The organism is Pseudomonas sp. H3_C08, assembly GCF_054669455.1.
Map to the genome: position 1 here is coordinate 57,076 of NZ_CP162803.1, position 56,211 is coordinate 113,286.

58 protein-coding genes (2 of these 58 cut by a window edge) are annotated in these 56,211 nt (G+C 59.1%); 55 read left to right on the plus strand and 3 right to left on the minus strand.

Translation table 11 applies throughout. From position 1 onward, the window contains the following. The 15 genes from bamA to ispD form a co-directional block, all read left to right on the plus strand. A protein-coding gene (gene bamA / locus AB4N74_RS00255) for an outer membrane protein assembly factor BamA (RefSeq protein ID WP_093436583.1) crosses the window boundary here: on the plus strand, positions 1 to 1,151 show its 3' portion. 1,225 nt of this gene lie to the left of the window's left edge; only the last 1,151 of its 2,376 coding nucleotides appear in the window; its start codon lies beyond the left edge, outside the window; its stop codon occupies positions 1,149 to 1,151. Between the two features lie 45 nt (positions 1,152 to 1,196). Then, positions 1,197 to 1,700 (plus strand): OmpH/Skp family outer membrane protein, encoded by a 504-nt coding sequence (locus AB4N74_RS00260; protein ID WP_007908849.1) that lies wholly within the window; start codon positions 1,197 to 1,199, stop codon positions 1,698 to 1,700. 3 nt (positions 1,701 to 1,703) lie between these two features. Beyond that, on the plus strand, positions 1,704 to 2,759 hold the full coding sequence (gene lpxD, locus AB4N74_RS00265; RefSeq protein ID WP_099758127.1) for a UDP-3-O-(3-hydroxymyristoyl)glucosamine N-acyltransferase: 1,056 nt from the start codon (positions 1,704 to 1,706) through the stop codon (positions 2,757 to 2,759). A gap of 106 nt (positions 2,760 to 2,865) precedes the next feature. Further along, positions 2,866 to 3,306, plus strand: coding sequence for a 3-hydroxyacyl-ACP dehydratase FabZ (fabZ, locus tag AB4N74_RS00270; protein ID WP_003222142.1), 441 nt, complete (start codon positions 2,866 to 2,868; stop codon positions 3,304 to 3,306). Continuing rightward, entirely contained in the window at positions 3,303 to 4,079 is a 777-nt protein-coding gene (gene lpxA, locus AB4N74_RS00275; RefSeq protein ID WP_038357910.1) for an acyl-ACP--UDP-N-acetylglucosamine O-acyltransferase, read from the plus strand. Before fabZ ends, lpxA begins: the two co-directional genes overlap by 4 nt. Before the next feature lie 2 nt (positions 4,080 to 4,081). Then, a complete protein-coding gene (gene lpxB / locus AB4N74_RS00280; RefSeq protein ID WP_093436576.1) occupies positions 4,082 to 5,212 on the plus strand; it encodes a lipid-A-disaccharide synthase in 1,131 nt (376 codons plus the stop codon). 11 nt (positions 5,213 to 5,223) lie between these two features. Beyond that, positions 5,224 to 5,850 carry a ribonuclease HII gene (rnhB, locus tag AB4N74_RS00285; protein ID WP_093436573.1) on the plus strand — a complete coding sequence of 209 codons (627 nt, stop codon included), beginning with the start codon at positions 5,224 to 5,226 and terminating at the stop codon, positions 5,848 to 5,850. Positions 5,851 to 5,926: 76 nt separating this feature from the next. Continuing rightward, a complete protein-coding gene (dnaE, locus tag AB4N74_RS00290) occupies positions 5,927 to 9,448 on the plus strand; it encodes a DNA polymerase III subunit alpha (protein ID WP_038357916.1) in 3,522 nt (1,173 codons plus the stop codon). A 139-nt stretch (positions 9,449 to 9,587) separates the two neighbouring features. Next, complete coding sequence (locus AB4N74_RS00295; RefSeq protein ID WP_460097969.1) at positions 9,588 to 10,535, plus strand: acetyl-CoA carboxylase carboxyltransferase subunit alpha; 948 nt, start codon at positions 9,588 to 9,590, stop codon at positions 10,533 to 10,535. A gap of 146 nt (positions 10,536 to 10,681) precedes the next feature. After that, positions 10,682 to 12,010, plus strand: coding sequence for a tRNA lysidine(34) synthetase TilS (gene tilS, locus AB4N74_RS00300; RefSeq protein WP_320335705.1), 1,329 nt, complete (start codon positions 10,682 to 10,684; stop codon positions 12,008 to 12,010). A gap of 274 nt (positions 12,011 to 12,284) precedes the next feature. Continuing rightward, positions 12,285 to 13,916 (plus strand): CTP synthase, encoded by a 1,632-nt coding sequence (locus AB4N74_RS00305; protein ID WP_093436570.1) that lies wholly within the window; start codon positions 12,285 to 12,287, stop codon positions 13,914 to 13,916. Positions 13,917 to 13,921: 5 nt separating this feature from the next. Then, positions 13,922 to 14,767 (plus strand): 3-deoxy-8-phosphooctulonate synthase, encoded by an 846-nt coding sequence (gene kdsA / locus AB4N74_RS00310; protein ID WP_460097970.1) that lies wholly within the window; start codon positions 13,922 to 13,924, stop codon positions 14,765 to 14,767. 157 nt (positions 14,768 to 14,924) lie between these two features. Then, entirely contained in the window at positions 14,925 to 16,214 is a 1,290-nt protein-coding gene (gene eno / locus AB4N74_RS00315; protein ID WP_093436567.1) for a phosphopyruvate hydratase, read from the plus strand. 171 nt (positions 16,215 to 16,385) lie between these two features. Next, positions 16,386 to 16,664 carry a cell division protein FtsB gene (gene ftsB / locus AB4N74_RS00320; RefSeq protein ID WP_007908838.1) on the plus strand — a complete coding sequence of 93 codons (279 nt, stop codon included), beginning with the start codon at positions 16,386 to 16,388 and terminating at the stop codon, positions 16,662 to 16,664. Beyond that, positions 16,661 to 17,368: a 2-C-methyl-D-erythritol 4-phosphate cytidylyltransferase gene (gene ispD / locus AB4N74_RS00325; protein ID WP_093436564.1), complete on the plus strand. Its 708-nt coding sequence runs from the start codon at positions 16,661 to 16,663 to the stop codon at positions 17,366 to 17,368. Before ftsB ends, ispD begins: the two co-directional genes overlap by 4 nt. Before the next feature lie 143 nt (positions 17,369 to 17,511). Here ispD and AB4N74_RS00330 read toward each other — a convergent pair whose 3' ends face one another. After that, positions 17,512 to 18,408 (minus strand): LysR substrate-binding domain-containing protein, encoded by an 897-nt coding sequence (locus AB4N74_RS00330; RefSeq protein WP_460097971.1) that lies wholly within the window; start codon positions 18,406 to 18,408, stop codon positions 17,512 to 17,514. 116 nt (positions 18,409 to 18,524) lie between these two features. On the opposite strand from AB4N74_RS00330, the gene AB4N74_RS00335 reads away from it, so the two are divergent. The 8 genes from AB4N74_RS00335 (at position 18,525) to rpoS (ending at position 25,733) form a co-directional block, all read left to right on the plus strand. Beyond that, positions 18,525 to 19,637 (plus strand): S-(hydroxymethyl)glutathione dehydrogenase/class III alcohol dehydrogenase, encoded by a 1,113-nt coding sequence (locus AB4N74_RS00335; RefSeq protein WP_093436558.1) that lies wholly within the window; start codon positions 18,525 to 18,527, stop codon positions 19,635 to 19,637. Positions 19,638 to 19,702: 65 nt separating this feature from the next. Continuing rightward, complete coding sequence (gene fghA, locus AB4N74_RS00340; protein WP_093436555.1) at positions 19,703 to 20,548, plus strand: S-formylglutathione hydrolase; 846 nt, start codon at positions 19,703 to 19,705, stop codon at positions 20,546 to 20,548. A 43-nt stretch (positions 20,549 to 20,591) separates the two neighbouring features. Continuing rightward, positions 20,592 to 21,065, plus strand: coding sequence for a 2-C-methyl-D-erythritol 2,4-cyclodiphosphate synthase (gene ispF, locus AB4N74_RS00345; RefSeq protein WP_034149878.1), 474 nt, complete (start codon positions 20,592 to 20,594; stop codon positions 21,063 to 21,065). Beyond that, positions 21,062 to 22,120: a tRNA pseudouridine(13) synthase TruD gene (truD, locus tag AB4N74_RS00350; protein ID WP_093436552.1), complete on the plus strand. Its 1,059-nt coding sequence runs from the start codon at positions 21,062 to 21,064 to the stop codon at positions 22,118 to 22,120. Before ispF ends, truD begins: the two co-directional genes overlap by 4 nt. Further along, a complete protein-coding gene (gene surE, locus AB4N74_RS00355) occupies positions 22,108 to 22,857 on the plus strand; it encodes a 5'/3'-nucleotidase SurE (protein ID WP_007908831.1) in 750 nt (249 codons plus the stop codon). The genes truD and surE overlap by 13 nt, the downstream gene beginning before the upstream one ends. A gap of 41 nt (positions 22,858 to 22,898) precedes the next feature. Further along, on the plus strand, positions 22,899 to 23,534 hold the full coding sequence (locus AB4N74_RS00360) for a protein-L-isoaspartate(D-aspartate) O-methyltransferase (protein WP_171057346.1): 636 nt from the start codon (positions 22,899 to 22,901) through the stop codon (positions 23,532 to 23,534). Positions 23,535 to 23,746: 212 nt separating this feature from the next. Further along, the gene (locus AB4N74_RS00365) at positions 23,747 to 24,616 is read left to right on the plus strand and encodes a peptidoglycan DD-metalloendopeptidase family protein (RefSeq protein ID WP_093436549.1); all 870 of its coding nucleotides are present in this window, start codon (positions 23,747 to 23,749) and stop codon (positions 24,614 to 24,616) included. Positions 24,617 to 24,722: 106 nt separating this feature from the next. After that, positions 24,723 to 25,733 (plus strand): RNA polymerase sigma factor RpoS, encoded by a 1,011-nt coding sequence (gene rpoS, locus AB4N74_RS00370; RefSeq protein WP_038357938.1) that lies wholly within the window; start codon positions 24,723 to 24,725, stop codon positions 25,731 to 25,733. A gap of 511 nt (positions 25,734 to 26,244) precedes the next feature. On the opposite strand, the gene fdxA is transcribed toward rpoS, so the two are convergent. Both fdxA and mutS read right to left on the minus strand, forming a co-directional pair. Next, positions 26,245 to 26,568 carry a ferredoxin FdxA gene (fdxA, locus tag AB4N74_RS00375; RefSeq protein WP_007908827.1) on the minus strand — a complete coding sequence of 108 codons (324 nt, stop codon included), beginning with the start codon at positions 26,566 to 26,568 and terminating at the stop codon, positions 26,245 to 26,247. A gap of 163 nt (positions 26,569 to 26,731) precedes the next feature. Further along, positions 26,732 to 29,302 carry a DNA mismatch repair protein MutS gene (gene mutS / locus AB4N74_RS00380; RefSeq protein ID WP_175559642.1) on the minus strand — a complete coding sequence of 857 codons (2,571 nt, stop codon included), beginning with the start codon at positions 29,300 to 29,302 and terminating at the stop codon, positions 26,732 to 26,734. 250 nt (positions 29,303 to 29,552) lie between these two features. On the opposite strand from mutS, the gene AB4N74_RS00385 reads away from it, so the two are divergent. From AB4N74_RS00385 to AB4N74_RS00540, 32 genes are all read left to right on the plus strand, one after another. Beyond that, positions 29,553 to 30,299 (plus strand): class I SAM-dependent methyltransferase, encoded by a 747-nt coding sequence (locus AB4N74_RS00385; protein ID WP_175559641.1) that lies wholly within the window; start codon positions 29,553 to 29,555, stop codon positions 30,297 to 30,299. Between the two features lie 226 nt (positions 30,300 to 30,525). Further along, positions 30,526 to 31,260 (plus strand): LexA family transcriptional regulator, encoded by a 735-nt coding sequence (locus AB4N74_RS00390; protein ID WP_257357129.1) that lies wholly within the window; start codon positions 30,526 to 30,528, stop codon positions 31,258 to 31,260. Between the two features lie 526 nt (positions 31,261 to 31,786). After that, positions 31,787 to 32,215, plus strand: coding sequence for a tail fiber assembly protein (locus tag AB4N74_RS00395; RefSeq protein ID WP_093436539.1), 429 nt, complete (start codon positions 31,787 to 31,789; stop codon positions 32,213 to 32,215). Positions 32,216 to 32,348: 133 nt separating this feature from the next. Beyond that, positions 32,349 to 32,687 carry a phage holin family protein gene (locus AB4N74_RS00400; protein ID WP_038357950.1) on the plus strand — a complete coding sequence of 113 codons (339 nt, stop codon included), beginning with the start codon at positions 32,349 to 32,351 and terminating at the stop codon, positions 32,685 to 32,687. 71 nt (positions 32,688 to 32,758) lie between these two features. Then, the gene (locus tag AB4N74_RS00405; protein ID WP_093436533.1) at positions 32,759 to 33,280 is read left to right on the plus strand and encodes a hypothetical protein; all 522 of its coding nucleotides are present in this window, start codon (positions 32,759 to 32,761) and stop codon (positions 33,278 to 33,280) included. A gap of 3 nt (positions 33,281 to 33,283) precedes the next feature. Continuing rightward, positions 33,284 to 33,892, plus strand: coding sequence for a phage baseplate assembly protein V (locus tag AB4N74_RS00410; RefSeq protein WP_257357134.1), 609 nt, complete (start codon positions 33,284 to 33,286; stop codon positions 33,890 to 33,892). A gap of 15 nt (positions 33,893 to 33,907) precedes the next feature. Beyond that, positions 33,908 to 34,240 (plus strand): phage baseplate protein, encoded by a 333-nt coding sequence (locus AB4N74_RS00415; protein WP_016985063.1) that lies wholly within the window; start codon positions 33,908 to 33,910, stop codon positions 34,238 to 34,240. Beyond that, complete coding sequence (locus tag AB4N74_RS00420) at positions 34,237 to 35,232, plus strand: baseplate J/gp47 family protein (protein ID WP_257357137.1); 996 nt, start codon at positions 34,237 to 34,239, stop codon at positions 35,230 to 35,232. The genes AB4N74_RS00415 and AB4N74_RS00420 overlap by 4 nt, the downstream gene beginning before the upstream one ends. Then, a complete protein-coding gene (locus AB4N74_RS00425; protein ID WP_460097972.1) occupies positions 35,229 to 35,864 on the plus strand; it encodes a phage tail protein I in 636 nt (211 codons plus the stop codon). Before AB4N74_RS00420 ends, AB4N74_RS00425 begins: the two co-directional genes overlap by 4 nt. Then, on the plus strand, positions 35,865 to 38,297 hold the full coding sequence (locus AB4N74_RS00430) for a phage tail-collar fiber domain-containing protein (RefSeq protein ID WP_460097973.1): 2,433 nt from the start codon (positions 35,865 to 35,867) through the stop codon (positions 38,295 to 38,297). An 11-nt stretch (positions 38,298 to 38,308) separates the two neighbouring features. Then, complete coding sequence (locus AB4N74_RS00435; RefSeq protein WP_460097974.1) at positions 38,309 to 38,851, plus strand: DUF4376 domain-containing protein; 543 nt, start codon at positions 38,309 to 38,311, stop codon at positions 38,849 to 38,851. Between the two features lie 100 nt (positions 38,852 to 38,951). Continuing rightward, a complete protein-coding gene (locus tag AB4N74_RS00440) occupies positions 38,952 to 39,137 on the plus strand; it encodes a hypothetical protein (protein ID WP_122662167.1) in 186 nt (61 codons plus the stop codon). A 2-nt stretch (positions 39,138 to 39,139) separates the two neighbouring features. Next, positions 39,140 to 40,306 (plus strand): phage tail sheath protein, encoded by a 1,167-nt coding sequence (locus AB4N74_RS00445; protein ID WP_460097975.1) that lies wholly within the window; start codon positions 39,140 to 39,142, stop codon positions 40,304 to 40,306. Beyond that, positions 40,306 to 40,812 (plus strand): phage major tail tube protein, encoded by a 507-nt coding sequence (locus AB4N74_RS00450; RefSeq protein WP_016985055.1) that lies wholly within the window; start codon positions 40,306 to 40,308, stop codon positions 40,810 to 40,812. The genes AB4N74_RS00445 and AB4N74_RS00450 overlap by 1 nt, the downstream gene beginning before the upstream one ends. Before the next feature lie 178 nt (positions 40,813 to 40,990). Next, positions 40,991 to 41,572 carry a phage tail assembly protein gene (locus AB4N74_RS00455; protein ID WP_257357142.1) on the plus strand — a complete coding sequence of 194 codons (582 nt, stop codon included), beginning with the start codon at positions 40,991 to 40,993 and terminating at the stop codon, positions 41,570 to 41,572. A gap of 129 nt (positions 41,573 to 41,701) precedes the next feature. Next, positions 41,702 to 43,918 carry a phage tail tape measure protein gene (locus AB4N74_RS00460; RefSeq protein ID WP_257357144.1) on the plus strand — a complete coding sequence of 739 codons (2,217 nt, stop codon included), beginning with the start codon at positions 41,702 to 41,704 and terminating at the stop codon, positions 43,916 to 43,918. Continuing rightward, positions 43,918 to 44,301 carry a phage tail protein gene (locus AB4N74_RS00465; RefSeq protein ID WP_093436508.1) on the plus strand — a complete coding sequence of 128 codons (384 nt, stop codon included), beginning with the start codon at positions 43,918 to 43,920 and terminating at the stop codon, positions 44,299 to 44,301. Before AB4N74_RS00460 ends, AB4N74_RS00465 begins: the two co-directional genes overlap by 1 nt. Further along, complete coding sequence (locus tag AB4N74_RS00470) at positions 44,294 to 44,506, plus strand: tail protein X (RefSeq protein WP_093436505.1); 213 nt, start codon at positions 44,294 to 44,296, stop codon at positions 44,504 to 44,506. Before AB4N74_RS00465 ends, AB4N74_RS00470 begins: the two co-directional genes overlap by 8 nt. 9 nt (positions 44,507 to 44,515) lie before the next feature. Then, positions 44,516 to 45,544 carry a phage late control D family protein gene (locus AB4N74_RS00475; RefSeq protein WP_427118837.1) on the plus strand — a complete coding sequence of 343 codons (1,029 nt, stop codon included), beginning with the start codon at positions 44,516 to 44,518 and terminating at the stop codon, positions 45,542 to 45,544. Between the two features lie 141 nt (positions 45,545 to 45,685). Next, complete coding sequence (locus tag AB4N74_RS00480; RefSeq protein WP_257357148.1) at positions 45,686 to 46,270, plus strand: phage tail terminator protein; 585 nt, start codon at positions 45,686 to 45,688, stop codon at positions 46,268 to 46,270. Next, a complete protein-coding gene (locus AB4N74_RS00485) occupies positions 46,267 to 46,446 on the plus strand; it encodes a DUF2635 domain-containing protein (RefSeq protein ID WP_414926600.1) in 180 nt (59 codons plus the stop codon). The genes AB4N74_RS00480 and AB4N74_RS00485 overlap by 4 nt, the downstream gene beginning before the upstream one ends. Then, positions 46,446 to 47,942, plus strand: coding sequence for a phage tail sheath subtilisin-like domain-containing protein (locus AB4N74_RS00490; protein WP_095126526.1), 1,497 nt, complete (start codon positions 46,446 to 46,448; stop codon positions 47,940 to 47,942). The genes AB4N74_RS00485 and AB4N74_RS00490 overlap by 1 nt, the downstream gene beginning before the upstream one ends. A 67-nt stretch (positions 47,943 to 48,009) precedes the next feature. Further along, on the plus strand, positions 48,010 to 48,357 hold the full coding sequence (locus AB4N74_RS00495; protein ID WP_007908779.1) for a phage tail tube protein: 348 nt from the start codon (positions 48,010 to 48,012) through the stop codon (positions 48,355 to 48,357). After that, positions 48,354 to 48,650, plus strand: a complete 297-nt coding sequence (locus tag AB4N74_RS00500; protein ID WP_007908778.1) for a phage tail assembly protein — start codon at positions 48,354 to 48,356, stop codon at positions 48,648 to 48,650. The genes AB4N74_RS00495 and AB4N74_RS00500 overlap by 4 nt, the downstream gene beginning before the upstream one ends. A gap of 130 nt (positions 48,651 to 48,780) precedes the next feature. Next, positions 48,781 to 50,556 (plus strand): phage tail tape measure protein, encoded by a 1,776-nt coding sequence (locus AB4N74_RS00505; RefSeq protein WP_460097976.1) that lies wholly within the window; start codon positions 48,781 to 48,783, stop codon positions 50,554 to 50,556. After that, positions 50,543 to 51,781 carry a DNA circularization protein gene (locus tag AB4N74_RS00510; RefSeq protein WP_093436487.1) on the plus strand — a complete coding sequence of 413 codons (1,239 nt, stop codon included), beginning with the start codon at positions 50,543 to 50,545 and terminating at the stop codon, positions 51,779 to 51,781. Before AB4N74_RS00505 ends, AB4N74_RS00510 begins: the two co-directional genes overlap by 14 nt. A gap of 2 nt (positions 51,782 to 51,783) precedes the next feature. Then, positions 51,784 to 52,833, plus strand: coding sequence for a phage baseplate assembly protein (locus AB4N74_RS00515; RefSeq protein ID WP_460097977.1), 1,050 nt, complete (start codon positions 51,784 to 51,786; stop codon positions 52,831 to 52,833). Positions 52,834 to 52,970: 137 nt separating this feature from the next. Then, positions 52,971 to 53,480, plus strand: a complete 510-nt coding sequence (locus AB4N74_RS00520; protein ID WP_460097978.1) for a phage baseplate assembly protein V — start codon at positions 52,971 to 52,973, stop codon at positions 53,478 to 53,480. After that, positions 53,480 to 53,878, plus strand: coding sequence for a phage GP46 family protein (locus tag AB4N74_RS00525; RefSeq protein ID WP_093436478.1), 399 nt, complete (start codon positions 53,480 to 53,482; stop codon positions 53,876 to 53,878). Before AB4N74_RS00520 ends, AB4N74_RS00525 begins: the two co-directional genes overlap by 1 nt. Next, complete coding sequence (locus AB4N74_RS00530) at positions 53,868 to 54,914, plus strand: baseplate J/gp47 family protein (protein ID WP_093436475.1); 1,047 nt, start codon at positions 53,868 to 53,870, stop codon at positions 54,912 to 54,914. The genes AB4N74_RS00525 and AB4N74_RS00530 overlap by 11 nt, the downstream gene beginning before the upstream one ends. Continuing rightward, entirely contained in the window at positions 54,902 to 55,501 is a 600-nt protein-coding gene (locus AB4N74_RS00535) for a YmfQ family protein (protein ID WP_093436472.1), read from the plus strand. The genes AB4N74_RS00530 and AB4N74_RS00535 overlap by 13 nt, the downstream gene beginning before the upstream one ends. 14 nt (positions 55,502 to 55,515) lie before the next feature. Beyond that, positions 55,516 to 56,211: the 5' portion of a gp53-like domain-containing protein gene (locus AB4N74_RS00540; protein ID WP_093436469.1), read on the plus strand. 186 nt of this gene lie beyond the right edge of the window; 696 of the gene's 882 nt are visible here — the first part of the coding sequence; it begins with the start codon at positions 55,516 to 55,518; its stop codon lies off the right edge, out of view.

Consider the following 56,211-nt stretch of genomic DNA (forward strand, 5'->3'; position numbering starts at 1 on the left):
ATCAGGTTGACGTGAACTACGCCGTCGAAGAACAGGCTTCCGGTTCGATTACCGCCAGCGTCGGTTTCGCCCAGAGTGCCGGTCTCATCCTTGGTGGTTCGATCACCCAGAACAACTTCCTCGGTACCGGTAACCGCGTCAGCGTTGGCCTGACCCGAAGCGAATACCAGAGCCGCTACAACTTCGGCTACGTTGACCCGTACTGGACCGCCGATGGCGTCAGCCTGGGTTACAACGCGTTCTATCGCACCACTGACTACAAAGACCTCGACGTCGACGTAGCAAGCTATGCGGTAGACAGCCTGGGTGCCGGCGTGAACGTTGGTTACCCGATCAGCGAAACTTCGCGTCTGACCTTCGGCCTGTCCGCTCAACAAGACACGATCAAGACCGGTACCTATACCGTTGACGAAATTTTCGACTTCGTTAACAAGGAAGGCGACAAGTACCTGAACTTCAAGGCGTCGGCCGGCTGGTCCGAATCGACCCTGAACAAAGGCGTGTTGCCGACCCGTGGCCGTTCCCAGAGCCTGACTCTGGAATCCACCATTCCTGGCAGTGACCTGTCGTTCTACAAACTTGATTACCGCGGTCAGCTGTTCCAGCCGATCAGCGAGAACTACACCCTGCGTCTGCACACCGAATTGGGTTATGGCGACGGTTACGGTTCGACCGACGGCTTGCCGTTCTATGAAAACTACTATGCTGGTGGTTTCAACTCGGTTCGTGGCTTCAAGGACAGTACCCTCGGCCCGCGCAGTACGCCGAGCCGTGGTACCAACCCGGGCACGCTGGCTGACCCGGACCAGGATCCACTACCGTTCGGTGGTAACGTCCTGATCCAGGGTGGTGTCGAGGTTCTGTTCCCGCTGCCATTCGTAAAAGACCAGCGTTCCCTGCGCACTTCGGTATTCTGGGATGTGGGTAACGTATTTGACTCGCAGTGCAAGGACACTACCAATGCGAATGGCTCGACGTCGAACACCAAGTGTAACGACATCAGCCTGAGCAACATGGCCAGTTCCGTGGGTGTTGGCGTGACCTGGGTCACCGCACTGGGTCCTCTGAGCTTCGCGCTGGCCATGCCGGTCAAGAAGCCGGATGACGCTGATACTCAAGTGTTCCAATTCTCCCTCGGCCAGACGTTCTAAGCGTCTGACCCAAGATAACGACAATGGATTTTGTAGGAGTGCATCGTGCGTAAGTTGACTCAATTGGTTCTCCTGGCCTCCTTGATGGTGGCAGGCCCGGCATTTGCCGACATGAAAATTGCCGTTCTGAACTATCAGATGGCCTTGCTGGAATCCGACGCGGCGAAGAAATACGCCGTTGATGCCGAGAAGAAGTTCGGTCCGCAACTGACCAAGCTGAAGACGCTGGAAAGCAGCGCCAAGGGCATTCAGGACCGTCTGATGGCCGGTGGCGACAAAATGCAGCAAGGTGAGCGCGAGCGTCTGGAGCTGGAATTCAAGCAAAAGGCCCGTGACTTCCAGTTCCAGTCCAAGGAACTGAACGAAGCCAAAGCCGTTGCCGACCGCGAAATGCTCAAGCAACTGAAGCCGAAACTGGATAGCGCAGTGGAAGAAGTCATCAAGAAAGGTGGTTTTGACCTGGTGTTCGAGCGTGGCGCAGTGATCGATGTCAAGCCTCAGTACGACATCACGCGCCAGGTAATCGAGCGCATGAATCAGCTGAAGTAACCCATGACCGTGACTATCAAGCTCGGCCAGTTGGCCGAGTTCCTCGGCGCCACCCTGCGTGGCGACCCTGAGAAGCAAATTACTGGGCTAGCCACTTTGCAAGAGGCTGGCCCAGCTCAGTTGAGCTTTCTGGCAAATCCTCAATATCGCAAATACCTGACGGGCTCGCAGGCGGCAGCACTGTTGCTCAAAGAGGCCGACGCCGAAGGTTTTGCCGGTAATGCGTTGGTGGTGCCTGATCCTTACCTGGCGTACGCGCGCATCTCCCACCTGTTCGATCCGAAGCCAAAAGCCTCTGCGGGTATCCATCCGTCAGCGGTGATTGCGCCGGACGCGGTGGTTGATCCAAGCGCCAGCATCGGCCCCTTTGTGGTGATCGAAGCCGGTGCGCGAATTGGCGCGCAGGTGACACTGGGCGCACATTGCGTTGTTGGTGCCCGCAGCGAAATCGGTGAAGGCGGCTGGCTCGCCCCACGCGTGACGCTGTATCACGATGTGCGTATCGGCAAGCGTGTGGTGATCCAGTCCGGTGCCGTGCTTGGTGGTGAAGGCTTCGGCTTCGCCAACGAAAAAGGTATCTGGCAGAAGATCGCCCAGATCGGTGGCGTGACCATCGGCGACGATGTCGAGATTGGCGTGAATACCGCCATCGACCGCGGCGCGCTGGCCGATACCGTCATTGGCAATGGCGTGAAGCTCGACAACCAGATCCAGATCGCCCACAACGTTCAGGTCGGTGATCACACTGCCATGGCGGCCTGCGTCGGGATCTCCGGCAGCACCAAAATCGGCAAGCATTGCATGCTGGCCGGCGGTGTTGGCCTGGTGGGCCATATTGATATTTGCGACAACGTTTTCCTGACCGGGATGACCATGGTGACTCACTCGATTACCGAGCCGGGTGCCTATTCTTCCGGCACAGCCATGCAACCGGCGGCCGAATGGCGCAAAAGCGCGGCCCGCATCCGTCAGCTCGATGACATCGCGCGACGTTTGAAACAGCTGGAAAAGCGCGTAGGGGAAGTGACCCCTGACGGCAATGCTTCATCAGATGGCTGATACCATTTCCATATCAAGTGTGCACAGCCTCTAGACTGCCTCCTTGATTTGCTAGAGGAGTGCGCGTCAGTCGCGCTCCCAATCTTTACATAGGCTTCCCCCCGAAATGATGGACATCAACGAGATTCGCGAATACCTGCCTCACCGTTACCCGTTCCTGCTGGTGGATCGGGTGGTGGAACTGGACACTGAAGGCAAGCGCATTCGCGCCTACAAGAATGTCAGCATCAATGAGCCGTTCTTCAATGGTCACTTCCCGGCGCACCCGATCATGCCGGGCGTGCTGATCATCGAAGCGATGGCTCAGGCTGCCGGGATCCTCGGTTTCAAAATGCTTGATGTGAAGCCTGCCGACGGCACGCTGTATTACTTCGTCGGTTCCGACAAGCTGCGCTTCCGCCAGCCAGTATTGCCGGGCGACCAGTTGATCCTCGAAGCCAAGTTCATCAGCTGCAAGCGTCAGATCTGGAAGTTCGAATGCCAGGCTTCGGTCGATGGCAAGCCGGTCTGCTCGGCTGAAATCATCTGTGCGGAACGCAAGCTATGAGTTTGATTGACCCTCGCGCAATCATCGATCCGTCGGCCGTTCTGGCTGATGGCGTCGAGGTCGGCCCGTGGTCGATCATCGGCGCAGGTGTGGAAATCGGCGAGGGTACCGTGATCGGGCCGCATGTAATCCTCAAAGGCCCGACCCGCATCGGCAAGCACAATCGCATCTACCAGTTTTCCTCGGTAGGCGAAGACACGCCTGATCTGAAGTACAAGGGTGAAGAAACCCGCTTGGTGATCGGTGACCACAACGTCATCCGTGAAGGCGTGACCATTCACCGTGGCACCGTGCAAGACCGTTCGGAAACCACGCTGGGCGATCACAACCTGATCATGGCTTATGCCCACATCGGGCATGACAGCGTCATCGGCAATCACTGCATTCTGGTCAACAACACCGCGTTGGCCGGGCATGTGCACGTGGATGACTGGGCGATCCTTTCCGGATTCACCTTGGTTCACCAGTATTGCCACATCGGCGCTCACAGCTTTTCCGGTATGGGCACTGCGATCGGCAAGGACGTTCCTGCGTTCGTCACCGTGTTCGGCAACCCTGCCGAAGCGCGCAGCATGAACTTCGAAGGCATGCGCCGTCGCGGTTTCAGCGAAGACGCGATTCATACCCTGCGTCGCGCTTACAAAACCGTCTATCGCCAAGGTCTGACGGTTGAGCAGGCGCTGGCCGAACTGGCTGAACCTGCTGCGCAATACCCGGAAGTTGCGATATTCCGCGACTCCATCCAGTCGTCGACTCGCGGCATCACGCGCTGATCATGGCCAATCTGCGTATTGCGCTGGTGGCGGGTGAAGCTTCCGGTGACATTCTCGGTGCCGGCCTCATGCGCGCGCTCAAGGCTCAGCATCCGGCGGTCGATTTCATCGGCGTCGGTGGCCCGTTGATGCAGGCTGAAGGCCTGACTTCCTACTTTCCCATGGAGCGCTTGTCGGTCATGGGCCTGGTGGAAGTCCTCGGTCGTTTGCGCGAATTGCTCAAGCGCCGCAAAGACCTGATCGCGACGCTGATCGCCGAGAAGCCGGATGTGTTCATCGGCATCGACGCGCCGGACTTCAACCTCAATATCGAACTCAAGCTGCGTCAGGCCGGGATCAAGACCGTGCATTACGTCAGCCCGTCGGTGTGGGCGTGGCGGCAGAAGCGTGTGCTGAAGATTCGCGAAGGCTGCGACCTGATGCTGACGCTGCTGCCGTTCGAAGCAAAATTTTACGAAGAAAAGGGCGTGCCGGTGCGGTTCGTCGGCCACACGCTGGCCGATACCATTCCGCTGGAAGCTGATCGCGCTGCGGCGCGTGCCGAGCTGGGCCTGCCCGACGGCCCGCTGGTGGCGTTGATGCCCGGCAGTCGCGGCGGCGAAGTCTCCCGTCTGGGCGCGCTGTTCCTCGACACCGCCGAACGTCTGCGTGCGATGCGCCCGGGTTTGCGCTTTGTCATCCCGTGCGCCAACCCTGAACGCCGCGCGCAACTTGAAGAGCTGCTCGCCGGGCGTGATCTGCCGGTGACCTTGCTCGACGGCAAATCCCATCTGGCCCTGGCAGCGTGCAATGCCGTGTTGATTGCCTCCGGCACCGCGACCCTCGAAGCGCTGTTGTACAAGCGGCCGATGGTGGTGGCGTACCGCTTGGCGCCGTTGACGTTCTGGATCCTCAAACGCATGGTCAAGAGCCCGTACGTGTCCTTGCCGAACCTGCTGGCCCAGCGCCTGCTGGTCCCGGAATTGTTGCAGGATGATGCGACAGTCGACGCGTTGGCACAGACCCTGTCGCCACTGATCGAAGGTGGCGAAGAACAGACCCGTGGTTTCGACGAGATCCACCGCACGTTGCGGCTGGATGCCTCCAATCAGGCGGCGGACGCCGTCCTTAATCTGATCGGTCAAACGCGATGAGCAAGACAAGCATGCAGATGGGCCTGGATTTCACCCTGGTCGCCGAAGTTGAAGAGCTGGTGGCCGGCGTTGATGAAGTCGGTCGTGGCCCGTTGTGCGGTGCGGTGGTGACGGCGGCGGTGATCCTCGATCCGAACCGGCCGATCCTCGGTCTCAACGACTCGAAGAAACTCACTGAGGCCAAGCGCGAAAAGCTTTACGACGAAATCATCGAAAAGTCCTTGAGCTGGTGTATTGCGCGCGCCGAAGTGGAAGAAATCGACGAGCTGAACATCTTGCACGCGACCATGCTGGCCATGCAGCGCGCGGTGGCCGGCCTGCACATTCAGCCGAAACTGGCGATGATCGACGGCAACCGCTGCCCGCAACTGCCGATGCGTGCCGAAGCGGTGGTGCAGGGCGACGGCAAGGTGCCGGCGATTGCTGCTGCGTCGATTCTGGCCAAGGTCAGCCGCGACCGTGAAATGGCTGCCTTCGAATTGATCTATCCGGGTTACGGCATCGGCGGCCATAAAGGCTACCCGACGCCCGTTCATCTGGAAGCCTTGTCGCGTCTTGGCCCGACGCCGATTCACCGGCGCTCGTTCGCCCCGGTGCGTCTGGCTTACGAAGCGCTGGAAGGTCTGACGCAGGTTTAGTCGCAAGGCTGATGTTTTGTTCGAGGCCCGGTACAATCCGGGCCTTGTTGTCTCTATGTAACTGGACAGGATCACTATGCCGGCTTCATTCGTTCATCTACGCCTGCACACTGAATACTCCCTGGTCGACGGGCTGGTGCGGATCAAGCCGCTGGTCAAGGCACTGACGGCCATGAACATGCCGGCGGTCGCGGTCACCGACCAGAACAACATGTGTTCCCTGGTCAAATTCTACAAAAACACCATGGGCGCGGGCATCAAGCCGATCTGCGGCGCCGACCTGTGGCTGTCGAACAAGGACCCGGACGCACCGCTGAGCCGGCTCAGCCTGTTGGTGATGAACGCCAAGGGCTATCGCAACCTCACCGAGTTGATCTCGCGCGGCTTCATCGAAGGCCAGCGCAACGGAATGATCATCGTCGAGCGCGAGTGGGTTGCTGAAGCCAACGAAGGCCTGATCATGCTGTCCGCCGCCAAAGAAGGCGAGATCGGCATGGCCATGATCGGCGGCAACCCGGCTGAAGCTGAAGCCTTGGCGCGCGAATGGATGGCGGTATTCCCGGATCGTTTCTATCTGGAAATCCAGCGCACCAATCGCCCTAACGATGAAGAACAGCTGCACGGTGCCGTTGCACTCGCCGACAAGCTCGGCGCGCCGCTGGTGGCGACCAACGATGTGCGTTTCATCAAGCAGGAAGACTTCGCCGCCCACGAAACCCGCGTGTGCATCGGTGAGGGCCGTGCCCTCGACGATCCGCGGCGCTCGAAGAATTATAGCGATCAGCAATACCTGAAAAGCGCCGAGGAAATGATCGAGCTGTTCAGCGATATTCCCGACGCCATCGAAAACACCGTCGAAATCGCCAAGCGCTGCAATATCGAAGTGAAGCTGGGCACTCACTTTTTGCCCAACTTCCCGATTCCCGATGGCATGACCATCGACGAGTATTTCCGCAAAGTCTCCTTCGACGGTCTGGAAGAACGCTTGTCGGTGCTGCTGCCCAAGGACACCACCGAAGACTACGAAGCCAAGCGTCAGGTCTACGTCGACCGGCTGAATTTCGAGCTGGATATCATTATCCAGATGGGTTTCCCCGGTTACTTCCTGATCGTGATGGACTTTATCCAGTGGGCCAAGAACAACGGCGTGCCGGTAGGTCCGGGCCGTGGGTCGGGTGCCGGTTCGTTGGTGGCTTATGTACAGAAGATCACCGACCTCGATCCGCTGGAATACGACCTGCTGTTCGAACGATTCCTTAACCCGGAACGGGTCTCCATGCCCGACTTCGACGTCGACTTCTGCATGGATGGTCGCGACCGCGTTATCGATTATGTGGCCGAAAAATACGGTCGCAACGCGGTAAGCCAGATCATCACCTTCGGTTCCATGGCGGCCAAGGCTGTGGTGCGTGACGTGGCGCGGGTGCAGGGCAAGTCCTACGGCCTGGCGGATCGTCTGTCGAAGATGATTCCGTTCGAAGTCGGCATGACCCTGGAAAAAGCCTACGAGCAGGAAGAAATCCTCCGTGACTTCATCAAGGTTGATGAAGAAGCTGCGGAAATCTGGGAAATGGCGCGCAAGCTCGAAGGCGTTGTGCGTAACGTTGGTAAACACGCCGGTGGTGTGGTTATTGCGCCGACCAAACTGACGGACTTCTCGCCAATCTATTGCGATGAAGCCGGTGACGGTCTGGTGACCCAGTTCGACAAGGACGACGTTGAAGCGGCTGGTCTGGTGAAGTTCGACTTCCTCGGTCTGCGGACCCTGACGATCATCGACTGGGCGCTGAAAACCATTAACCGCGACCGTGCCAAGGTCAACGAGCCGCCGCTGGATATCGCGTTTATCCCGCTGGACGACAAACCGACCTACTCGCTGTTGCAGAAAGCTGAAACCACCGCGGTGTTCCAGCTTGAATCGCGCGGCATGAAAGAGCTGATCAAAAAGCTCAAGCCCGACTGCCTGGAAGACCTGATCGCACTGGTGGCCCTGTTCCGTCCGGGCCCGCTGCAGTCCGGCATGGTGGACGACTTCATCAACCGTAAGCACGGCCGCGCCGAACTGGCGTATCCGCACTCGGATTACCAGTACGAGGGTTTGAAGCCTGTTCTGGCGCCGACTTACGGCATCATCCTGTATCAGGAACAGGTGATGCAGATTGCTCAGGTCATGGCCGGTTACACCCTCGGCGGTGCTGACATGCTCCGTCGGGCGATGGGTAAGAAAAAACCCGAGGAAATGGCCAAGCAGCGCGGCGGTTTCATTGAAGGTTGCGCGACCAACAACATCGACGCCGACCTTGCCGGTAACATTTTCGACCTGGTAGAAAAGTTCGCCGGTTACGGCTTCAACAAATCCCACTCCGCCGCCTACGGCCTGGTCTCGTACCAGACAGCCTGGCTGAAAGCCCACTACCCGGCGCCGTTCATGGCTGCGGTACTTTCTGCGGACATGCACAACACCGACAAGGTCGTGACCTTGATCGAGGAAGTGCGCACGATGAAACTGCGCCTCGATGCGCCGGACGTGAACACTTCGGAGTTCAAGTTCACGGTGAACGACGACGGCCGCATCGTTTACGGCCTGGGCGCGATCAAAGGTGTCGGTGAAGGCCCGGTTGAGGCGATCACCGAGGCGCGTCAGGAAGGTCCGTTCAAGGATCTGTTCGACTTCTGCGCGCGGGTCGACCTCAAGCGCATCAACAAACGTACCCTCGACGGCTTGATCCGCAGCGGTGCGCTGGATCGTCTGGGGCCGTACTTCCATGACGAACAGAAGGCTTATCAGGCCAACATCGACCGCAACCGCGCCGTGCTGCTGGCAGCGATGGAAGAGGCGATCAAGGCGGCCGAGCAGACCGCGCGTACCCACGACTCTGGTCACGCCGACCTGTTTGGCGGGCTGTTTGTCGAGGAAGACGCCGACGTGTATGCGTCGCACCGCAAGGCCAAGGAGCTGACGCTTAAGGAGCGCCTCAAAGGTGAGAAAGACACCTTGGGCCTGTACCTGACCGGTCACCCGATCGACGAATACGAAGGCGAGATCCGCCGTTTCGCCCGTCAGCGCATCATCGACCTGAAGCCGGCGCGCGATACGCAAACCGTGGCGGGGATGATCATTGCCCTGCGGGTGATGAAGAACAAGAAGGGCGACAAGATGGGTTTCATCACCCTCGACGACCGTTCGGGGCGGATTGAGGCGTCGCTGTTTGCCGATGCGTTCCACTCTGCGCAGTCGTTGTTGCAGACCGACGCGATGGTGGTGGTCGAAGGCGAAGTCAGCAACGATGACTTCTCCGGTGGCCTGCGCCTGCGCGTCAAGCGGGTGATGAGCATGGAAGACGCGCGCACCAATCTGGCCGAAAGCCTGCGCCTGAAGCTGCAAACCCAGGATCTGAAAGGCGATCAGCTACGCTGGTTGGGGGATTTGCTCAAGCGTCATCGCGGCGCGTGCCCGATCACCATGGAGTACACCAGTCCGGATGCGAAGACCTTGCTGCAGTTCGGCGAGACCTGGCGGATTGATCCGGCGGATGCGTTGATTCAAGCCCTGCGTGACCAGTTCGGGCGAGACAACGTCTTCCTCCAATACCGTTGACCGGCAAGTGCCATCATGGCGCTTGCCCGCAACCTGAATTTTTAATCTCGACCTCAGCGCGCCTCTCCCTTAAGGTAGGGCGCGAATAGACAACCGGCCGGCCCAAGCTCATTTGGGACACGACCCAAGACGGACGCCTATGAACCCGAATTTTCTAGATTTCGAACAGCCGATCGCCGACCTGCAAGCCAAGATCGAAGAGTTGCGCTTGGTCGGTAATGACAATTCGCTGAATATCGGCGATGAGATCTCCCGCCTGCAGGACAAGAGCAAAACGCTGACCGAAGACATCTTCGGCAAGCTGACCAGCTGGCAGATCGCACGTCTGGCGCGTCACCCGAAGCGCCCGTATACCCTCGACTACATCGAGCACATCTTCACCGAGTTCGACGAACTGCACGGCGACCGTCACTTCTCTGACGACGCGGCCATCGTTGGCGGTATCGCCCGTCTGGAAGACCAGCCGGTGATGATCATCGGTCACCAGAAGGGTCGTGAAGTCCGCGAGAAGGTGCGCCGTAACTTCGGCATGCCGCGTCCGGAAGGCTACCGCAAGGCTTGCCGTCTGATGGAGATAGCCGAGCGTTTCAAAATGCCGATCCTGACCTTTATCGACACCCCGGGTGCTTACCCGGGTATCGACGCTGAAGAGCGTAACCAGAGCGAAGCGATCGCCTGGAACCTGCGCGTGATGTCGCGACTGAAGACCCCGATCATCGCCACCGTTATCGGTGAGGGTGGTTCCGGTGGTGCACTGGCCATTGGCGTCTGCGACCAGCTAAACATGCTGCAGTACTCGACCTACGCGGTAATCTCGCCGGAAGGTTGCGCTTCGATCCTGTGGAAAACCGCCGAAAAAGCGCCGGATGCTGCTGAAGCAATGGGCATCACCGCCGAGCGTCTGAAAGGCCTCGGTATCGTCGACAAGGTGATTGGCGAGCCTCTGGGCGGCGCGCACCGTGATCCGGCGGCTGCGGCTGCATCGATCCGTGCCGAGCTGAGCTCGCAACTGGCGATGCTGAAGAAGTTCGATAACGAAGCGTTGCTGAAGCGCCGTTATGATCGACTGATGAGCTACGGTCTCTGATCGAACGCCGATTCAACTGACAATGCAAAACACTGTGGGAGCGAGCTTGCTCGCGAAGGCGTTATAACAGGCAACGAAAATGTTGAATGTTGAACCGCTTTCGCGAGCAAGCTCGCTCCCACATTGGTTTCGGTGAAGGTGAAAAAATGAGTCAGCTCTCGATTGATTTGCCTTCCCGGTTATTACTGAGCCTTGAGCCTTGGCGCAACGCCACTCATTGGCGTATTGCATTCTCCGGTGGTCTCGATTCCACTGTTCTGCTGCATCTGCTCGCCTATCTCGCAAAATCCGAATCCCTCCCTCCACTCAGCGCTATTCATATTCACCACGGCCTCCAGGCTGCGGCTGACGCGTGGCCGCAGCATTGCCAATCCGTGTGTGATGCGCTGGGAGTGCCGTTGCTGATCGAGCATGTGACGGTGCAACCAGGCGCGAGTCTGGAGCGGGCGGCGCGGGATGCGCGTTACGCCGTGTTCAGTGCGCTGACCCAAGCTAATGAGGCGTTAATCACTGGTCAGCACCGTGATGATCAGGCGGAAACACTGCTGTTCCGGCTGCTGCGTGGAGCGGGAGTGCGCGGATTGTCGGGAATGCCGCAGCAAAGGCCAGTGGGGCAGGGCATGTTGATTCGCCCGTTGCTGGATGTCACTCGAGCCGAGCTGGAGCGTTACGCACAGGCTCACTCGTTAAGCTGGATCGAAGACCCGTCAAATCAGGATCGACAGTTCTCGCGCAATTACCTGCGCCATCAGGTTATGCCGGTGCTGAGCGAGCGCTGGCCGCAAACGCAGGCGAACATGGCCCGCAGCGCCGCGCATCTGCGTGAAGCCCAAGGGTTGCTGGATGAATTGGCGCAGATCGATCTGACGCAAGCCGCTACCGCTCATGATTTCGAATGGCTGGGATTACCGTCGCTGGAGTTGGCGCCGCTGGCGGCGTTGTCTGCCGCCCGCCAGCGAAACGCCCTCAGTCACTGGCTTGAGCCGCTGACGCGCCTGCCTGACACCGACCATTGGTCGGGTTGGACGGATCTTTGCGATGCCGCTCCTGATGCGTCACCGGTCTGGCGTCTGGCCGATGGCGAGTTGCACCGCAGTGCCGGTCGTCTGTGGTGGCTCAGCGGTCACTGGCTACGCACGCCGATGATCGGCGTCGAGTGGCAGAGCCCGGCGTCAGCGCTACGCTTGGCCGATAATGGACATGTCACGTTCAGCGGGCAGACTCCCGTCGGGCCTTTGCGCATTGCCTATCGTCAGGGCGGTGAAGTCATGCAGCTGGCGGATCGCGGCCACCGTGACCTCAAGCGCCTGCTCAATGAGCGCGCGGTCCCGGGCTTCATGCGTGGCAGATTGCCGCTGCTGTTTCGCGGCGATGAATTGCTCGCGGTGGCGAACCTGCCGGGACTTGATGGTCATGCACAGGACGGCTGGAAATTGCATTGGCTGCCAACAGACGAAGATCAAGGTTTGAGCTGAAAGGAGCATTCCGGTAGACTACGCTCCCTTCTTGATACAACTTCTGTGGATTCGCCTGAATTGCAGGAGTTGCCGATTACCAAGCAGTCTTTGCTGGGCGATTCCAAAAAATGTGTAGCGAGCAACGTACCGGTGTTTCACCTGCCGGTCTGTCCCAACGCGGCGGTTTTTTTGAAAGGTGCACTGTGATTAATGCAGGTGATCGGGGGCTTCGGCCTTCCTTCGCTTTCCCCGGCGGCTCGTACCGCTTTAACGCAGACTTCTAGGGTTTTTCATGACGCGCTACATATTCGTCACGGGCGGTGTTGTTTCTTCATTGGGGAAAGGCATTGCATCGGCTTCATTGGCAGCCATCCTGGAGGCGCGGGGACTTAAGGTCACCATGCTGAAGCTGGATCCGTACATCAACGTCGATCCGGGCACCATGAGCCCGTTCCAGCACGGTGAAGTGTTCGTCACCCACGACGGCGCCGAGACCGACCTGGACCTGGGGCACTACGAGCGGTTCATCCGCACGACCATGACCCAGAACAACAACTTCACCACCGGCCGTGTCTACGAGCACGTGCTGCGCAAAGAGCGCCGTGGCGACTACCTGGGTGCAACCATCCAGGTGATTCCGCACATCACCGACGAAATCAAGCGCCGCATCATCAAGGGTGCCGGTGACGCTGACGTGGCGATGGTTGAAATCGGTGGCACCGTCGGTGACATCGAGTCGCAACCGTTCCTCGAAGCCATCCGTCAACTGCGTTTCGAAGTCGGCGCCAAGCGCGCGATGCTGATGCACCTGACACTGGTGCCGTACATCGCCACCGCTGGCGAGACCAAAACCAAGCCAACCCAGCACTCGGTCAAAGAACTGCGTTCGATCGGCCTGCAGCCAGACGTGCTGGTGTGCCGTTCCGATCACCCGATCGACATCTCGTCGCGTCGCAAGATCGCTCAGTTCACCAACGTTGAAGAACGTGCGGTGATCGCGCTGGAAGACGCCGACACCATCTACAAGATCCCGGGCATCCTGCACTCGCAGGGTCTGGACGATTTCGTCGTTGAGCGTTTCGGTCTGCAATGCGGCAGCGCTGATCTGTCCGAGTGGGACGCAGTGGTTGACGCCAAGCTGAACCCGGAACACGAAGTGACCATCGCCATGGTCGGCAAGTACATGGAGCTGCTGGACGCCTACAAGTCGCTGATCGAAGCGATGAGTCACGCCGGCATCAGCAACCGCACCAAGGTCAACCTGCGTTACATCGATTCCGAAGACATCGAAAACCAGGGCACTGCGCTGCTCGAAGGTGTCGACGCGATCCTCGTACCGGGCGGCTTCGGTCTGCGCGGCGTGGAAGGCAAGATCACTGCCGTTCAGTACGCTCGCGAAAACAAGGTTCCATACCTGGGTATCTGCCTGGGCATGCAAGTGGCGGTCATCGAGTTCGCCCGTAACGTGATGGGCTGGAAAGACGCCAACTCCACCGAGTTCGATCGCGCCAGCGGTCATCCGGTGGTCGGTTTGATCACCGAGTGGGAAGACGCGACCGGTGCCGTTGAAGTACGTACCGAATCGTCCGATCTGGGCGGCACCATGCGCCTTGGCGCTCAGGACTGCCTGCTTGAAGCCGGTTCCAAGGTCCACGACTGCTACGGCAAGGACGTGATCGTCGAGCGTCACCGTCACCGTTACGAAGTGAACAACAACCTGCTGCCACAGCTGATCGAAGCGGGCCTGAAAATCTCCGGTCGCTCCGCTGATGCGGCGCTGGTTGAAGTGGTTGAAGCGGCCGATCACCCATGGTTCGTCGCTTGCCAGTTCCACCCTGAGTTCACCTCGACACCACGTGATGGCCATCCGCTGTTCAGCGGTTTTGTCAAAGCAGCGTTGGCTCAACACCAGAAGAAGGCGTAACCCCGATGGCACAGAAGATCATCCGCGTCGGCGACATCGAAATTGCCAACGACAAACCCATGGTGCTGTTCGGCGGCATGAACGTGCTGGAAAGCCGTGACATGGCCATGCAGGTTTGCGAAGAGTACGTAAAGGTCACCGAAAAACTCGGTGTCCCTTACGTGTTCAAGGCCAGTTTCGACAAGGCTAACCGTTCTTCTGTGACCTCTTATCGCGGTCCTGGCCTGGAAGAGGGCATGCGCATCTTCCAGGACATCAAACAAGCCTTTGGCGTGCCGATCATCACCGACGTCCACGAGCCTGATCAGGCCGCGGTCGTCGCTGAGGTCTGCGACATCATTCAACTGCCGGCCTTCCTGTCGCGCCAGACCGATCTGGTCGTCGCGATGGCCAAGACCAATGCAGTGATCAACATCAAGAAAGCCCAGTTCCTCGCGCCTCAGGAAATGAAACACATCCTGAACAAGTGCGTGGAAGCGGGTAACGATCAATTGATCCTCTGCGAGCGTGGTTCGAGCTTCGGCTACAACAATCTCGTGGTCGACATGCTCGGCTTCGGCATCATGAAGCAGTTCGAGTACCCGGTATTCTTCGACGTGACCCATGCGCTGCAAATGCCGGGTGGTCGTGCCGACTCCGCCGGCGGTCGCCGTGCCCAGGTTCTGGATCTGGCCAAGGCGGGCATGAGCCAGTCGTTGGCAGGTCTGTTCCTCGAAGCGCATCCGGATCCGGACAACGCCAAATGCGATGGCCCTTGCGCCTTGCGTCTGGACAAACTGGAGCCATTTCTGGCCCAGCTCAAGGCTTTGGACGAACTGGTGAAGAGTTTTCCGACGGTAGAAACCGCGTAAACCTCAATTCTCCGGTAAAGTACCGCACGATTTGTCGCTCATGCCCTCGGGCATGAGCGTTATCGTCTGCAAGCCTGCCCGCTGCACACCCCTTGCCGACGGTAAAAAGATTTCCTCTAGCTGCGTCGTTTTCGTCAACTTTGGAGTGTTTACAACAATGGCAAAAATCGTCGACATCAAAGGTCGTGAAGTTCTCGACTCCCGTGGCAATCCCACCGTGGAAGCGGACGTGCTTCTCGACAACGGCATCATCGGCAGCGCTTGCGCGCCGTCCGGTGCATCCACTGGCTCGCGTGAAGCACTCGAGCTGCGTGATGGCGACAAGAGCCGTTACCTGGGCAAGGGCGTGCTCAAAGCGGTAGCCAACATCAACGGTCCGATCCGCGATCTGCTGCTGGGCACCGACCCAAGCGACCAGAAAGCCCTGGATCACGCGATGATCAAGCTCGACGGTACCGAAAACAAGGCAACCCTGGGCGCCAACGCCATCCTCGCCGTGTCCCTGGCTGCGGCCAAGGCTGCTGCGCAGGACCAGGACCTGCCGCTGTACGCACACATCGCTAACCTCAACGGTACTCCGGGTGTCTACTCGATGCCGGTGCCGATGATGAACATCATCAACGGTGGCGAGCACGCTGATAACAACGTCGACATCCAGGAATTCATGGTACAGCCGGTTGGCGCCAAGTCTTTCTCGGAAGGTCTGCGCATGGGCACCGAGATTTTCCATCACCTCAAAGCTGTGCTGAAGGCCCGTGGCCTGAGCACTGCCGTTGGCGACGAAGGCGGTTTCGCACCGAACCTGGCCTCCAACGAAGACGCGCTGAAAGTGATCTCCGAAGCAGTGGCCAACGCCGGTTACAAGCTGGGCACCGACGTGACCCTGGCCCTGGACTGCGCGGCCAGCGAATTCTACGAAGACGGCAAGTACAACCTGTCCGGCGAAGGCCAGGTGTTCACCGCTGAAGGTTTCGCCGATTACCTCAAAGGCCTGACCGAACGTTATCCGATCATCTCGATCGAAGACGGTCTGGACGAGTCCGACTGGGCTGGCTGGAAGATCCTCACCGACAAGATCGGCGAGAAGACTCAGCTGGTGGGCGACGACCTGTTCGTAACCAACACCAAGATCCTGAAAGAAGGCATCGATAAAAAGATCGCCAACTCGATCCTGATCAAGTTCAACCAGATCGGCACCCTGACCGAAACCCTGGAAGCCATCCAGATGGCCAAGGCTGCCGGTTACACCGCAGTGATCTCGCACCGTTCGGGCGAAACCGAAGATTCGACCATTGCCGACCTGGCTGTGGGCACCTCGGCTGGCCAGATCAAGACCGGTTCCCTGTGCCGTTCCGACCGCGTTTCCAAGTACAACCAACTGCTGCGTATCGAAGAGCAGTTGAATGGCAAGGCCAAGTACAACGGTCGCAGCGAGTTCCGCGGCTAAGTACAAATCGATGGAAGGACACCGGATTGTGTCGAAAAAGTCGTGACAGCGATGGATTTGCCACTAATCTGATGCCTTAACAGCACAAGCCTGGGTCTTCCAGGCTTCGTGCTATCAGATGCTTCAAAGTTTTGGCGTGGCTGTCTTTTTTCACTGGATACCTGATATTCGATGCGCAGTCCTTACTGGTTGTTTCTCGTTTTGCTCTTGCTACTGGCCGGTTTGCAGTACCGCCTGTGGGTGGGCAATGGCAGTCTGGCGCAAGTCGCCGAGCTGAATCAGCAGATAGCTGATCAACACGCCGAGAACGAAGGTTTGCTGGAGCGCAATCGCGTGATGGACGCTGAAGTCAGCGAGTTGAAAAAGGGCATGGAGACCGTTGAAGAGCGGGCTCGTCACGAACTGGGCATGGTCAAGGACGGCGAAACCCTTTACCAGTTGGCCCAATGATCAATTCCCTGCCGGCCTTCTGGGCCGTGATTCCTGCTGCGGGCATTGGTGCCCGAATGGCCGCGGACCGTCCCAAGCAATACCTGCAACTGGGCGGGCGCACAATTCTCGAACACAGCCTCGGCTGTTTCCTCGACCATCCAAGCCTCAAGGGGCTGGTGGTCAGTCTTGCGGTTGATGATCCTTACTGGCCGAACCTGGCGTGCGCTGGCGACTCGCGTATTCAGCGCGTCGAGGGCGGCGCCGAGCGTTCCGGTTCGGTGCTCAATGCTTTGCTGCACCTGCACGCGCAAGGTGCCGACGATGAAGATTGGGTGCTGGTGCACGATGCGGCACGGCCGAATCTGAGTCGCGAAGATCTCGACCAGTTACTCGATGAACTGGCGGATGATCCGGTCGGTGGTTTGCTCGCGGTGCCTGCGCGCGACACGTTGAAGCGGGTCGACAAGCACGGGCGCGTGGTTGAAACCGTGGATCGCAGCGTGATCTGGCAGGCGTACACCCCGCAGATGTTCCGCCTCGGTGCGTTGCATCGGGCGTTGGCCGACAGTCTGGTCGCGGATGCGCTGGTTACCGATGAAGCTTCGGCGATGGAGTGGGCTGGCCTGGCGCCGCGACTGATTGAAGGGCGGGCGGATAACCTCAAGGTGACCCGGCCAGAAGATCTGGAGTGGTTGCGTCAGCGTTGGGCTAACCGCCGCTGATTGCTGTGGCGCCCATTGCGCCGCCTTCGCGAGCAAGCTCGCTCCCACATTTGATTTGCGCCTGACACCAGATTTGCAGTCACTGCAGGTCCACTGTGGGAGCGAGCTTGCTCGCGAAGGCGGCCGCACGAACAACCCATCACTCAGCTTCGATACTCCGGCCGCTCAGCCAATCCTTCCTTGAGAAACTCCACCAACTTGCGCACCTTGGGCGACAAATGCCGTTGCTGCGGATACAGCGCCCACACCGCCGTATTCGGCGGCTGATGCGCCTCCAGCAATGAAATCAGCGCGCCACTGTGCAAATGTTCGAGCACGTAATAATCCGGCAACTGACACAAGCCCACGCCCTGTAACGCCGCGTCCAGCACCGCCTGCCCGCTATTACAACGCCAGTTTCCCTGCACTCGCTGGGAAAACTCCCGGCCATTTTGCTCAAGCTGCCAAATATCCGAGCTGCCGATCAGGCAATTGTGCCGGCTTAGTTCCGACAAGCTGTGTGGGCGACCGTACCGCTCAAGGTAGGAAGGTGAAGCGCACAGATACATTCGTCGCGGCGCCAGGCGTGTTGCGACCAGACGCGAATCCTGCAAGCGGCCGAGTCGAATCGCCAGATCCAGCCCTTCATGCACCAGATCGAGCTGGCGATTGCTCAGCTCTATATCAATGCGCAATTGCGGATACTGCCCCATGAATCGCGTCACCAGCGGCACGATAAAACGTTCGCCGTACGCGACGGCGCAGGTCATGCGCAGCATGCCTTTCGGTTCACTGGTCAGATCGCCGACCGCTCGCAGGGCTTCTTCGCGACCGTCCTGCAAGCGCTGGCAGTGTTGCAGGAACGTCTGACCGGCTTCGGTCAGTGTCACTCGCCGCGTGCTGCGATAAAGCAGGCGCGTCTGAAGTCGCTCCTCTAACCGTACGATTTGGCGACTGATGTGCGAGGACGATACCCCGAGACGCTCAGCAGCGGCGGTGAACTGGCTGCATTCGGCAACGGCAACAAACTCGTCAATGCCTTCCCAGCGGCTTTCGGACATCGGGATTATCCCTGTATGGCAATAATGTTTTGCTTTTGTCCTGATTATTCATCAGTTGGCGTTGAACTACACTGGCCGTCTGGTTTTTTATTCAATGGATTCACTGGAGAGTCAGCATGATCAAGTCGCGCGCCGCCGTTGCCTTCGAGGCCAAGAAGCCGCTGGAAATCGTAGAAGTCGATGTCGCCATGCCCAAGGCCGGTGAAGTGTTGTTGCGCGTGGTGGCTTCCGGGGTTTGCCACACGGATGCCTACACCCTGTCCGGTGCAGACCCGGAAGGCATCTTCCCGTCGATCCTCGGCCACGAAGGCGGCGCCATCGTCGAAGCGATCGGCGAAGGCGTGACCTCGGTTGCGGTGGGCGATCACGTCATTCCGCTGTACACCCCGGAATGCGGCCAGTGCAAATTCTGCAAGTCGGGCAAGACCAACCTGTGTCAGGCGATTCGCGCGACTCAGGGCAAGGGTTTGATGCCGGACGGCACTTCGCGTTTTTCCTACAAGGGCGAAACCATTTTCCACTACATGGGTACTTCGACATTCTCGGAATACACCGTGTTACCGGAAATCTCCGTGGCCAGGATCTCTAAAGATGCGCCGCTGGAAAAGGTTTGCCTGCTGGGCTGCGGCGTCACCACCGGTATCGGTGCGGTGCTCAACACTGCCAAGGTCAAACCCGGTGACACCGTGGCCATCTTCGGTCTGGGCGGCATTGGTTTGTCCGCAGTCATTGGCGCGGTGAAAGCCAAGGCTGCGCGAATCATCGCCATCGACATCAACCCGGCCAAGTTCGAGATCGCCAAACAACTCGGCGCTACCGACTGCGTAAACCCGAAAGATTTCGATCGTCCGATTCAGGAAGTGATTGTCGACATGACCGATGGCGGCGTCGACTTCTCCTTCGAATGCATCGGCAACGTGCAACTGATGCGCGCCGCCCTTGAGTGCTGCCACAAAGGTTGGGGCGAGTCGGTGATCATCGGTGTGGCCGGTGCCGGCCAGGAAATCGCAACCCGTCCATTCCAGCTGGTGACTGGTCGCGTCTGGCGCGGTTCGGCATTCGGTGGCGTGCGCGGTCGTACCGAGTTGCCAAGCTACGTCGATATGGCCCAGAGCGGCGAGATTCCGCTGGATACTTTCATCACCCACACCATGGGCCTGGAAGACATCAACAAGGCCTTCGACCTGATGCACGAAGGCAAGAGCATCCGTACCGTCATTCATTTCTGATCAATCGTGGCGACATGGGCGCAAGTCTTGAAGGCTTGCGCTCATGACCGCGTAGGAGTCTTTACATGAGTCTGGAAAACATCTCCTGTCAGAAGAGTTTCGGCGGTTGGCACAAGCGTTATCGCCATCGCTCAGACGTGCTCGGTTGCGACATGGTGTTCGCCGTGTACCTGCCACCGCAGGCGGAGCAGGGCGGTAAGTTGCCGGTGCTGTACTGGTTGTCGGGCCTGACCTGCACCGACGAGAATTTCATGCAAAAGGCCGGCGCGATGCGCATGGCTGCCGAACTGGGTCTGATCATCGTTGCGCCGGACACCAGCCCCCGTGGGCCGGATGTGCCGGGTGATCCGGATGGCGCGTGGGATTTCGGCCTCGGTGCCGGTTTCTATCTGAATGCCACGCAGGAACCTTGGTCGCGCCACTATCGTATGCATGACTATGTCGTGCATGAGTTGCCTGCACTGGTCGAAGCGCATTTCCCCGCCTCGGACAAACGCAGCATCAGTGGTCACTCCATGGGCGGTCACGGTGCGCTGGTCTGCGCGCTGCGTAACCCGGGACGCTATCAATCGGTGTCGGCGTTCTCGCCAATCAACAACCCGATGGATTGCCCGTGGGGTCAGAAAGCCTTTTCGCGCTACCTGGGCGAAGACCGTTCCAAATGGAAAGAGTGGGATGCCTGCGCACTGATTGCCGAGGCGGATGAAAAACTGCCGCTGCTGGTCGATCAAGGGGATCGCGATGACTTCCTCGCCACCCAGCTCAAACCCGAAGCTCTGCAACAAGCGGCAAAACAAGCGGGTCATCCGCTGACATTGCGCCTGCAACCGGGCTACGACCACAGCTATTTCTTCATCTCAAGCTTCATAGACGACCACTTGCAGCATCACGCACAAGCCCTTCGGGACTAATGCAGGTAGAATCACGCCCTGACAAAAATCGGGGCGTTTTTTTATGCGTATTGGCCACGGCTATGATGTGCACCGTTTCGCTGAAGGCGATTTCATTACTCTGGGCGGCGTGCGCATCGCACACAGCTTCGGGCTGCTCGCTCATTCCGACGGTGACGTCCTGCTGCACGCCTTGAGCGATGCCTTGCTCGGCGCCGCTGCGCTGGGTGATATCGGCAAGCATTTTCCGGACACCGACCCGCAATTCAAGGGCGCCGACAGCCGTGCGCTGCTGCGTCATGTGGTCGCGCTGATCCATGCCAAAGGCTGGAAAGTCGGCAATGTCGATAACACTATCGTTGCCCAGGCACCGAAAATGGCCCCGCATATCGAATCGATGCGCGCGCTGATCGCGGCGGATCTTCAAGTTGAGTTGGATCAAGTGAACGTGAAAGCTACCACCACCGAAAAGCTCGGCTTTGTCGGTCGCGAAGAAGGCATCGCCGTGCACTCCGTTGCCTTGTTGCTGCGCGCATGAACGAACTGCAATTGCTCGGCCCGCGAGCCTATGGTGAACCCCTCGGCACTGCGGTACTGAAAGCCATCGCTGAAGACTTTCAGGTCGATGAAGTCCTCGATATTCCGTTCAGCGGCGATGGCGAACATCTGTGGATCTGGGTCGAAAAACGCGGCCTGAACACTGAAGAAGCTGCGCGGCGTATCGCCAAGGCTGCCGGCGTGCCGTTGCGCACGGTGAGCTATGCTGGCCTCAAGGATCGTCAGGCGCTGACTCGCCAGTGGTTCAGCGTGCAATTGCCGGGCAAGGCCGATCCGGATCTGTCGGCGGCGGAAAACGACACGCTGAAGATTCTCAAGACCACTCGCCACAAACGCAAACTGCAACGCGGTGCGCATTCGGCCAACGGTTTCACCTTGCGTTTGACTCAGTTCGACGGCGACAAAGCGGCGATTGACCAGCGCCTGCAGCTGATAGCCCAACAAGGCATCCCCAATTATTTCGGCGCCCAGCGTTTCGGCCACGACGGCGGCAACGTCGTTGACGCGCGTTCGTGGGCGGCGCGCAAGGCCTTGCCGGAACAACGCAATGTGCGTTCGCGCCTGCTCTCGACGGCGCGCAGTTTTCTCTTCAACAAGGTGCTCGCCGCACGAGTGACCGATGGCACCTGGCAAAAAGCCCAGGTCGGCGACCTGCTCGCGTTCACCGACAGCCGCAGTTTTTTCCCGGCCGGAGAAGCTGAATGCAGTGACCCGCGTCTGGCAATTCTTGACCTGCATCCGACCGGCCCGCAGTGGGGCGAGGGTGACTCGCCGACCGCAGGCGCTGTCCATGATCTGGAGCAGGGGATTGCTGCCGGTGAAGCAGAGCTGCGCGATTGGTTGATCAACGCCGGTATGAGCCACGAACGTCGCATCCTGCGGCTGCCCATTGGCGGGTTGACGTGGCATTATCCCCAGCCTGACATTCTGCAACTGGAATTCGTCCTCCCGGCCGGATGCTTCGCCACCGTATTGGTGCGCGAACTCGTTGATCTGGTGCCGGTGGGGCAGACGGACAGCCCATGCGTATTCTGATTTCTAACGACGATGGGGTAACCGCACCCGGTCTCGCCGCGCTTTATGCTGCGCTGGCGGATTACACCGAGTGCGTGGTTATCGCCCCGGAGCAGGACAAAAGCGGCGCCAGCAGTTCGCTGACGCTCGACCGTCCGCTGCACCCGCAATACCTGGCCAACGGCTTTATCAGCCTCAACGGCACTCCGACCGACTGCGTGCACCTGGGCCTCAACGGCTTGCTGGAGCGCGAGGCGGACATGGTGGTTTCCGGGATCAACCTCGGCGCCAATCTTGGCGATGACGTGCTGTATTCCGGGACAGTGGCGGCCGCCCTTGAGGGACGTTTTCTCGAACGTCCGTCGTTCGCTTTTTCGCTGGTCTCGCGACAGGTGGATAATCTGCCGACAGCGGCCTACTTTGCGCGCAAACTGGTCGAGGCCCATGCCGGGCTTGATCTGCCACCGCGCACGGTGCTCAACGTGAACATTCCCAATCTGCCGATCGACCATATTCGCGGTATTCAGTTGACCCGCCTCGGCCATCGCGCCCGTGCGGCGGCGCCGATGAAAGTGGTCGATCCGCGTGGCAAAGCCGGTTACTGGATTGCTGCAGCCGGCGACGCCGAAGACGGCGGCCCGGGCACGGACTTCCATGCGGTGATGCAGGGCTACGTTTCCATCACCCCGTTGCAGCTCGATCGAACCTTCAACGATGCGTTCAGAAGCCTCGATGGCTGGCTGGAGGGACTGCGCTGATGGCCCGTGAACATGAAGACAGGCTGCGCAGCGGGATCGGCATGACCTCTCAGCGTACCCGTGAGCGGCTGATCCAGCGCCTGTACGAAGAGGGCGTGTCCAACGCCAAGGTGCTGGAAGTGATCCGGCGTACGCCGCGTCACCTGTTCGTCGATGAAGCGCTGGCACACCGTGCTTATGAAGACACGGCGCTGCCGATCGGCAATAACCAGACGATTTCCCAGCCTTATATGGTGGCGCGCATGAGCGAGCTGCTGCTGGAGGCGGGCCCACTGGATAAGGTGCTGGAGATCGGCACCGGTTCCGGTTACCAGACGGCGGTGTTGTCACAACTGGTTGAGCGGGTGTTCTCGGTTGAGCGCATCAAGGTACTGCAGGATCGCGCCAAGGAACGTTTGGTTGAACTGAACCTGCGCAACGTGGTGTTCCGCTGGGGCGATGGTTGGGAAGGGTGGCCGGCGCTGGCACCTTATAACGGCATTATCGTCACCGCCGTGGCCACGGATGTACCGCAAGCCTTGCTTGATCAACTGGCTCCGGGCGGACGCATGGTGATTCCGGTAGGCTCCGGGGAAGTGCAGCAATTGTTGCTGATCGTGCGTGAGGAAAACGGCTTTTCCCGGCATGTTCTCGGGGCTGTCCGTTTTGTGCCGTTGCTCAATGGGCCACTGGCCTGAGCATTTGTTTACGCGCGCTGAATTCCTTTCGTTCGCCTCTGTCTTACTCGGGCAGCGATGGTTTAAACGCAGCAGATTGTCAGATGGCAAACGTGTGCGTGAAGCGATTTCGCTTCATTAAAGGTAAAGCCGATCCGGCCCGTTATACTTGCGACACCTCATGCCGACATCCGGCATTCCACATTTTTCAGCCACCACAAAGGGAGCGGCGGGTGAGTCTCACAGTCATTGCGCAGCGTATGGGTAACACGAGCTTTCAGCGCCTGGTGACTGGCCTTGTCTTGAGCACCTTGCTGGTCGGTTGCTCCAGCACCAAATCGAGCAATGTGCGGGTGGTCGATCGCAACAACGCGGTGGCCCAGCGTCCTACGGTGACGACCGGACAGTATGTAGTCCGTCCGGGCGATACGATGTTTTCGATCGCATTTCGCTACGGCTGGGACTACAAAGCCCTCGCGGCCCGGAACAATATTCCTACGCCGTATACGATCCATCCGGGTCAGACGATTCGCTTCGACGGCCGCACCGGTTCAACGCCGACGGCGGTGGTGAGCAACAGCAGTTCTTCACCTTCTTCGTCGAGTAAAACCACGGTAATCCGGCGCCAGGCAAATGGCACCACGACCACTACAACCACCGGTTCTACGGGGGCTGTACCGTCCGTCGCCAACAAGCAAGCGCCCGCGCCGTTGCCTCCGGCAGGCCCAGCCCCGACCGGCTGGGGATGGCCATCTAATGGCATTCTGATTGGAAAATTCTCTTCAAACGGTAGTTTGAATAAAGGAATTGATATCGCCGGAGATTTGGGACAGCCTGTTTTAGCTGCGTCTGATGGGACGGTGGTATACGCCGGGAGTGGCTTAAGGGGCTACGGCGAATTAGTCATCATCAAACACAGCGAAACCTACGTCAGTGCCTACGGACATAACCGCAGGCTGTTGGTTCGGGAGGGACAGCAGGTCAAGGTCGGACAGACAATTGCCGAAATGGGGTCAACGGGTACAGACCGGGTGAAACTGCATTTTGAGATTCGCCGCCAAGGTAAACCTGTAGATCCGCTGCAGTTCCTGCCAAGACGTTGATTTGTAAGCCAGCCTGTTCCGTCGCGTAGAGGGGACAGGCTCCAGCGCTGCCAAGGATAAAGGCGTCGCTTGAGCTTGGGGTCGAACTCACCAAAGGACTATAACAATGGCTCTCAGTAAAGAAGTGCCGGAGTTTGACATCGACGATGAGGTTCTCCTTATGGAGACCGGCATCGATTCGGAATCTTCGATGTCGAATGATGAAGGGGCTGCTCCACCTTCCGTTCGTTCCAAATCCAAACACTCCGCTTCACTTAAACAACATAAGTACATCGACTACACGCGTGCACTTGATGCCACGCAGTTGTATCTCAACGAAATCGGCTTTTCCCCACTGCTCTCTCCGGAAGAAGAAGTTCATTTTGCGCGACTGTCGCAAAGTGGCGATCCGGCCGGACGCAAGCGCATGATTGAAAGTAACCTGCGGCTGGTGGTCAAAATCGCCCGGCGTTACGTCAATCGGGGGCTGTCGCTGCTGGATCTGATCGAAGAGGGCAACCTCGGATTGATTCGGGCGGTGGAAAAGTTCGATCCCGAGCGCGGCTTCCGCTTCTCGACCTACGCGACCTGGTGGATTCGTCAGACCATCGAGCGCGCGATCATGAATCAGACCCGGACCATCCGGTTGCCGATCCATGTGGTCAAGGAACTCAACGTTTACCTGCGGGCTGCACGGGAGCTGACGCAGAAGCTCGACCACGAACCTTCACCCGAAGAAATCGCCAACCTGCTGGAAAAACCGGTGGGTGAGGTCAAGCGCATGCTTGGCCTGAACGAGCGGGTTTCTTCGGTCGACGTCTCGCTGGGTCCGGATTCGGATAAAACCCTGCTGGACACCCTTACCGACGATCGTCCGACCGATCCTTGTGAACTGCTGCAGGATGACGACCTGTCGCAGAGCATCGATCAATGGCTGTCGGAGTTGACCGACAAGCAGCGCGAGGTGGTTGTACGCCGCTTCGGTCTGCGCGGCCACGAGAGCAGCACGCTGGAAGATGTAGGCCTGGAGATCGGCCTGACCCGGGAACGGGTGCGGCAGATCCAGGTAGAAGGCCTCAAGCGCCTTCGTGAAATCCTCGAGAAGAATGGCCTGTCGAGCGAGTCGCTGTTCCAGTAAGCGCCTCACACGCTCGCCCGCAAGAAGCCCCGACTGGTTCGGGGTTTTTTGTTGGCCTCGATTTTCTGGGCATTCCGCCGCTCTTTTTCATTGTCGGACGTACGGTTGGCATTTCCATCCTTTGTAGTCTCGGGGTGTAAGCCTTGGCTTACTCTCTCGTAAGTGTTCCCTATTTTTACAAGACGGCAGACGTCGATTACGGACATCGCCGTAATTTAACTTATTGTTTTATATGTTTATTTTTTAACATTAAGTGCTTATGACAATCTTTTTCGGCACCCGCAGCCGATTGCTCTTGTCAGGGAACTCTCTAGTATCGGGGCTGTGTCGACGGACAGACACGCCCTTCAAGGAAGAGGGGAACGGACATCGCAGGACGCGATTCATCAGGACGATGAAAAGGAATACAGGGAATAGGGAAAAAATGTGGGCGGGTCATACCGCCCCTTTTTTCGCCTGCAGAAAAGTAAAAAGGCCCGCGAGGGGCCTTTTCGTTCGAGCGCGGGGCTGATCAGCGCTCGAGGTCTTTGATCTTGCCTTTGACGCCATCCCACTCTTCGGCATCTGGCAGCGATTCTTTCTTCTCGGTGATGTTCGGCCAGATTTCAGCCAGCTCAACGTTGAGTTGAATGAATTCCTGCATCTCTTCCGGAACTTCGTCCTCGGAAAAAATAGCTACAGCCGGGCATTCCGGTTCGCACAGGGCGCAGTCGATGCACTCATCCGGGTGAATCACCAGGAAGTTCGGGCCTTCGTAAAAGCAGTCCACCGGACACACTTCTACGCAGTCGGTGTACTTGCACTTGATGCAGTTGTCGGTGACGACGAAGGTCATTTCTAATTTTCTCCTCAGGCGGCGGCAGCGTTGCCCCTTCACGGTTGGGGTCGCCAGGTTCGGGAGCGATACCTGCTGGCCAGGCTATTAGCCAGCAGCATCCCAAACCGCGCGAGATTCTAACAGCTTGAAGCCGTTTGCGTTATATCCGCTTCTTTAGTGCTTATATCCGGTTCTTCAGTGCATAGAGCATTTCGAGAGCTCGGCGCGGGGTCAGGTCATCCAGATCCAGTTTAGCCAGTTCATCGAGCACCGGGTGTGGCAGGCTGGCGAACATGTCGCTTTGCTGTGGCGTCGCCGGTTTGCCCTTGGCGGCAGGTTTCGGCGCTTCATGCGGCAAAGCGGTTTCTTCCAGTCGGCTCAAGTGCTCACGGGCACGCACGATCACTTCACTTGGCACACCAGCCAGTTGCGCCACCGCCAGACCGTAGCTCTGGCTGGCAGGTCCCGGCAGCACGTGGTGCAGGAAGACGATGCGTTCGTTATGCTCGGTCGCATTGAGGTGGACGTTGGCCACCAGTGGCTCGGCTTCCGGCAACACGGTCAGTTCGAAGTAGTGGGTGGCAAACAGCGTATACGCGCGCAGATGCGCCAGACGCTCGGCCGCCGCCCATGCCAGCGACAGACCGTCGAAGGTGCTGGTGCCGCGCCCGACTTCGTCCATCAGCACCAGGCTGCGCTCGGTAGCGTTGTGCAAGATGTTGGCGGTTTCGCTCATCTCGACCATGAAGGTCGAACGGCCACCGGCCAGATCATCGCTGGAACCGATTCGAGTGAAGATGCGGTCGACCAGCGACAGTTCGCAACTGGCTGCGGGCACGAAGCTGCCAATGTGAGCGAGCAACACGATCAATGCGGTTTGGCGCATGTAGGTGGATTTACCACCCATGTTCGGGCCGGTGATCACCAGCATACGGGTGTTGTCATCCAGGCTCAGGTCGTTGGCCACGAACGGCGTGGTCAGCACTTGCTCGACCACCGGGTGACGACCCTGGGAGATGCGCATGCACGGCTCGCTGACGAAGCGCGGGCAGTTCAGGTCAAGATTCAGCGCACGCTCGGCGAGGTTGCTCAACACGTCCAGTTCGGCCAGCGCGCCGGCGGTGTCCTGCAGCGGTGGCAACTGGCTGATCAGGTCTTCCAGCAGCGCCTCGTAGAGCATCTTTTCGCGCGCCAAGGCACGGCTCTTGGCAGACAGGGCTTTGTCTTCGAACTCTTTCAGTTCCGGCGTGATGAAGCGCTCGGCGCCTTTCAGGGTTTGCCGACGGATATAGTCCGCCGGTGCCGACTCGGCCTGCTTGCTCGGCAATTCGATGAAGTAGCCGTGAATGCGGTTGTAACCGACTTTCAGGTGGCTAAGACCGGTGCGAGCTTTCTCGCGGGCTTCGAGATCGATGAGGAACTGGCCGGCGTTTTCGCTCAGCGATTGCAGCTCGTCGAGTTCGCTGTCGTAACCGGTTTTCAGCACGCCGCCGTCACGGATCACCGCCGGCGGATTGTCGATGATGGCCTTTTCCAGCAGTGCCGCCAGTTCCGGGTAGGTGCTGGTGATGGTCGCCAGACCTTGCAGGTGCGGTGCTTCCAGGTCAGTCATCGCCACTTGCAGTTCAGGCAGGGCACCGAGGGCGTCGCGCAAGCGAGCAAGGTCACGAGGACGTGCGTTACGCAGGCCGATCCGCGCGAGAATTCGCTCGATGTCGCCGATTTCCTTGAGCTGTGGTTGCAGCTTTTCGAAACGATAGCGATCGAGCAGGCACGTGATCGAGGTCTGGCGCGCCAGCAGTACGGTCAGATCGCGCAACGGACGGTTCAGCCAACGGGTCAGCAGACGGCTGCCCATGGCGGTCTGGCAGCGATCAACGACTGATTGCAGGGTGTTGTCGCGACCACCGGCCAGGTTGGTGTCGAGTTCGAGGTTGCGACGGCTTGCACCGTCCAGCACCACGGTGTCATCCAGACGTTCGTGGCGCAGGCTGCGCAGGTGGGGCAGGGCGGTGCGCTGGGTTTCCTTGGCGTAGGCCAACAGGCAACCCGCAGCGCCGATGGCCAGGGTCAGGTTCTCGCAGCCAAAACCCTTCAGGTCTTGGGTGGAGAACTGCTGGCAAAGGCTTTTCAGTGCTGAATCACGCTCGAAATCCCACGGCGCACGACGACTGACGCCACGGCGTTTTTCCGCTGGCAGATCCCTCGGCCAGTCATCCGGGATCAGCAACTCAACCGGGTTGATCCGCTCCAGTTCCGCCAGCAGGTTTTCCCAGCCTTTGATTTCCGACACGCTGAAACTGCCGCTGGTGATGTCCAGCACGGCAAGGCCGAACAGACGTTCGTCACCCAGCAGGGCTGCAATCAGGTTGTCGCGGCGTTCATCAAGCAGCGCTTCATCACTGACCGTACCCGGCGTGAGGATCCGTACGACCTGACGCTCAACCGGGCCTTTGCTGGTGGCCGGATCGCCGACCTGCTCACAAATCACCACGGACTCGCCAAGCTTCACCAGCTTCGCCAGATAGCCTTCCGCCGCGTGGTAAGGAATACCACACATCGGAATCGCCTGCCCCGCCGACTGTCCGCGCGCGGTCAGGGTGATGTCGAGCAACTTGGCCGCCTTCTTCGCGTCTTCGTAGAAGATCTCGTAGAAGTCGCCCATGCGGTAGAACATCAACTGATCCGGGTGCTGATTCTTCAGGCGCCAGTACTGCTGCATCATCGGGGTGTGGTTTGAAAGGTCGGTCATACGCGGAGTTCAGCTCTACCTGTCTATTTGACAACTCATATCTGTCTAATGGTACAGGGAATTTTTCGGCATTGTTGCCGGCGGGCTCAGATAGCCCTGAACCAGGCTACCTCATGACACTTCAGTCAATAGGGGCGCGCGGTTAGTGCAGGAAAGAATAATTCCGCGAATCTTGTAAAGGGCGCTCTGGTGTATGATGCCAGCCTTTAAATGTGCGTCAGCGCTTGAAGACAGATATAAGGAAAATAGCATGGGATTTTTTGATGAATTTCCTCGATTTTATAAGACCAGCCAGACGAGCCCGTTTCCGGATCGCCTGAACTCCCGGTACCGAGCCATCATGGAAAGAAACGCTGAACTCATTCGAGGGAAGAGAGTTCTGGATATTGCCAGCCATGACGGTCGTTGGTCCTTTGCTTCCCTTCAGGCTGGGGCTGCACATGTCACCGGAATCGAGCCGCGCCAGGAATTGATTTCAAATGCTATAGAGACGTTCACCGAGTATGGGATCGATAGTTCTCGATATGAATTCCTGCAAGGTGACGTATTTGACCAGATCAAAGGCAAGACCTTTGACGTAGTTTTCTGTCTTGGTTTTTATTACCACACTATTCGCCATGCCGAGTTGTTCGACCTGATTGAACGAACCGGCGCAAAATTTGTTGTCATCGACACCGAAGTTACTCCTGTTTCCGAGGAACTGGCAGATCCAACCAATAACGATCCACGCGTGGTTTACGGCAACCCGTATGGCGTTCAGATGCTGCTTGATCAGGTAGATGATCAGCAGATGGCGTGGACTGATTCTCTTACTCGCAAGGGTTTCACCATCGTGGGAAGGCCTTCGCGCCAGGCAGTAAAATTCATGGCCAAGCATTTTGGTTATGAAACAGAGACGTTCAACTGGGAAGAGTATTTCCAGACCAACCCCGAGGCCAGAGTTTCTATGGTCGACTACTCGGAAGGTTGGAGGGACACATTCTTTTGTAAGCGATAAAATCCGATTTTTCAAAAGCCCGCCATTGAGCGGGCTTTTTTTCGCCAGCAGGACAGAGGAGTGGTCACAAAGCGGTGAGCCAAGTGTTGATAGGGAGTAGCTGAAAGCCGATGCTGAATGACTTGTGAGTGGTTACATAAGCGTTTTTGCATCAAATATTGATTTATGCATTAGCTATGCGATTTAGCATTTGTCTTCGCGAATAACTTCAAGCACTATGCGCGTTATGCAAAAACGCAACGTAGCCTCCGTCTTAAGAGCACTGCTCGACCAGCACGGGATCTCCCCCACGGAGCTCCACCGTCGCACCGGCGTGCCTCAATCCACTCTCTCGCGGATTCTCAGCGGGAAGATCGTCGATCCCTCGGATAAACACATTTCGAAGATCGCCGAGTACTTCGCCGTGAACACCGATCAATTGCGCGGGCGCGCGGATGTCGCGCCGTCGGCCGGTGGCGCGCGTGATGACGTGCACGCGGAACTCAAGGACATAATGCTGTGGGACGACGATACGCCGGTCGATGATGACGAAGTATCGGTGCCGTTCCTTCGCGAGGTTGAATTGGCTGCTGGATCAGGAAGATTCGTCATCGAAGAGAGCGAGCGCTCTAGCCTGCGCTTCGGCAAGCGCAGCCTGCGCCATAACGGTGTGCAGTTCGACCAGGCCAAATGCGTGACAGTACGTGGCAACAGCATGTTGCCGGTGTTGCGTGATGGTGCCACCGTCGGCGTCAACGCCGGCAAGTGCGGCATCGGCGACATCATTGATGGCGACCTGTACGCGATCAATCACAACGGCCAGTTGCGCGTGAAGCAACTCTATCGCCTGCCGACCGGCATTCGTCTGCGCAGCTTCAATCGCGATGAACACCCGGACGAGGACTACAGCTTCCAGGAAATCCAGGAGGAGCAAATCGTCATCCTCGGTCACGTCTTCTGGTGGGGCATGTACGCCCGCTAACCCGACCCTTCTCAGATAAACCCGCCTCGCAGGCGGGTTTTTTTTCGCCTTGATGAAACCGCCAAACCCTTGAGTTGCGGGGCTTCCATGCATCTGCGCATTTCCTGTGCATAAATAAATGCATTTGCGCATTGACTGGATATGCATACATGCATATTCTTGCCACCAAGCCGCTCGACAAAGCGGCTGGCAAGAAAGCTCTTTAGTTCCACAAGAACAGGCAGCGATGAACCGGCCTCAACGGTTCAGAGGGTTGGCAACTGACCCGGGTGTGCAGCGTAAAGCACCAGAAGCAGTTATCCGGCGGGCAGGGACCGCGGTCGGAAAAACAATTTGAACGGACTCGTACCGCGCCAGTAGCGCCGAAAAGTCAGCTTCCTTCTTGAACTCAGGATTTGAAGGAAGGCGAAGGAGCGCATTACTGAAAAGCCCGGCTTCAGCGCCGGGCTTTTTTGAATGCCTGCCTGGCTTCGATCTGATCGAGCCGCCAACCCCCAGGGGTTGTAAATCTAAAAAGGAGAAATGCATGAATCGATACGTTTTTATCGCACTGTTCAACCTGAAGGTTTATCAAATTCTGGATACCGATGAAGCGATGCCGGTGAACCCTCCAGATGGTGTATGGGGAGAATGGGCGGATGCCACGGGTAACACGACAGTTCAGGTCGGATGGAATGCTTTCAGGGTCAGTGATCATTGGGAGTTTGTCGCGCCTACTTATGACCAGCTAGTGCGCGAAGGTCAGGTTATGGCGGCCATGCTGCTGGCAGACACGCAAAAATGGCTGCTGCTCAATCCATTTGATTACAAGGTGGATCTGGGCGTCGCAACGCCTGCCGAAGAAGCAGCGTTACTGGCTTTCAAGCAATACGTTGTCGCCGTGAGCGAATACAAAAATCAACCTGATTTCCCGTACACCATTACTTGGCCAGCGATCCCTTTCCCTTTCGTTTAAATCAGCTGTGCGGTTTTCCGGGCCGCATTACTGAAAAGCCCGGAGACTGCCGGGCTTTTTGGAATGCCTACCTCAAGAGATAACGATTGAACCCAACACACATCACTCATCAATCACCCCCGGGAGGCGTGACATGACAAGCGAGCAACAAGCGTTGGCGGACATGCCGATCTGGCTGGTCATCCTCCTGGCCGTCGTCGGCGGGGTGTCCGGCGAAATGTGGCGCGCCGACAAGGAGGGCGCACGCGGCTGGTCATTGCTGCGACGCCTGGCCCTGCGCTCCGGCGCCTGCATGATCTGCGGCGTGTCGGCAATCATGCTGCTGTATGCCGCAGGACTTTCGATCTGGGCCGCCGGCGCGTTCGGTTGCCTGACAGCGATGGCCGGCGCCGACGTCGCCATCGGGTTGTACGAACGCTGGGCCGCCAAGCGCATCGGCGTCTGCGAAGTTCCGCCTCGCGACCAACCTTAACCAAAACCAATTTTCCGTGCCGCCATTTTGGCGGCAGGGTTTCGCGTGGACGATTGAAAAGGAGGTCATGTATGCCCACACCGATCCAGCAGCCGTCGCAACTGTTCACCGCCATCGCGACGACGCTGCGCAACACTGCCGGGCTCAACATCAATGTCGGCAATCACGATGATTTCACTGCACCGGGTGATCAGGCCTGGGTGTTGATCGACTTCGACCGGAATGGGGCGGGAGTACGTGGCGCTGACGGGCGAATTGCGCATGTCATGACGGTGTCCTTGCAAGTCATCCCGGCCCTTTCTGCCAGCGCATTTGCAGCATGCGATCTGATCGCTGTGCTGAAGAATTTGATCACCGACAATCGCTGGGGACTGCCTGGCGATCAATGTGATCTGCCGACCAATATCGATGGATTGCCGTCGTTGCTGACCCGCGCTGACCAGCAAATCAAAACCTGGACCCTGACGTTCAACCAGACCCTCTACCTCGGCCCGACCTTGCTCGATGATCCACTGGGCACACCGAAATTCGCCCGCACCTGGGAAGTCAGCAACATCGACGATCCAGACCAATACACCGCGCTGGAGGCCTGACCGATGTTCGACGCGTTATTGCGCATGCAACTGGGGCCGATCATCGAACGCCTGGCCGAAATGGAAGCGGAAATCGACGACCTGCACCGCCGCGCTGAAAGCTTCTGCCGCATCGGCATTTGCCAGACAGTCGATGCGGCGAGCAATACCTGCCAGGTCAGCCACGGTGGCTTGCTCACGCCAGCGATCAAGTTTTTCAACCCCAGCGCCGGCGCACAGAGTGAGTCGCGGATTCCGACCGTGGGTGAGCAGTGTCTGCTGTTCAACTACGGCAGCGGCGAAAGTGGCGCACAAAGTGTCGCCCTGTTCGGCCTGAACAGTGATCGCTTTCCACCCGTTTCGACTGTCCCCACGCTGACGCGACGGGTTCATGCCGACGGCAGCGAAAGCGGCTACGACGACGCCTCGCACACGTTGCACTGGCAAAACGACCCAGCGGCTTTCAACGGTTCTCGCGAGTCGCTGGAACTGAGCATCGGCCCGGCACGACTGGCGATGACGCCACAACTGATCACCCTGCAACTGGGGGCCGTTGGCCTGACCATCGACGCCTCTGGCGTGCACTTCAGCGGTCCATTGGTCGATCACCAGGGCCGTGTCATCAGCCCCTGATTCAAGAGCCTCCACATGATCGGAATCGATAGAGACAGCGGGGCCACGGTCGACGACTGGCTGCAGTTTGTGCAGCGCGCGACCCGGGCCCTGACCACACCGTTGGGCACCCGGCAAAAACGCCCGTTGTACGGATCGTTGATCCCCACGCTGCTGGGGCAGAACCTCGGTGACGACGTTCTGCTTCTGGCCCAGAGCCACGCGGCGCAAGCGTTCTACAACAAGCAAAACGGCATCGACGATTTCCAGCCACAAGTGATCGTCGCCAGCCGTCAGGGCGCCGGTCTGTTGTTGCGCTTCGCCGGTACCTGGAAAAACCGTCAACAAACCTTCGAGGTCGTGACATGAGCATGTTGATCCCCGGCCAGAACCAATTGGCCGAACCCGCGCTGATCACCGTTGAAGCCTTTGAAGACTTGCTCGCCGAGTTCAAGACTTTCGTCATCGAATATGTCGGTGTGCGTTCGCCGGACAGTGCCGCAAAACTCAAGACCAGCCTGGAAAACGAAAGCGAACTGCTGACCCTGGCGCTTGAGGCTTTCTGTGTTCGGCTGCAAACCCACGAACGCAAATACAACGCCCGCATCAAACAGATGCTGGCGTGGTGGGCGACGGGGAGCAACCTCGATGCGCGGCTAGCGGACATGGGCCTGGAGCGGCAGTTGCTTGATCCCGGCGACCCGGCGGCATTCCCGCCAGTGCCGGCGATTTATGAAAGCGACGACGATGCCCGCTTGCGTTATTACCTGGCGCCCCATGCGCCGGCAGCAGGTTCGCGGATGCAGTATCGCCGCGAAGTTTTCACCCTCGGCGAGCGTCCGACGGTGCAGGTCGAATCCACTGAGGCGGGTGTGGTGAATGTCACTTACACCTTCAACCCGGACGGCCTCGCTGCACAGGTCAAGGATGGCAATGGTCGGCGCACCGCGCCGGGCGAAGTGCAGGTCACTGTGCTGTCCCGCGACGGTGATGGCGCGCCTTCCGCGACATTGCTTGACGGCGTTCGTCAGCACTTCGCGCGGCCTGATGTACGACCGGAAACCGACCTTGTCACGGTCAAGGCAGCCGATATTCAGCGCTACAAGATTCGCGTGGTCGCGAAGATAAATTCCGGCCCCGATTCGGGTCTGACCAAAGTCGCCGCACAGCAACAATTGCAGGCCTACGCTGACAGTTGCCATCGTCTTGAAGGCCGCGTTGATCCAAGCTGGATCGACTACACGCTGCACAGCGCCGGCGCTGTGCAACTGCAGATTCTCGAACCGCTGGCGCCGATCGTGACGACGGCGTTTCAAGCGCCGTACTGCACCGCAGTCGAAGTTGAGGTGCTGACGCTATGAGTGAGCCAACTCAGCGTCCGACGCTGCTGCCGGCCAACAGCTCGGCACTCGAACGAAGTCTGGATCTGGGCTTCGGCGCACTGCTTGATCGCATCGCGCCGCCGTTTCCCGAACTGATGAACCCAGCAGAAACACCAGTCGCCTTTCTGCCGTATCTGGCAGCGGATCGCGGTGTTGCTGAATGGAGCACCGCCGCACCGGAAGCTGAAAAACGCCTGACCGTCGAACTGGCCTGGCCCACCGCGCGCCAGGCTGGCACCCGCAAGGCGTTGGAAAACGCCGCCAAGGGTTTGCAGTTAAGACCCGAGATCCGCGCCTGGTACGAACAGACACCACCCGGTGCGCCGTACAGCTTTTCCGTGCGCGCCTTCAGCGACCAACCCTACAGCGAAGAAATCGATGCTCGTCTCGACCGACGCCTGGCGGATGCCAAAAGCGAACGGGATGTGCTGACGGTCTCGGTCGGCTTGAGCGCTTTCGGCAATCACGTCATCGGCGCAGCGACGTTCTGCGGTGAGCTGACCACGGTTTATCCGGTGTTCATCGAAGGCCTTGAAACCTCGGGAGAGGCGTTCATGGCCGCCGGCATGTACACCGTCGAAACATCCACTATTTATCCTCAGGGGGCCTGAATGGCTGACTATTACACCCTGCTCACCAACGCAGGGATTGCCTACGAAACGGCGTGCAAGGCCGCGGGCACGCCGATCAAGTTGACTCAGATTTCCGTCGGTGACGGCGGCGGCACGGTCTACAACCCGGCCGCCACCGCCACTGCGCTGAAACGCGAAGTCTGGCGCGGGCCGCTCAATGCGCTGTTCCAGGACGAGAAAAATCCGAGCTGGCTGCTCGCCGAAGTGACCATTCCGCCGGATGTTGGCGGTTGGTATGTGCGAGAGGCGGGGCTGTGGACTGATACCGGGATTCTCTACGCCATCGTCAAATATCCGGAGTCGTTCAAACCGGTGTTGGCGACGTCGGGGTCGGGCAAAGAGTTTTACATTCGCTCGATTTTCGAGACGAGTAATGCGTCGCTGGTGACGTTGTTGATCGACGACACCGTGGTCAAAGCCACTCGTGCCTGGGTCATGAGTTATCTCGCCGAAGAACTCGGCAAGCTGGATGGTAAGCAGTCGGTGCGTGTTGCTGCATCCAGCAACATTGTGTTGAACGGTGCGCAGCAAATTGACGGTGTCGCAGTGATTGCTGGCGACCGCGTGCTTGTTGCGAACCAGACCCTGGCCAAGGATAACGGCCTGTGGATTGTCGCCAATGGCGACTGGGTACGGGCGACCGATGCCAACAGCAGCGCCAAGGTTACGCCGGGCCTGACGGTCATGGTGGAGGAGGGCACGGCCAATGGTGATTCGCTGTGGCATCTCACGACTAACGCGCCGATCACTTTGGGTACCACAGCGCTGACCTTCAAGATGTTGGCCGGGCGTACCGGGATTGCTGCCGGGACTTACAAGAGTCTGACGGTGGATGTATATGGCCGTGCGACTGCGGGTGCGAATCCTGAAACGCTGGCAGGATTTGGCATCAAGGATTCGTACACCAAGGCTGAGGTTGAAGCGTTGATTGCCAAGGCGTCGGCGTTGCCGGTGGGGTCGATTGTCGCGTTTCCGGTAGATGCTCCGCCGCCGGGTTTTCTTGAACTGGATAACAGCGTCAAGAGCAGCGCGACTTACCCGGACTTGAGCGCTTATCTAGGTAGCAAGTTCAACAAGGGTGATGAGGGCGTTGGCAACTTCCGTTTACCGGAGGCGCGCGGGGAGTTTTTACGTGGCTGGGATCATGGGCGCGGAGTAGACGCCGGACGTGGTCTCGGCAGTTGGCAGGCCGACGACAACAAGGCGCATGCTCATACCGTCACTCGCATGCAGGCATTCGCCAATGCCACCGGCAGTAATCCGAGTGCCGTAGTGGTAGACAACGGCAATACGGCCGTAATGACCAACTTCGCGGCTGGCTTTAATAGTTCTGGTGGCGCCGAGGCACGCCCCCGCAACATCGCCGTCATGTGGTGCATCAAAGCCTGGAACGCCCCGGTCAATCAGGGAAACATCGACGTAGCAGCACTGGTCAAGGAAGTATCGCGGCTCGGATCTGCCGTACCGGTTGGTGCAGTAATGGCCTTCCCGACGGGCATCGTGCCGCCCGGTTTTCTGGAGCTGGATGGCAGTGTTCAGAGTATTGCGACTTATCCAGATCTGGCGGCCTATCTCGGCGCCACTTACAACAGGGGTAATGAAGGCACAGGCAACTTCCGGTTGCCCGAGTCGCGCGGTGAGTTCCTGCGAGGTTGGGATCATGGGCGTGGCGTTGATACGGACAGGAGCCTGGGTAGTTGGCAAAAAGGCAGTTTGCAATCCTTTGACCCTTCAAACGTTAATCCAGCAGTTTCTGGACTTTGGCATAACACCGCATCGGATGCGGATATAGCCAAGCTACATGGGCTGGACCCGCATACGGCTTCTGACTATACAGTCAGTAACGCTGTTTTCAGCGCGGGCTCGACGCCGGTAAGCGTGGGTGCTTTGGGTGTTTCCCGCCCACGCAACCTGGCGGTGATGTGGTGCATCAAAGCCTGGAACGCGCCGGTAAATCAGGGAAACATCGATGTGGCGGCGCTAGCGGCATTGGCGACTCAGGCCACCGAAATCAAGCTCGGTACGGCCGAGATCGCCACGCAGGCGCAGACCGAGACGGGCGTAGATGACGCCACAATCGTGACACCGAAAAAACTGCGGTGGGGTTTTCAAATTCAAAAGGCTGCTGTCGGCTATATCGTCTTCCCTACATGGCTTGGGGGGATGATTATCCAGTGGGGAGCTGTGAACGGCACCGTCAGTGATATGTCGGCGCTATACCCCATCCAATTCCCGAACGCAGTGTTTCAAGTCGTGGTAAGCATGGCGGATAAAACGGCTGGTGCGGTCGGTGGCATCACGCTGTACGCGACCGCTGCCGGCATGTCATCCAAAACAATGTTGACAGTTAAATGTAACGGCACAGACGGCCAAGGTGCGACGTCTGCTCGCTACATCGCTATCGGCCACTAAAGGGAGGAATTATGAAATACGCTGTATTTAACGATGACTCGACGCTGCAAACCTGTTTGATTGATGGCGTGCATAAAATTCCACAGACGGCTGTAAAGCTGAGCGAAGCGCAGTTTTTTCAGATCACTCAAGAAACTGATGGGGTCTGGAGTCTGGTGGGCGGCGAAATCGTCAAGGTGCCTTCCCTCAAGGCGGTACCGAACTATCCGCAGTTGATCGCGGCTGAGCGCTTCAAGCGCGAAGCGATTGGCGTCTATGTCGACGGCATGCAAATCGAGACGAGCCGAGACAGCCAGGCGCTGATTGCCAGTACCGGCTTGTCCGCCGTCCTCGATCCCGATTACCGCTGCAACTTCAAAACGGTGACGGGTTTTGTCGAGATCGGATCGGGGCAAATCATTACCATCGCCAAGGCTGTTCGGGCTCACGTTCAAGTTTGTTTTGATCGCGAGTTGACACTTTTGCGCGCGATTGAGGCCGGTGAATTCCACGAAGATATGCTGTTGGACGGTTGGCCTGATTCCGCTCCGCTTGATCCTATAGAACCTCAATAAGAGCCCCGGTCCCCGGGGCGTTTTCTTATCCGCTCAAAAAACTCAACACCCGCCAAGCCCCTCCCCAAGAGGGGCTTTCCCGTTTATGGAGAAACGAAAAATGGCAACCCGCCAAACCTACACCGTGCTCGTCCCATTCCCCACCGGCGGTGGGCACTGGTCGAGCGTCGGTCAAGACCTTGATCTTCTCGACGTCGAAGCCAGTGCCCTGCACTTCGCCGGTCGACTGGAACTGAAAACCCAATCCACCCAGGCCAAAAAGGCCGCTGCCAAGAAGGCTGACTGAATATGGCAGAGGTTCTGAACTTCGAGCACAACGGGATTACCGTCAATGCCACCGAATCCCCCGAGGCCATGGGTGGCCTGGGTGACAACGTGATCGGTCTTGTCGGCACTGCGCCGAAAGCCGATCTGCTGATTCCGCGTAACGCACCGTTCCGCATCAACAGCTTCACCACCCACGCGCTGCTCGATCCGACCGGTTCGGAAGAGGGCACCCTGTACCACGCGGTTTACCAGATCCTCAAAGTGGTCAAGGTGCCGGTCTACGTGGTCATCGTCGAAGCGGGCGCGACCCCGGCCGACACCGTTAACAATGTGATCGGCGGTGTTGATCCGCTGACCGGTCGCAAGCTCGGTCTGGCCGCGCTGGGCAGTGTCCCGGAAGACCTGACCATCATCGGTGCGCCGGGCTTCACCGGCACCAAAGCGGTGGCCAGCGAGTTCGCTTCGTTCGGCAAGCGCATCAAGGCACGTGTGGTGCTGGACGGCAAGGACGCCTCGGTCGCCGATCAGGTGCTGTACAGCCAGGAGCTGGGCGGCGCCGACCTCGGTTTCGACCGTTGCCTGGTGGTGCACAACATGCCCGCCGTGTACTCGAAAGCAGCGAAGAAAAACGTCTTCCTGTCGCCTTCCAGCCTGGCGATTGCCGCGCTGGCTAAAGTCAAGCAGTGGGAGAGCCCGGGCAACCAGGTGACCTACGCTGAAGACGTTTCGCGGGTCGTTGAATACAACATCCTCGACACCTCCACCGAAGGCGATCTGCTCAACCGCTACGGCGTCAGCTACTACGCCCGCACCGTGCTCGGCGGCTTCTCGCTGCTGGGTAACCGCTCGATCACCGGCAAGTTCATCAGCTACGTCGGCCTTGAAGATGCGATCAGCCGCAAGCTGGTCAAGGCCGGCCAGAAAGCCATGGCCAAGAACCTCACCAAGTCGTTCATGGATCAAGAGGTCAAGCGCATCAACGATTGGCTGCAAACCCTGGTCGCCGACGAAACCATTCCTGGCGGCAGCGTCTATCTGCACCCGGAACTGAACAGCGTCGAGAAGTACAAGAACGGCACCTGGTACGTGGTCATCGACTACGGCCGCTACGCGCCGAACGAACACATGGTTTATCAACTCAACGCCCGCGATGAAATCATCGAGCAGTTCCTGGAGGACGTTCTCTAATGTTTACCAACCGCGTAAGACAGGCCATCGCGGCCACCCTGCAAGGCCTGCCGTTGTCGGCAACCGTTGAAGAATTCACCCCGCCGAAGATCGAATTCGATGTGGAAGAAATGCGTGGCGGACGCTTTATCGTCGAAGAAATGGCCAAGGGCGGCAAAGCGCTCAACGCCAAGCTGACCCTACAAGGCCTCGGCGCCGAAGTCATGCTCGCACTGGGTGTGAAGCTGGGCGACGACATCCTGCTGAACGTGCGTGAAGCCGGTCAGGATCAGGATGGCAACACCTGGTTTACCTACCACACCGTTGGCGGCAAGCTGAAATCCCTCGAAGAAACCGCAGTGAAAATGGGTGAAAAACCCAAGACCAACCTGGAGCTGTCCTGCCGCACCTACAACCGCCTGGAAAACGGCGTGCCGGTGATCGACATCGACGTGCGTACCCAGAAGTTCGTGCTCAACGGCGTCGACATCCTCGGTGATGCGCGGCGTGCGGTGCTGATGCCGTAACTCACGGCTCACAGGCAATCACAAAACCCTGTGGGAGCGAGCCTGCTCGCGAAGCCTTAGGCACATTCAACATCAATGTGACTGAACGACCGCTTTCGCGAGCAGGCTCGCTCCCACAGTGGGCCAGTGTGACTGGCAGAAATTGAGTAACCCCCAAGAATCACCAAGGAATTCATACATGTCGTGGATGCCACCCCAGCATGACCTGCTGTCGCCAATTACCGGCGACGACGGTTCGCAGATCGAAACGATCCAGCTCAAACCGCTGTTCTACGCCGCACAGAAAGAAGCGCTGGAACGCGCCGGCGATGACGAAGACGATCAGTTCTTCGAACTGGCCCTGCTCGCCACCGGCCTGTCGGTCAAGGAACTCGACCAGCTCAAGCGCCCGGACTACGTGAGCATCGCCCAGTACGTGCACGAGATGTCGACCCGTCCGGCGTCGTACTTTCTGGAGCAGGTCGAAGACGCGGAAATATCCGCCGATCCCGACCAAGTGCAACTGCTGCAACCGCTCGCCGTGACCGGCCGCACCGTGACCTCGCTGAGCCTGGAAATGCCCGTGCTGCGTGCGACCAAAGTGATGAAGAAACTGAAAACGGCCAAGGAACGCGCCGAGTTCATCACTGCCCATTGCACCGGCCTGATGATCCCCGATCTGGCCCTGATGAGCGTCCCGGACTGGACGCAATTGCAGGTGCGCATCGACGATTTTTTAAACCAGCCGGCGGCCTACTTTCGGAACGCGACATCGAAGTAATCCTCGATATCGTCCCGCTCATTTACCCGGTAAGTGAGGCGGAGATTCTGGAATGGGACGCCGAAAAGGCGTTGCGCCGCTACGACATAGCGATCACTCGCCTTGGCGTGAAACAGGAGTAGAGCGGCAATGGCAGAGATTAAATATGCGCTCACGTACGCCGGTGAGAGCGGCAATACAACAGGCGGATTTTCGGTGCCCGACAACCTCGGTAAACCGCTGCAGGATCTGAACCTGACACTGGCATTGGCAAGCGTGGATATTCGTTTGCTGACCCAAGAGCAGATCAAGCTGCGGGAGCTACTGGTCACCCAGCAGTCGTTGTTCAAGGCCGGCGCAGCAGCCCCTGCTGCAAGCGCTGAGCCGAAGTCCAAACTCAAGGCCGAAATCGAGCAGCGTCCGCCGCCGAAAATCACTCAATCGGCAATGGCCAACGAAACGGCGCTGGTTGAATTGAATCAGGTGCTGCACCTGAGCAACGAATCGCTTCAGGCACTCTCGGAAACGAACCTGGAAATCGCCAGTGATAAACGGGTTGCCCCTAGTGGGTCTACTGGCGCGGATTTGCTGCAAGTGCAACTCGCAGCGCTGCGGTCCGGCATCAGTGATGGTCTGAAGGGCGAGCAGAAAAAGGAGGCATTACAGGACTTCTCTCGTGATGCCGCCATCAATGCCTCGGCCTTCAAGATCGATGTCAAGGCTGCTGGCGAGATGTTGGCGGGTTGGCGCACCGCTCTGAAGCTTGATCGGGTGCAGAGCCAGGATCTGGCAGACGCGACCAGCTACCTTGGCAACAGCGGCCTGAACGTCAAAACCGCTGACATCGGTTCCGTCGTTCAAAGTGCCGGGGAGGGCGCCAAAGCTGCAGGGATGACGCCCGAGCAAGTGGCTGCACTTGCGGCAGCATTTCTGAACAGTGGCGCTAACAAGACAGATGCCGCAGCGGCGCTGAAGAGTTTCACGACGGTTCTGGGTAAAGGTCAGTCCGCCTCATCGGCGCAGCGCTCGGCCTGGGCCGAAATGGGGCTGAACCCCGAGTCGCTGGCACGTGGGATGAGTGAAGATGCCCCCCAAACGATTAAGTTGGTTCTGGAAGAACTCAGGAAACAACCTGAAGAGAAACAGGCTTCACTGACAAAAACGCTGTTTGGCAACAATGATGCAATCCTTGAGTTGTTGAAGAAGCCTGAGGATGCTCAAACTGCGTTCAAACTGGTTTCTGACAAATCCCTGTATGCAACATCCAAACGCGGTGAGGATGCAGGTTCGGCGGCGCAAACCGCTGAGGCTTATGGCAATACATCGCAGGGACGCTGGAATGCGCTGGATGCGAGTCTCAACAGGCTGTCCACGGCAGTCGGCAACTCATTGGCCCCGGTGACAGATGGCTTTGCCGTCGCGCTCACGGCGGTGGTCAATGGACTGAGCGCCGCAGCCGAAAGCTTCCCGTTCGTCACAGCTGCACTGACGTTGCTTGGGGCGGCTGCCACGCCGTTCGTAGCGGGCACATTGAAGACCGGTGTGTCTTCAGTGCTCGATGCGATTTCCACGAGGCTATTGCGACTGGCTGCAGCGCGTTTACCGTCCGAAATCGGCGATATGATCGACGGTGACGATGACGACAGTGGCGGTCGAAAAAAGAAGCGATCAGCTCGCGGGTCGGGTCAAGGCAAACGAGCCAAGCCACCTGCGAAAAGTGCTCAGCCCCGCACGCCAGCTGTGCGCCAAAGCCTGGGCAATCGCTTGCGCGGTGCAGCGCTCAAAGTCATGCCCGCCATCAAAAGCACGGCTGCCAAGGTCTTGCCCGCAGTGCGCAGCGCAGGTGCGAATGTCATGCCGATGCTGTCTCGGGCTATGCCTTTGGTGAGTAAAGTCGCTGCACCTTTGATGGTCGCCCATGCCGCATACACAGGCCTGAAAGGCTTGCGTGAAGGTGATGACAACGCGGTGGGAAGCGCAAAAGGTGAGCTGGCGGGTACAGCTATTGGCGCGTTTCTCGGCTCGCTTATTCTTCCGGGTGTCGGTACGGCCATCGGGAGTGTCGTAGGTGGACTCGCAGGGTCCTACCTGGGGGAAAAACTCGCCAGTCCGCCCGCCGATAAACTCGCTGCGCCGGGAGAGGTCGCAAAGAATCTGGTCAACGCTCCCACCCAAAATCAAAACCAGCAAGTCACCTTCTCCCCACTGATCCAGGTCACCTGCCCGGCGCCAGATACTGCCGAGCAGATTCGTACGATCATCGGCCAGCAACTGAGCGGGCAATTCCACGGCCAGTTCTTGCCGCTGTTGACCAATAATCCGCTCGCCACCCGCCGTGACGCAGCCCTCACCGATGGAGTCGCCTGATGAAACAACAAATGGCTTTAGGCAGTTTCATCTTCGGCCTGTCACGCGACTTCGCCTATAGCACGCTGGCGCGAAAGTCCGACGGAGGCTGGAGCGAAATCCAGATCCTGACCAGCAAACCCAAGTCCAGCCAGACCGGGCAAAAACCGGAAACCCTGACCATCACCGGCAAGTCGATGTACGCCGTGGCGATGGATCGGCTCGACGAATTGCGTGCGTTGCAGGCCCAGCGTATCCCACTTCCATTGATCGACGGCATCGGTCGCAATTGGGGCCTGTGGCGAATCAACAATATTCAGGAAAACCAGAGCCAGATCATCGATGACGGCACGGCGATGGTCGTCGATTGGGTCATTGAATTGGCGGAGTTCAATAATGCGTAAGGTTCGAAGCGTGGCCGGTGATTCGGTGAATCTGCTGCTTTATCGCGAAACCGGGCGCAGCGATGATTCTGCCGAAGAGGCCCTGTGGAAGCTCAATACGACCCTCGCCGAGCATGGCCCGGTCCTGTCCGCAGGTGTCTGGGTGGTACTGCCGGAACTCGATACAAAACCCGCCGCGATCAACCCGCTCACAGCCTGGGATTAAGGAGGTTGCATGACATTGGGTTTTACCCCGGCGGTAGAAATCTACGGCGCCCATGCGGCCCTGCTCAATCAGCGTCTGATCAGTTGGGAACATATCGATGCCGCGGGCATCGAGTCGGACCAACTGACATTGACGGTGGACCTTGAAGGTCTCGACGGTTTGCCGAGTCTCGGTGGTCGAATCGGCCTGAAAGTCGGTTACCTGGAATCGGGCATGGTCGACAAAGGCCAATTCAAAGTCACTCGCCTGACACCGACGCTGTTCCCGTTCCGCCTGACACTGGTGGCCACAGCTGCACCGTTCAGCAAGGATGACGAGACCGGTTTCAAGCAGCGCCGCACCGCCAGCCATGGTCCAACGACGCTCGGCGGACTGTTTCGCGAACTGGTGTCGCGGCATGGTTTCTCACCGCGAGTTGCCCCCGATGTGTCACTGATACGGATCGAGCACATCGACCAAACCAACGAAACCGACATGGGCTTTCTGACGCGGTTGGCGGCAAAGTACAACGTGGTCGCCAAACCGTACGATCAGATCTACGTGCTGGCGCGACCCGGTCAGACCAAATCACTGTCCGGCAAAGTGCTGGCGAACGTGATCCTGTCGGTGACCAGCAACAATCGGCCGGGTGATCACGCCTTTGTCAGCGCCACGCTGGAAGAGACTGCGCGGGCGCAGAATCAGGGCTGCATAACCCGCTGGCTGGATACTGCTACGGGTATTTTGCAAGAGGTCAAAACCGGGCTTTCGCCGTACAAGATCCTGCGCCAGCACCAACCCAGCGAAGCCGATGCCATCGCCGTGGGAGAAGGCGAAGTGCGCAAAATGCTCCGGCAAAAGTTCAAGGTGAAGATCACCTGCCCCGGCGATCCACGGCTGGCCGCCGAAGGCCTGGTGCTGCTCGATGACACCTGGCCGGACTTCATGCGCGGACGCTGGTCGATCGACAAGGTCACCGCCAGTGGCAATCGTGAGAACAGCTATCGCTGCCTGATCGATGCGTCGTGCCTCGACCCGAAAGCCGAAGCCAAAGACTGACCCACGAGCCCCCCTGTAGGAGTGAGCCTGCTCGCGATAGCGATGCCACATTCAAAATCAACGCGCCTGACACACCGCTATCGCGAGCAGGCTCACTCCTACAGGGGCCTGCGGTAACCCCCACTATTTTGGAACACCCCCATGAAGATCACCCCGATCCTCACGCAATTGCGTGGGCAATGCCCTGGCTTTGCCAATCACATTTCGGTGGGTGTCGATCTGGCGCTGCTACAAGGCAACCCGGAACTGCCGACACCCTCGGCCCACGTGCTGCCACTGGCCGACTTGGCGAGTGAAAGCACCACCCAAAACCTCACCACCCAACCGATCCGCGACCGCTTCGAAATCGTCCTGGTGCTTGACGCCACGGACGCCACAAAAGCGCTGGATCTGTTGCACGACCTGCGCGCCGAGTTGTGGCGCGCGCTGGTCGGTTTCAAACCAGATTCGACCTACAGCGCCATCGTTTACGACGGCGGCGAAATGGTCTCGATCAACAGCAGCCGCGCCTTTTACCGGCTGCGCTTTTTTGCCGAGTTCCAGCTCGGCCGCAATCTGCCGAGTCAGCCTGCGGAGAGTTGGCACGAACGCGAACTGGACGGTTTGTCGTCCTTTACCGGGGCCACCGTGCGGGTCGATGCGATCGACCCGGCCGACCCCAACCTGAAACGCCCGGGCCCCGATGGGCGCGTGGAAATGACTTTCTCTGGAGACGTAACCCCATGAGCAAACGCATCACCGTACTGCCGGCCGCTGGCCGTGTCGTACCGGACCCGGAGGCCGGCGATCTGCTGCCGCTCGAAGGCCGTGAAGTGCTGGACAGCGCCTGGTGGCGCCGACGTCTGGCCGACGGCGATATCACCCTCAAAACCGCACCAGCCAAACAAAAGGGAGCCAAATAATGGCGATCGGATTCAGCAACATCCCCGCGGACATTCGTGTACCGCTGTTCTATGCCGAAATGGACAACTCGGCCGCCAATAGCGCGAGTTCGACCCTGCGTCGTCTGATCGTCGCTCAGGTCAACGACAACATCGCGCCGACGGAAGTCGGCAAACTGGTGCTGGTGTCCAGCGTTGCGCTGGCGAAAAGCATCGGTGGCCAAGGCTCGATGCTCGCCTCGATGTACGAGACCTTCCGCAAGGCCGACCCGATCGGTGAGATCTGGTGCCTGCCGCTGCACAACACCGAAGGCGCGATCGCCAAAGGCGTGCTGACCCTGACCGGCACCGCCACTCAGGCCGGCGTGCTCAATCTGTATGTCGGCGGCGTGCGTGTGCAAGCCACCGTGGTCAACGGTGCCACCGCTGCCCAGGCAGCCACTGCACTGGCGCAAAAAATCAACGCCACCGCCGACCTGCCGGTCAGCGCTGCCGCTGCCGAAGGTGTGGTCACCCTGAATGCCAAATGGACTGGCGACAGCGGCAACGACATCAGCCTGCAATTCAATCGCCTGGGCAAGAGCAACGGCGAAGACACCCCGGCCGGCCTGACCACTGCAGTCACCGCCATGACCGGCGGCGCCGGTGTGCCGGATCAGGTTGAAGCCATCGCGGCCCTGGGTGATGAACCGTTCGAGTTCATCGCACTGCCATGGTCCGATCTGTCGACCCTCAACACCTGGCAAGCGGTCATGGATGACAGCACCGGTCGCTGGTCGTGGGCCAAGCAACTGTTCGGTCACGTCTACAGCGCCAAGCGCGGCACCGTCGGTACGCTGGTCGCAGCAGGCCAGGCGCGTAACGATCAGCACATGACCATTCAGGCGCTGGAGCCGGGCGTACCGCAACCGTTCTGGGTACAAGCCGCCGCACTGGCTGCACGCACCGCCGTATTCATCTCTGCCGACGCCAGCCGTCCGACCCAGAGCGGCAGCCTGCCGGGCGTTGACCCGGCACCGGCGAGTGAGCGCTTCACCCTGACCGAGCGTCAGTCGCTGCTCAACTACGGCATCGCCACCGCGTACTACGAGGGCGGCTACGTGCGCATCCAGCGCTCGATCACCACCTACCAGAAAAACGCTTACGGTCAGGCCGACAACTCCTACCTGGACAGCGAAACCATGCACCAGTCGGCGTTCATCGTGCGCCGTCTGCAAAGCGTGATCACCAGCAAATACGGCCGGCACAAACTGGCTTCCGACGGCACCCGTTTCGGCGCCGGCCAGCCAATTGTCACCCCGGCGACCATTCGCGGCGAGCTGATCGCGCAGTACGCCAAGCTGGAACTCGAAGGCCACGTGGAGAACGCCGAGCTGTTTGCCGAGCACCTGATCGTCGAGCGCGACGTGCAGGACCCGAGCCGCGTGAACGTGCTGTTCCCGCCGGATTACATCAACGGTCTGCGCGTGTTCGCACTGCTCAACCAATTCCGTCTGCAGTACGACGACGCGGCTTGATCGCCGCGTTTGACCACCAGCATTCAGCCCACCGCGTGTGGGCTTTTTTATTCAAGGGAGTAACACCATGGGTCAACTGATTGCAGGCACCTGCTACGTCAAAGTCGACGGCGCACAACTGACCATCAATGGCGGCTGCGAAGCCCCGCTGATGGCGGTCAAACGCGAAACCGTCGTACCCGGCTTCTACAAGGAAACCGACATCGCGCCGTCGTTCAAAGTGACCGCGCTGCACACCGCCGACTTCCCGCTGAAGAAGCTGATCGAAGGCACCGACATCACCGTCACCTGCGAATTCAGCAACGGCAAAGTCTACGTACTGGCCGGCGCCTACCTGGTCGAAGAACCTGTCTCCAAAGGCGATGACGCCACCATCGAACTGAAATTCGAAGGCATCAAGGGGACCTGGCAATGAGCGGCGCCGTGAAGCTTCAGGTTGCGATCGAAGCTCACGGCGAGCCCCTGACCGAACTCGTCCTGCGCCGTCCGACGGTGCAGGAGGTGCGAGCGATCAAGGCGCTGCCGTACAAGATCGACAAGAGCGAAGAAGTCAGCCTCGACATGGACGTGGCGGCCAAATACATCGCCGTGTGCGCCGGTATTCCACCGTCGTCGGTCAACCAGTTGGATCTGGCTGACCTCAATGCGCTGAGCTGGGCCGTTGCGAGTTTTTTCATGAGTGCGGCGTCGGCGCCATCACCGACCTGATCGCCGTCGCCTATGACCTGGCCTGGTTCTGGAAGGTTGACCCCGAACAGATGATGGCCAGGCCACTGGATGTGCTCCGCGAATCGCTGGAGCACGCGCAACGGATCAATGCGATGCAGCAGGTGCAGTGATGGCAGACGAAGAGAAAAAAGTGAAAACGCCGGTGCTGATCACGGGCATCGATGAACTGTCGCCCAAACTCGGCGCCCTGCGAGTCAAGGTCGAGAGCTTCAAGAACAATCTCGAACAGACCGGCCTCGGTAAGCTGGACATCAGCGGTCTGTTCAAGGGCGGCAGCGTGATCACGCCGTTCGTGGACGGGATCAAATCGGCGGCGGCGTTTCAGGGCAAATTGACCGAAGTCAGCGACACGGCAAAAACCGTCGACCTGCCCGCTACGCCGAAAGTCGCTGCGCAAAACATGAACGTGTTCAGTGCATCGATGGAAAAGGTTTCCGCAGCCGTGGACGCGGCACTGGTGCCGGCGGTGGGCGCATTGGTGGTCGGGCTGGAACCGATGCTGACCCAGGTCGGCAGCCTGCTCGCCGACAACCCGAAACTGGTCGAAGGCCTGGCGGCGGGGGCGATTGCTTTCTCGGCGATGCAAACCGCCGTCACCGGCATGACCCAGGTGATGGACGTCATGAGCATGGTGCTCAAGACCAATCCGATCATGTTGATCGCGATGGGCATCGCGGTGGCGGCCGGTTTGATTTATGCCAACTGGACGCCGATCAGTGCTTTTTTCAAGGGCATGTGGGAGGGTGTGAAAAACATCGGTGTGAGTGCGATGGCAACGTTGCGCTCGATCCTCGATTGGCGACCGCTGGATGCACTGGCGGCGCTGTGGTCACCGGTCGCGGGATTTTTCTCCGGGATCTGGGACAAGGTCAAAGCGGTCACCGCGCCAGTGATCGACTTTTTCAAATCGGTGTTCTCGTGGACGCCCGCCGGCATGATCCTGGAAAACTGGGCGCCGCTGACCGGTCTGTTTTCGGCAATCTGGGACTTGCTCAAGGCCTTGAGTGTGCCGGTGATGGCGTTCCTCAAAGGTCTGTTCGACTGGACACCGTTGGGGATGATCATCAACAACTGGGGATCGATCACCGGCTTCTTCGCCTCGATCTGGACGGCGCTGCAACCGGCGGCGCAAGCCATCAAGGACTTCTTCGGCACGTTGTTCGACTATTCCCCTGTGGGCATGATCGTCAACAACTGGGGCAGTATCGTGGCCTTCTTCGAACCGGTCTGGGCCGCATTGCAAGCGTCGGCGCAGCAGATCAAAAGCTTCTTCCAGAGCCTGTTCGAATGGTCGCCGCTGGAACAGATCGCGATGTACTGGCAACCGATCAGCGAAGTGTTTTCGGCGCTGTGGGGCGTGGTGCAGGCGTTGGCCGCACCGGTACTCGAGTTTTTGCACAACATGTTCGAATGGACGCCGTTGGGGCAGATCATCAAGAACTGGGGGCCGATCACCGAGTGGTTCGGCGAGTTGTGGCAAAAACTGCAAACCGTGATTGCGCCGATCAAAGAGTTGTTCGACGGCGGCTTTGCCGGACTGATCGCCAAGGTCACCGGCAAGGTTGAAACGTTCACCGAAGCGCAACGCCAGACCAATGCCGAAGGCAAAGGGGAACTGGCACCCGCGTTCTTCGGAGCAACACCGCAAGCCACGGGTAACGGTGCACTGCAAAGTGGTTCGTTGCCACAGAGTTCTGGCGCACTGATTCAACAAAGCGCAATCAACAACCGCACGCAACTCGAAGGCGGCCTGACCGTGCGCTTCGAAAATGCGCCGGCAGGCCTGCGTACCGATCAACCGCAAACCAATCAACCAGGGCTGGCGCTGTCGTCGCGCATCGGCTATCGCTCGCTGTCGGCAGGAGGTTCCAATGAACTGGCGTGACCGTTTGTTGCCGGCATCCTTTCGTGGTGTCGGCTTCTGGATCGATCAGGCGAAAACCCCGGTCGGTCGCAAAGGTCAGTTGCATGAATACCCGCAACGCGACCTGCCGTATTTCGAGGATCTGGGCCAGCAGGCCAAGACTCACGACATCACGGCATTCATCATCGGCGCCGACTGCCTGGAGCAGCGCGACAAGCTGCTCAAGGCATTGGAGGCGGGCAATGGTGAGCTGGTGCACCCGTGGCTCGGGCGCCTGCAAGTCAAGGTCGGTGAGTGCGACATGACCCATACCCGCCAGGACGGCGGGCTGGTGACGTTCAGTCTGAAGTTCTACCCCGATCGGCCGTTGCCGTTTCCGACCGCCACCGTCAGTACGCAAAAAGTCCTGTTGGCCAAGGCTGACACTTTGCTGGGGTCCGCAGTGTCGCGTTTCGAAGAGGTCATTGTCCGGATTCAAGCGGCACGGATTGGCATTAACAATCTGCGAAACAGCCTGACCGGGGTGTTCGATGTGATTAAGGAACAGCTGAAACCACTGATCGCGCAATACAAGGAAATCACTGAACTGGTCAGAGCCGTCAAGGAGTTGCCCAAGGAAGTGGCGGCGGAGTTCAAGGGGTTGCTCGGCGATATCAAGGAGCTCAAGGCGTTCGCGAAGGAGGGCTACCGTGGCGTGATTGCCGACGTGTCCCAACAACTCGAAGCGATCCGCAAGGCTGATGCGCCGAAGATCACCACGGGCAAGGACACCAATGCGGCGGCGCAAGCCATGGCCGATCTGGTGCAGGACACTCTGATTGTCAAAGTGGCGCAATGGGTCGCTTCAATGCCGGTGGCGGCGAAACCGGTGAAGTTGCTGTCGACCCCTTCCTTGGATCAGCAGTCGAAGCAGCCGATTTCTCGACAGGAAGTACCGGCTACCGACGATTTGCAGGCGCTTCAAAAGGACTTGGTCGAGGCGCTCCAAATGGCCAAAAACAAAGCCGGTCCAGCGCACTATCAGGCTATCAGCGACGTGCAGGATGCTCTGGTGGCGCACCTCAAAGCCGTAGCGTCATCGGGGGTGCGTCTGGTCACCAAGTCGTTTCAGGAAAGTTTGCCGGCACTGGTAGTGGCTTACAAACAATTCAGTGATGCGACACGGGTGACCGAAGTGGTCCAGCGTAACGGAGCGACCAACCCGTTGTATCTGCCACCCAACGACGTGAAAGTCTCTCGGGAGTAGTCATGGACGTAATGGACAACCATGTCACGCTGACCGTCAACAACATGGAATACGGCGGCTGGAAAAGCGTGGAAATCACCGCTGATCTGGAGCGCCAGTTCCGCACCTTCAAACTCGACATCACCTGGCAGTGGCCGGGGCAAACGGTGGACCAGCGGATCAAACCGGGTGACCCCTGCGAAGTGAAAATCGGCCAGGACCTGGTGCTCACCGGCTATGTGTTCAAGGCCCCGATCCGTTATGACGGACGCCAGATCAGCCTGAGCATCGAGGGCAGTTCCAAGACTCAGGATCTGGTCGATTGCGCTGCCAGGAACACGCCGAACCAGTGGCAGGAACAACCGCTGCTGAGCATTGTTCAGGCGCTGGCGATGGAGTACGGGCTGATGGTGGTCAATGAAATCCCCGAGACCGCGCGGCTGACCAAACACACGATTGTGCCGGGAGAAACGGTGTTTCAGTCGATCGACCGTTTGCTCTCGCTGCTGCGGGTGTTTTCCACCGATGACGAGCAGGGTCGGCTGGTGCTGGCCAAGCCGGGCAGCGGTGGGCGGGCCAGTGATGCGCTGGAGCTGGGCAAGAATATTTTGTCCGCCAGCGCGTCGATGGATCAGAGCCAGGTGTTTTCCGAATACCGGGTGATCGGCCAGCAGAAAGGTTCGGACAAGAAGAGCGGGGCGGCAGTCAGCGAGGTTGAATCCAGCGCGACCGATCTGAGCTTCAAACGTCGACGCACCACGATCATCAACGAGGGCACCGCGCTGACGTTCGAACTGGCCCAGCAGCGCGCCCTGTGGGAGAGCGCCACCCGTATGGGCCGGGCGCAGACCACCACCTATCAGGTGCAGGGCTGGCGCCAGTCCAACGGCGATCTGTGGCGCCACAACACGCTGGTCAAGGTCACGGATCCGGTGCTTGGATTTGATGGCGACATGCTGATTTCCAAAGTCACGTATTCGCTGTCGGCGCAAGGCTCGGTGACCACGCTGCAAGTGGCGCCGCCGCATACCTTCGATGCCAATCCAATGCCACCGAAAAAATCCCCGGCCTGACACCGAACCCTGTAGGAGTGAGCCTGCTCGCGATAGCGTCGGCAGCCTCAACATCACAGTGCCTGACCCACCGCCATCGCGAGCAGGCTCACTCCTACAGTTGATCGCGTCGTGGCCGCCTCTTTGAAGGACACCCCATGAGCCTACTGACACGCCTGCTGGCGCGCGGCACTGTCGTGCTCGCCAATTCGGCATCCAAGCTGCAATCGCTGCAAATGCGCCTCACCGCCGGCGAAGTGAACGACGACATGGAGCATTTCGAACCCTACGGCTTTACCAGTAACCCGCTGGCCGGCGCCGAAGGTGTCGTCACTTTTCTCGGCGGCGATCGCTCCCACGCCATCGCGCTGGTCATCGCCGACCGCCGTTATCGCCTGCAATCGCTGGCGTCGGGCGAAGTGGCGATCTACACCGACGAAGGCGACAAAATTCACTTCAAACGCGGGCGGATCATCGACATTGAAACCGCCACGCTGAACATCCGCGCCAGCAGCGCGGTGAACTTCGATACGCCGGTGATCAACCAGACCGGCAAGATCGTCTCCGCCGGCGACCAGATTGCCGGTGGCATCAGCCAGATCAAACACGTGCACGTCGGCGTACAGGCCGGCAGCGGCCAGACCGGCGCGCCGGCAGGAGGCAAGTGATGCTGATCAGCCCGAACCTCCACGCCGCGCTGACCCGCGCCGTACTCATCAGCCTGTTCACCTGGCGCCGCGCCGCCGATGACGACGCCCTCGACGACGAAGAACGTTTCGGCTGGTGGGGCGATACCTTTCCCACCGTCGCCGACGATCGCATCGGTTCGCGGCTGTGGCTGTTGCGCCGGGTCAAGCTGACTCGACAAACGCAGATGGACGCCGAGTTCTATGCCCGCGAAGCCTTGCAATGGCTGATCGACGACGGCCACTGCAGCGCCATCGACATCATCAGCGAACGCCTCGACGCCCAGCGCCTGAACCTGCGCACGGTCCTGACCCTGGCCGACGGCGAACGTCTGGACATCAACCCCGATAACAGTTGGCAGGTGATCTATGCCGTTTGAAACCCCTTCGCTGCCGGTGCTGATCAAGCGCACCCAAAGCGACCTGGCCGGCGATTCGCTGCGCCAGTCCGATGCGCAAGTGCTGGCCCGTACCCTCGGTGGCGCGGCTTATGGTCTGTACGGTTATCTCGACTGGATTGCCGAGCAGATCCTGCCCGACAAGGCCGATGAGTCGACCCTGGAGCGCATCGCCGCACTTCGTTTGAACCAACCGCGCAAACCCGCGCAAGTCGCCACCGGCAGCGTCAGTTTTACCGCCACGGCCGGTGCCGTGCTGGATGTCGACACGTTGTTGCAAGCGAGCGATGGCCGCACCTACAAAGTCACCACCGCACGCACCACCGTCAATGGCAGCAACACCACTACCATCGCGGCGTTGGATGCCGGCAGCCTCGGCAATGCCGACGCCGGGCTGGCGCTGACGCCGGTGCAGCCGATTGCCGGTGTGGTCGGCAACAGCTTTGTCGTGCTGGCGCCGGGACTCAGCGGCGGCGTGGCACGGGAAAGTCTGGAGTCGCTGCGCTCGCGGGTGATTCGCTCTTACCGCGTGATTCCCCATGGCGGCTCGGCCAGTGACTACGAGACCTGGGCACTGGAAGTGCCGGGCGTAACGCGCGCCTGGTGTCGTGGCGGCCTGCTCGGGCCAGGCACAGTGACGGTGTTCATCATGCGTGATGAAGACCCGCAACCGGTGCCCAACGATGAGCAATTGGCGGAGGTTCAGGACTACATCGAACCGCTGCGTCCGGTGACTGCGGAAGTGCACGTGCAGCGGCCGATTCAGGTGCCGGTGGTGTATCGCTTCAAGAGCGTCAATCCGGACACCACCGCCGTGCGTGCCGCCGTTGAAGCGCAATTGCGCGACCTGCACAACCGTGAGGCCGATCTGGGTGTGCCGTTGCTGATCAGCCATATCCGCGAAGCCATCAGCAGCGCCGGTGGTGAGTACGATCACACCCTGACCGCGCCGGCCGCTGACGTGCCTGCCGGGCAAAGCGAACTGCTCACCTTCGGAGGTTGCGTATGGGGGGCATAAGAACCGCCGCGCAATATCAGGCGCAGCTGCGCGCCTTGCTGCCCAGTGGCCCGGCGTGGGACCCGGAACGCGTACCGGAACTCGAAGAAGTGCTGCAAGGCGTCGCCGTCGAACTGGCACGCCTTGATGCCCGCGCCGCCGACCTGCTCAACGAAATGGACCCGGCCGGCGTCAGCGAACTGGTGCCGGACTGGGAACGGGTGATGAACCTGCCCGACCCGTGCCTGGGCGCCACACCGCTGTTCGACGACCGCCGCCTCGCCGTCCGCCGGCGCTTGCTGGCGGTCGGCAGCCAGGCTGTCGGTTACTACATCGACATCGCCAAAAGCCAGGGCTACCCCAACGCGACCATCACCGAACTCGAAGCCCCGCGCATGGGCCGCTCGCGTTTCGGCTCGGCGCACTGGGGCACGTGGGAAGCGCAGTTCATGTGGACGCTCAATACCGGCGGCCGCTTGCTGCTGGGTCGGCGTTTCGGCGCGAGCTATTGGGGCGAGCGCTTCGGCGTTAATCCGGGTTCGGCGCTGGAATGCCTGATTCACCGCAGTGCGCCGGCGCATACCAAGGTGCACATTAATTATGACTAGGGAGGAATGAGGGGATGGATTATCCGAAAAGCATGCCCGGTGTCGGTTTGGTCAACAGTCGTTTTGTCGATGAAAATCCCCTCACCGGAACCCCCGGATCGCTGATTCCTGCGGAGTGGGGCAACGCCCTTACCGAAGAGGTGTTGGCGGTTATCAAAGCGGCGGGTATCGAACCGACCGAAGGCTTGAACACCCAACTGCTCGAGGCCATCCGTGGCAAAAAGCTGTTTGAAACGCCGCCACAATTCGATGTCAGTCAGAAAGTCGCGACGACGGAGTTTGTGCAGCGCGCACTCGGCAGTCTGGCGGGGCAGACCAATTACGTGGGTGATGTTTCGTTGACGGTCGCTGACGTCGGCAAACTCTCGATCTTCACCAGCCCAGGTACGGTGACCCTGCCGGAATGGTCAACTGTGCCTGCGGGAGGCTTGGTGTCGCTGGTCGCAGGTTCCGGTAGTTTGAACGTGAAAGTCAGGAGTGGCGAGAGTCTGGGCACCGCCAGCGCTGGTGCACCGGATAACACGTTGTCATTTGTCGGTGGCAGCTACGTTACTTTTCGCCGGCTTCTGCTCGGTGGTGGCTGGGGCCTGGATTCTGGTGATGGTGCGCTCAAGTACTCGCCAGCGTTTACCGCTTCCTTGAACACTGCAGGCGGCTATCAGCGTTTGCCCAGTGGCCTGATCCTGCAATGGGGACTGGCCACGGGCGGC

Excerpts from the sequence above, each read along its gene's own strand:
- eno (WP_093436567.1), top strand. The coding sequence starts at position 14,925 with ATGGCAAAAATCGTCGACATCAAAGGTCGTGAAGTTCTCGACTCCCGT.
- AB4N74_RS00410 (WP_257357134.1), top strand. The coding sequence starts at position 33,284 with ATGTTCGACGCGTTATTGCGCATGCAACTGGGGCCGATCATCGAACGC.
- AB4N74_RS00455 (WP_257357142.1), top strand. The coding sequence starts at position 40,991 with ATGTCGTGGATGCCACCCCAGCATGACCTGCTGTCGCCAATTACCGGC.
- ispD (WP_093436564.1), top strand. The coding sequence starts at position 16,661 with ATGATCAATTCCCTGCCGGCCTTCTGGGCCGTGATTCCTGCTGCGGGC.
- AB4N74_RS00385 (WP_175559641.1), top strand. The coding sequence starts at position 29,553 with ATGGGATTTTTTGATGAATTTCCTCGATTTTATAAGACCAGCCAGACG.
- AB4N74_RS00445 (WP_460097975.1), top strand. The coding sequence starts at position 39,140 with ATGGCAGAGGTTCTGAACTTCGAGCACAACGGGATTACCGTCAATGCC.
- AB4N74_RS00400 (WP_038357950.1), top strand. The coding sequence starts at position 32,349 with ATGACAAGCGAGCAACAAGCGTTGGCGGACATGCCGATCTGGCTGGTC.
- lpxB (WP_093436576.1), top strand. The coding sequence starts at position 4,082 with ATGGCCAATCTGCGTATTGCGCTGGTGGCGGGTGAAGCTTCCGGTGAC.
- ispF (WP_034149878.1), top strand. The coding sequence starts at position 20,592 with ATGCGTATTGGCCACGGCTATGATGTGCACCGTTTCGCTGAAGGCGAT.
- AB4N74_RS00335 (WP_093436558.1), top strand. The coding sequence starts at position 18,525 with ATGATCAAGTCGCGCGCCGCCGTTGCCTTCGAGGCCAAGAAGCCGCTG.
- AB4N74_RS00420 (WP_257357137.1), top strand. The coding sequence starts at position 34,237 with ATGAGCATGTTGATCCCCGGCCAGAACCAATTGGCCGAACCCGCGCTG.
- lpxA (WP_038357910.1), top strand. The coding sequence starts at position 3,303 with ATGAGTTTGATTGACCCTCGCGCAATCATCGATCCGTCGGCCGTTCTG.
- AB4N74_RS00520 (WP_460097978.1), top strand. The coding sequence starts at position 52,971 with ATGAGCCTACTGACACGCCTGCTGGCGCGCGGCACTGTCGTGCTCGCC.
- AB4N74_RS00330 (WP_460097971.1), bottom strand. The coding sequence starts at position 18,408 with ATGTCCGAAAGCCGCTGGGAAGGCATTGACGAGTTTGTTGCCGTTGCC.
- AB4N74_RS00405 (WP_093436533.1), top strand. The coding sequence starts at position 32,759 with ATGCCCACACCGATCCAGCAGCCGTCGCAACTGTTCACCGCCATCGCG.
- surE (WP_007908831.1), top strand. The coding sequence starts at position 22,108 with ATGCGTATTCTGATTTCTAACGACGATGGGGTAACCGCACCCGGTCTC.
- AB4N74_RS00425 (WP_460097972.1), top strand. The coding sequence starts at position 35,229 with ATGAGTGAGCCAACTCAGCGTCCGACGCTGCTGCCGGCCAACAGCTCG.
- kdsA (WP_460097970.1), top strand. The coding sequence starts at position 13,922 with ATGGCACAGAAGATCATCCGCGTCGGCGACATCGAAATTGCCAACGAC.
- AB4N74_RS00495 (WP_007908779.1), top strand. The coding sequence starts at position 48,010 with ATGGGTCAACTGATTGCAGGCACCTGCTACGTCAAAGTCGACGGCGCA.
- AB4N74_RS00475 (WP_427118837.1), top strand. The coding sequence starts at position 44,516 with ATGACATTGGGTTTTACCCCGGCGGTAGAAATCTACGGCGCCCATGCG.
- AB4N74_RS00530 (WP_093436475.1), top strand. The coding sequence starts at position 53,868 with ATGCCGTTTGAAACCCCTTCGCTGCCGGTGCTGATCAAGCGCACCCAA.
- rpoS (WP_038357938.1), top strand. The coding sequence starts at position 24,723 with ATGGCTCTCAGTAAAGAAGTGCCGGAGTTTGACATCGACGATGAGGTT.
- fghA (WP_093436555.1), top strand. The coding sequence starts at position 19,703 with ATGAGTCTGGAAAACATCTCCTGTCAGAAGAGTTTCGGCGGTTGGCAC.
- rnhB (WP_093436573.1), top strand. The coding sequence starts at position 5,224 with ATGCAGATGGGCCTGGATTTCACCCTGGTCGCCGAAGTTGAAGAGCTG.
- AB4N74_RS00470 (WP_093436505.1), top strand. The coding sequence starts at position 44,294 with ATGCGTAAGGTTCGAAGCGTGGCCGGTGATTCGGTGAATCTGCTGCTT.
- AB4N74_RS00510 (WP_093436487.1), top strand. The coding sequence starts at position 50,543 with ATGAACTGGCGTGACCGTTTGTTGCCGGCATCCTTTCGTGGTGTCGGC.
- AB4N74_RS00525 (WP_093436478.1), top strand. The coding sequence starts at position 53,480 with ATGCTGATCAGCCCGAACCTCCACGCCGCGCTGACCCGCGCCGTACTC.
- AB4N74_RS00465 (WP_093436508.1), top strand. The coding sequence starts at position 43,918 with ATGAAACAACAAATGGCTTTAGGCAGTTTCATCTTCGGCCTGTCACGC.
- AB4N74_RS00535 (WP_093436472.1), top strand. The coding sequence starts at position 54,902 with ATGGGGGGCATAAGAACCGCCGCGCAATATCAGGCGCAGCTGCGCGCC.
- AB4N74_RS00295 (WP_460097969.1), top strand. The coding sequence starts at position 9,588 with ATGAACCCGAATTTTCTAGATTTCGAACAGCCGATCGCCGACCTGCAA.
- ftsB (WP_007908838.1), top strand. The coding sequence starts at position 16,386 with ATGCGCAGTCCTTACTGGTTGTTTCTCGTTTTGCTCTTGCTACTGGCC.
- AB4N74_RS00305 (WP_093436570.1), top strand. The coding sequence starts at position 12,285 with ATGACGCGCTACATATTCGTCACGGGCGGTGTTGTTTCTTCATTGGGG.
- tilS (WP_320335705.1), top strand. The coding sequence starts at position 10,682 with ATGAGTCAGCTCTCGATTGATTTGCCTTCCCGGTTATTACTGAGCCTT.
- AB4N74_RS00430 (WP_460097973.1), top strand. The coding sequence starts at position 35,865 with ATGGCTGACTATTACACCCTGCTCACCAACGCAGGGATTGCCTACGAA.
- AB4N74_RS00415 (WP_016985063.1), top strand. The coding sequence starts at position 33,908 with ATGATCGGAATCGATAGAGACAGCGGGGCCACGGTCGACGACTGGCTG.
- dnaE (WP_038357916.1), top strand. The coding sequence starts at position 5,927 with ATGCCGGCTTCATTCGTTCATCTACGCCTGCACACTGAATACTCCCTG.
- AB4N74_RS00460 (WP_257357144.1), top strand. The coding sequence starts at position 41,702 with ATGGCAGAGATTAAATATGCGCTCACGTACGCCGGTGAGAGCGGCAAT.
- AB4N74_RS00395 (WP_093436539.1), top strand. The coding sequence starts at position 31,787 with ATGAATCGATACGTTTTTATCGCACTGTTCAACCTGAAGGTTTATCAA.
- AB4N74_RS00440 (WP_122662167.1), top strand. The coding sequence starts at position 38,952 with ATGGCAACCCGCCAAACCTACACCGTGCTCGTCCCATTCCCCACCGGC.
- AB4N74_RS00480 (WP_257357148.1), top strand. The coding sequence starts at position 45,686 with ATGAAGATCACCCCGATCCTCACGCAATTGCGTGGGCAATGCCCTGGC.
- AB4N74_RS00515 (WP_460097977.1), top strand. The coding sequence starts at position 51,784 with ATGGACGTAATGGACAACCATGTCACGCTGACCGTCAACAACATGGAA.
- lpxD (WP_099758127.1), top strand. The coding sequence starts at position 1,704 with ATGACCGTGACTATCAAGCTCGGCCAGTTGGCCGAGTTCCTCGGCGCC.
- AB4N74_RS00505 (WP_460097976.1), top strand. The coding sequence starts at position 48,781 with ATGGCAGACGAAGAGAAAAAAGTGAAAACGCCGGTGCTGATCACGGGC.
- fdxA (WP_007908827.1), bottom strand. The coding sequence starts at position 26,568 with ATGACCTTCGTCGTCACCGACAACTGCATCAAGTGCAAGTACACCGAC.
- truD (WP_093436552.1), top strand. The coding sequence starts at position 21,062 with ATGAACGAACTGCAATTGCTCGGCCCGCGAGCCTATGGTGAACCCCTC.
- AB4N74_RS00500 (WP_007908778.1), top strand. The coding sequence starts at position 48,354 with ATGAGCGGCGCCGTGAAGCTTCAGGTTGCGATCGAAGCTCACGGCGAG.
- AB4N74_RS00435 (WP_460097974.1), top strand. The coding sequence starts at position 38,309 with ATGAAATACGCTGTATTTAACGATGACTCGACGCTGCAAACCTGTTTG.
- AB4N74_RS00485 (WP_414926600.1), top strand. The coding sequence starts at position 46,267 with ATGAGCAAACGCATCACCGTACTGCCGGCCGCTGGCCGTGTCGTACCG.
- AB4N74_RS00450 (WP_016985055.1), top strand. The coding sequence starts at position 40,306 with ATGTTTACCAACCGCGTAAGACAGGCCATCGCGGCCACCCTGCAAGGC.
- AB4N74_RS00490 (WP_095126526.1), top strand. The coding sequence starts at position 46,446 with ATGGCGATCGGATTCAGCAACATCCCCGCGGACATTCGTGTACCGCTG.
- fabZ (WP_003222142.1), top strand. The coding sequence starts at position 2,866 with ATGATGGACATCAACGAGATTCGCGAATACCTGCCTCACCGTTACCCG.
- AB4N74_RS00360 (WP_171057346.1), top strand. The coding sequence starts at position 22,899 with ATGACCTCTCAGCGTACCCGTGAGCGGCTGATCCAGCGCCTGTACGAA.
- mutS (WP_175559642.1), bottom strand. The coding sequence starts at position 29,302 with ATGACCGACCTTTCAAACCACACCCCGATGATGCAGCAGTACTGGCGC.
- AB4N74_RS00390 (WP_257357129.1), top strand. The coding sequence starts at position 30,526 with ATGCAAAAACGCAACGTAGCCTCCGTCTTAAGAGCACTGCTCGACCAG.